We start from the raw sequence: 55,427 nt of genomic DNA on the forward strand, positions 1-55,427 counted from the left end.
CGCGACACCATCCACGGCGGCGACGGCGACGACACCATCCTGGCCGGCATCGTCACGGCCGGCAGCTACGCCCAGACCCAGGCCGACACGATCTTCGGCGAGGCCGGCAACGACCGCTACATCGTCGTCAGCCAATATGACGCCGGCACCGTCAGCTTCGACGGCGGCACCGGCACCGACACGCTGGAGGTCCGGTCCGACAACCTGACAAGCTTCAACGGTTACAACCTGGAATACCACAACGACGTCGCGTCGCCGAGGATCGACATCAGCGGCATGACGCTGACCAGCGTCGAGACGCTGGCCCTGACCGGCAGCCAGCGCCACACCGTGACGATGACGGCGGCCCAGGCCAACGGCTTCACCGGCATCACCGGCGCGGTCACCGGCGACGCCTTCGCCATCGCCGGTGCGTCGCTGTCGGGCACCGTGGGCACCGGCAGCGGCGGCACGCTCCAGGCCGGTCAGGTGCAGGCGGAGACGGTGAACGGCGTCACCCTGCTCCATATCGGGATGAACGGCACCGCCGGGGCCGACGTGACCCTGCGCATCGCCGGCAGCTTCGCCGCGTCGAACATCAGCCTGTCCGGCAACACCATCACGCTGGGGCAGGCCGGCACCGGCGGCAACACGGGCGGAGGCGATACGGGGGGCGGCACTCCCGGAGGAAGCACGGGAGGCCTGACGCTGACCGGCACCGCTGCCCGCGACTATCTGGCCGGCGGCAGCGGCAACGACGTCATCACCGGCAACGGCGGCAACGACTACATGGTCGGCGGCGCCGGCAGCGACAGCTTCGTCTTCAAGCCCGGCGACGGCTGGGACTATGTCGCCGACTTCCAGGCCGGCAGCAGCGGCGACGTGCTGAATGTCGCGGGTTGGGCCGGGCTGACCGACTTTACCGCGGTGATGGCCGCCACCACCCAGGAGGGCGCCAACACCATCGTCCGCTTCGACGACAACAACAGCGTCACCCTGGCCAACGTCACCCGCAGCAGCCTGACCGCCGCCAACTTCTCCTTCCTCAATGCTTCGCCTGGGGCCTCCCCGGGCGGGAGCACGGGCGGCGGCTCCACCGGCGGTGGTTCGACCGGCGGGGGTTCCACGGGTGGCGGCACCGGCCAGACCGTCACCGGGACCTCGGCGGGCGAGTATCTGGCTGGCGGCAGCGGCAACGACACCATCACCGGCAATGGCGGCAACGACTACATGGTCGGCGGCGCCGGGCGGGATACCTTCGTGCAGGGCGCGGCCGACGGCTGGGACTGCATCGGCGATTTCCAGGCCGGCACCGGCGGCGATGTCATCGACCTGCGCAGCGTCGCCGGCTTCTCCAGCCTGAACGACGTGCTGACCCACTCCGTCCAGAGCGGGGCCGACCTGTCGATCGACATCGGCAGCACCAGCACCCTCAAGCTGATGAGCGTCGACCGCGGCACCCTGACTGCGGAAAACTTCCTGTTCGCCAATCCGATCGGCTGAACCGGCGGCGGGCGCCATCCCTGCACGGGGGTGGCGCCCGTCCCTTCATTCCCCCTGCCAGCGATCGCGGAACACCAGATCCTCCAGCGGCAGGCGCTTGCGCCAACCCTTGGTTTCCAGTTCCGGCGTCGCCTCGAAATGGGTGACGTGGCCGAGACAGAGATAGGCGATCGGCACGATCCGCTCCGGGATGCCCAGCGCGTCCCGCAGCGCGTCCTCGTGCAGGATGCTGACCCAGCCGACCCCCAGACCTTCCGCCCGCGCCGCCAGCCACAGATTCTGCACGGCGCAGACGCAGCTGTAGAGGTCCATCGCCGGCATGTGGGTGCGGCCCAGCACCACCGGACCGGAACGCTCGCGGTCGCAGGTGATGCAGAGATTGATCGGCGCCTCGCGGATGCCCTCCAGCTTCAGCCGGCTGTAGAGGCTGCGCCGTTCCCCCTCGAACATCGCCGCCGCCTCCTCGGTGGCGCGGGTGAAGTCGGCATGGATGCGGGACTTCACGGCCGGATCGGTGACGACGATGAAGTTCCACGGCTGCATGAACCCCACCGACGGCGCATGGTGCGCGGCCAGCAGGATGCGGGTCAGCACCTCGTCCGGCACCGGATCGGGCCGAAACTGCCCGCGCACGTCGCGGCGGGAGAAGATCGCCTTGTAGAGCGCGTCGCGCTCCGCCGGGGTGAAAGCCTCGTCCTTCTCTTCGGCCATCCCTCACCCCCGCGCGATCAGGTGGACGAAAGACCCCAGCGCCAGCCCGCGCCGGCTACCGAGTACGCCCAGGTCGCTGCCGTCCGCCGCCGTGGCACTCAGCAGCGGTGCGTCGTCGCCGCGGGCAAGGGTCGAGGCATAGTGGAACTCGTGACCCATCAGCGGAGATCCTGCCGGCCCCAGCGGCCCGTCGGCCAGCAGAGCCGCGCGGCGATAGCCCAGATGCAGCCGCCGCTTGGCGAAGGAGGTGCGCACCCCCAGCAGCCCGGTCATCGGGTGGGTGACGCCGTCGGCATCCTCCAACGTTTCGCCCATCACCATGTAGCCGCCGCACTCGCCATAGACCGGCACCCGCTCCGCCGCAGCACGCAGCCCGTCGCGGAAGGCGTGGTTGGCGGCGAGGCGGCCGGCATGCAGCTCCGGATAGCCGCCGGGCAGATAGACGGCGTCCGCATCCTCCGGCGGCGCCTCGTCCGCCAGGGGGGAGAAGAAGCGCAGCTCCGCCCCCACCGTCTGCCAGCCGGCGGTCAGGTGCGGATAGGCGAAGGTGAAGGCGGCATCCCGCGCGATGGCGATGCGCTGGCCCAGCGGCGGCAGGGCGGGGGCGTCGCTGCCCGGCCCGGCCTTCGAGGGCTTGGCGAGAGCCACGACGCGGTCGAGGTCGACATGCTCGGCTATGAGGCGGCCCAATGCGGCCAGCCGGTCGGCCAGTCCTTCCGTCTCGTCGGCCTGGACGAGGCCGAGATGGCGTTCGGGCAGGCTGAGATCCGGCGCGCGGGGCAGGGCGCCCAGCAGGGGGATGCCCAGCGCCTCGATGGCGTTGCCGGCCAGCGCCGTGTGGCGCGGGCTGCCGACATTGTTCAGCACGACGCCGCCGATGGTCACGTCGTCGCGGTAGGTGGCGAAGCCCTTCACCAATGCCGCGGCCGACTGCGACTGGCCCTTGGCGTTCACCACCAGCAGGACCGGCCAGCCGGTGCGCGCAGCAATCTCCGCCGTCGAGCCGGTGCCGGTGGCGCCGATACCGGCGACGCCGTCGAACAGGCCCATCAGCGCTTCGCAGACCAGCAGGTCGGCGCCCTCGGCGGCGCGGGCGGCCAGCCCGTCCAACAGCTCCGGCCCCATCGCCCAGGTGTCGAGGTTCACGCTTGGCCGGCCGGTGGCGGCGCGGTGGAAGGCCGGGTCGATGTAGTCCGGCCCCGACTTCACCGCCCCCACCGCCACGCCGCGGGCGCGCAGCGCCGCCAGCAGCCCCAGCGTCAGCGTCGTCTTGCCGGTGCCCGATGCCGGGGCGGCGATGATGAGACCGCTAGTCATTCTTCCCTCTGGCATGTTGCAGCGCCATCTGGCCCGGCAGCCATTCCAGCGCCGGGCGCAGCCGCACCACCTCGCCGATCACGATGATGGCGGGCGGCTCCAGATCGCTCGCCGCCAGATCGGCGACGCAGGTGCCGAGGCTGGTGACGAGGCTCTTCTGGTTGGCGGTCGTCGCCTCCGTCACCACGCCGACGGGGGTATCGGCGGACAGGCCGCCGGCCATCAGCTCCGCGGCGATGGTCGGCAGCGCCTTCCAGCCCATATAGAGGATCAGCGGCGCCTTGGTGGCGGCCAGCGCCCGCCAGTCCGGTCCGCCGCCTAGCGAATGGCCGGTCGCCAGGATCACCGCCTGGTTGGTGTCGCGGTGTGTCGCCGGGATGCCGGCATAGGCCGGGCCGGCGATGCCCGACGTGATGCCGGGCACGATGCGGAAGGGGATGCCCTCTGCCGCCAGCGCCTGCGCCTCCTCGCCGCCGCGGCCGAAGACGAAGGGGTCGCCGCCCTTCAGCCGCAGGACGCGGTGTCCTTCCTTCGCCAGTTCGATCAGGCGGTTGGTGATGTCGTCCTGATGGGCGGAGGGACGGCCGCCGCGCTTTCCGGCGAACTCCAGCCTTGCCGACGGGCTGGCGAGCGCCATGATCCGTTCGCCGACCAGCGCGTCATGGACGATGACGTCGGCTTGCCTTAGACCTTGCAGGGCCAGCAGGGTCAGCAGGCCGGGATCGCCGGGGCCGGAGCCGGCCAGCCAGACGCTGCCGGGGGCGAAGGGGACCAGGACGCTTTCGGGAATGGACGACTCAAACGACATGAACGCGGACTCGGGCTCGGAGAAGACGGAAGGCGGTGCGGAGGGCGCCGGGGAGGGGGCCGGCATGCCAGAGCATGCTACACCCTTGCGCCGCGGCTGGACGACGGGAACCTGTGCCACAGCGGCGGCGCGTGCGGCGGCAGAGGCTCTGTTCGGCCGGGAGTTTCCCGATCCGGTGACCGTGACCCTTCCCGGCGGCCAGACCCCCGCCTTCGCGCTGGCGGTGACGGAGCGGGGGGAGGGGGCGGATGGCTCCTCGGGCGGACCCTGGGCCATGGCTGGCGTGGTCAAGGATGCCGGCGACGATCCCGACGTGACCCACGGCGCGCTGGTGCGGGCGCGGGTCTGGCGCGGCGCGCCCGGCAGCGGCGTGAGTTTCCGCGCCGGTCCCGGCGTCGGCACCGTGACCCTGCCCGGCTTGCCGCTGGCAGTGGGCGAACCGGCGATCAACCCGGTGCCGCGCAGCATGATCGCGCAGGCGGTGGGGGAGGCGGCACGTGACGCCGGCCAGCCGGCCGATCTGGTGGTCGAGGTCGGGGTGGAGAATGGCGAGCAGCTTGCCAAGCGCACCATGAACGGGCGGCTCGGCATTCTGGGTGGACTGTCGATCCTGGGAACCACGGGGATCGTCGTGCCCTATTCCTGCGCGGCCTGGATCGCGTCGATCCAGCGCGGCATCGACGTGGCGCGCGCCGCCGGGCTGCCCCATGTCGCTGCCTGCACCGGCGACCTGTCGGAAAAGGCGGTGGTGGCGCGCTATGGCCTGTCGGAACAAGCGCTGATCGACATGGGCGATTTCGTCGGCGGGACGCTGAAATACCTGCGCCGGCACCCCATTCCCCGCCTGACACTGTGCGGCGGCTTCGCCAAGTTCGGCAAGCTGGCGCGCGGGCTGATGGATCTGCATTCCAAGCGCCATGCTGTCGATTTCGACTGGCTGGCCGACCGCTTGGCGGAACTGGGGGCCGGGCCGGAGCTTGTCACGCAAGCGCGTGGCGCCAACACGGCGGCGCAGGTGCTGGGCATGGCGGACGCCGCCGGCCTGCCGCTGGCCGACCATGTGGCCGAGTTGGCCCGCCGCGCCGCGCAGGAGGTGCTGGAGGATGCGCCGGTCGCGGTCGAAGTGCTCGTCACCGACCGGCAGGGGCGCATCGTGGGATGCGCTCACTCCCCCAGCCCCCGGTAGCGCCGCACATGGCTGCCGTCATACAGCGCGCTGCAGCGGAACTCCTCATGGCCCAGCGCCGGGCCGACCAGGATCAGCGCGGTGCGCTCCATCGGTGAGGCCGCGACCTGCGCCGCGATGTCGGCCAGCGTGCCGCGCAGCACCCGTTCGTCCGGCCAGGTCGCGCGGTAGACCACCGCGGCCGGGCAGTCGGCGCCGTAGAGCGGGGTCAGCCGTTCCACCACCCGGTCGATGACGTGGATCGACAGGTGGATCGCCAGCGTGGCGCCCGAGGCGCCCAGCACCTCCAGCGTCTCGTTGGCGGGCATGGCAGAGGCGCGCCCCTCGGTGCGGGTCAGGATCAGCGTCTGGCTGACCTCCGGCAGGGTCAGCTCGCGCCCCAGCGCGGCCGACGCCGCGGCAAAGGCCGGCACGCCGGGGGTGATGGTGTAGGGGATGCCCAACTCCCGCAGCGCGCGGGTCTGCTCGCCCAAAGCGCTGTAGACCGACAGGTCGCCGGAATGCAGCCGCGCCACGTCCTTGCCGGCGGCATGGGCGGCCTGGAATTCGGCGGCGATCTCCTCCAGCGTCAGCGGCGCGGTGTCGATGATCCGCGCATCGGCGGGGGCGTGGGCGATGATCTCCTTCGGCACCAGCGAGCCGGCATAGAGGCAGACCGGGCAGCGCGCGATCAGGTCGCGGCCGCGCAGGGTCAGCAGGTCGGGAGCGCCCGGTCCGGCACCGATGAAATGAACGGTCATGAACGGGTCTCCAAAAGAGCGACGGCAGGCAAGGCAAGTGCGACGGTGGCGCGGGGGGTGGAGCGGCGCGGTAGCAGCAGGCGCGATCCCGGTCCGGCGGCGGCCAGCGCCGCGGCCTCCGCGACCGACGCCAGCCCGACCGCGGCCAGCACGGTGGATGATCGGGTGTGGACGCGATCCTGCGCGGCCAGCATCGCGTCCTCTTCGATGAAGCGCAGCGGCAGGCCGAGCGCGCGGGCGGCCTCCGCCAATCCGGCCTCGTCGGCCTTCATCGCCGGGGCGGCGAGGGCCGCCAGCTGGCGCGCGGCGTCGGGCAGGGCGGCCTCGTCGAAGGCGGCGACGACCAGACCGGCGATCTCCTCCCAGCCGCAGCCGCGGCGGCAGCCGAGACCGACGAAGACCGGGCCGAATAGCAGGGAGTCGGGCGTCAGGCGGTCCATGCGCCCTCCGCATACGGCTTTTCGGCCCGCCACAGCGTGACCGGCATGGCGGCCCGCCAGCCGCGGAAACCGCCGACCGCCGAGGCGCGCGCGACGGCGATCTGGGTCAACTCGCCGCCAAGGCGCTTGTGTGCGTCGAACAGCACCGCCTCGCTTTCCAGCGTCACCGCGTTGGCGGCGATCCGGCCGCCGGGAGGCAGGGCGTCCCAGCAGGCCGCCAGCAGGCCATCCGCGGTCAGCCCGCCGCCGATGAAGATGGCGTCCGGCCGCTCCAGCCCATCCAGTTCCAGCCCGGCCAGCGCCGCCGGGGCCTTGCCGCGCGCCAGCGTCAGGCCGGGCACGCCGAAGGCCGTGGCGTTGGTCAGGATGCGGGCGATGCGCTCCGGGTGGTGTTCGACGGCGATGGCGCGGTTTGCGGGATCGCGCAGCATCCATTCGATGCCGATGGAGCCCGACCCGGCACCGACATCCCACAGCAGTTCCCCCCGGCGCGGCGCCAGGAAGGACAGGGTGACGGCGCGCACCTCGCGCTTGGTGATCTGCCCGTCATGCTCGAACCAGTCGTCGGGCAGGCCGGGGGCCAGCGGCAGGACGCGGGCGCCGGGGGCGGCGACGCAGTCCAGCGCGATGGTGTTGAGGTCGGCGACCTGCCCGGCGGTCCAGGCGTCGGCGGCGGCCTCCAGCCGGTCTTCGCGCGGACCGCCCATCGCCTCCAGCACCGTCAGGCGCGAGGCGCCGAAGCCGCGGGCGCGCAGCAGGGCGGCGAGCTTGGCCGGGGTCGTTCCGTCCCAGGAAAGAAGCAGAAGTTTGGCGTTTGGTTGCAGATGCGGAACGACCATTTCCAGCGGGCGGCCATGGACGGTCAGGCAGCGGCAGTCCTGCAGGGGCCAGCCCAGCCGGGATGCTGCGAGGCTGAAGGCGGAAGCGGCCGGGATCACCGTCGTTTCCGCAGCCGGAACGAGCCGCGACAGCGTGGCGCCGATCCCGTACCAGGACGGATCGCCGCTCGCCAGCACGCAGACCCGCTGTCCGCGCCGGGCGAGCAGGCCGGAGAAGGCGTCTGTCATCGGCGACGGCCAGGGCAGCCGTTTCTGTCCCGAAACGACCGGCACCAGATCGAGGTGGCGGGCGCCGCCATAGAGGACTGTGGAGCTTTCCACCGCCGCGCGGGCGGCGGGCGACAAACCGTCCCAGCCATCCTCGCCGATGCCGACGATGCTGAGCCAGCGAACCGTTCCCATGCTATCCATGGCGCCGATCCTGACGGGTGGGGAGGGGGAATTGGTCAAGGCGCTGATGGTCAAAGTACTGATCCTGGGCGGCACGACGGAGGCAACGGCGTTGGCCAAGCGTCTGGCCGGCCATCCTCGCATCGATGCCCGCGTGTCGCTGGCCGGGCGCACGAAGAACCCGATGCTGCCGCCGCTGCCGACCCGCATCGGCGGTTTCGGCGGGGTGGAGGGCTTGGCCGATTATCTGCGTGCCGAGGGAATCGAGGCGGTGATCGACGCGACGCATCCCTTCGCGGATCGGATCTCCGCCAATGCTGCCGCGGCCTGCGCACTGGTGGGGGTGCCGCTGCGCCTGCTGACCCGGCCGGCCTGGGTGGCGGGGCCGGGCGACCGCTGGATCGGCGTGCCGGACATGAATGCCGCGGCGCTGGCGCTGCGCGCTCTGGGCGACACCGTGTTCCTGACCATCGGCCGGCAGGAGGTCGCGGCCTTCGAGGCGACGCCCGACAAGCGCTACCTGATCCGCGCCGTCGACCCGCCGGAGCCGATGCCGGCCATGCCGCGAATCAGCCTGATCCTCGACCGCGGGCCCTTCACCGTGGAGGGTGAACTGGCGCTGATGCGCGGGGAGCGGATCGAGGCGGTGGTGAGCAAGAACAGCGGCGGACGCGCCACCGACGCCAAGCTGGAGGCTGCGCGGGAGTTGGGACTGCCGGTGGTGATGGTGGAGCGGCCGGCGGGCAATGGCGTGGCGGAACTGCACGACGTGGGCGAGGCGGTGGGGTGGCTGGAGGGGGTGGGCTGACTCTCTCCCCCGCCGAGTCCCCCTCTCCCCCCCGGGGAGAGGGTCGGGGTGAGGGGGATGCACTGCGGGTCTTCCCAAGAATCCTCGCCGTGCATCCCCCTCACCCAACCCTCTCCCCGGGGGGGAGAGGGGGACTCGCGGTGGGTTGGTCGCGGGTATCTCCGCCCGCACATCCGTCACGCCCATCCTCACCCCCGATAATGCCGGGGCGTGTAGACCCAGCGCCCGCCGTCAGCGCGCGCGACGAAGCGGGTGTGCGAGGCGCCGATGATGACCAGCGTGCGCATGTCCGCCTGCTCCGCCCGCACCTCGCCCAGCGTGGTCACCGTCAACTCCTCATCCGCGCGGCCGATGGCGCGGCCCAGCACGATGGGGGTTTCCGGAGCGCGGATGTCGCGCAGGGCGTCGAAGGCGGCGCCAAGCTGCCAGGGGCGGGCCTTGGAGATCGGGTTGTAGAGCGCGATGACGAAATCCGCCTCCGCCGCCAGACGCAGGCGCTTCAGCACCACCTCCCACGGTTTCAGGTTGTCGGATAGCGAGATGGCGCAGAAATCATGGCCCAGCGGCGCCCCGGCCCGCGCGGCGGCAGCCTGCATGGCGGAAACGCCGGGATCGACCGACAGAGGCACCGCATGCCACGCCTCTGGCGCAACCGGATCGTCGAGCGCCTCGAAGAGCGCGGCGGCCATGGCAAAGATGCCGGGATCGCCGCCCGACACCACCGCCACCCGCCGACCCTGCGCCGCGAGATCAAGCGCGAAGCGGGCGCGGTCCAGCTCCACCCGGTTGTCGGAGGCGTGGCGCACCTGATCTCCCGGCGGCACCCGCTCCACATAGGGGAAGTAGCCGACGAGGTCGGTCGCCTCGGCCAGATCGCGCCGCGCCTCCGGCGTCAGCCAGTCCTCGGGGCCCGGCCCCAATCCCACGACCTTCAGCCAGCCATTGTTTTCAGGGCCGCTCATCCGCGCTTGCCCTCGCCCGGAATGACGATCTGGGAGAAGTAGGGGGCGACGTCCGGCGCCTCCAGAAAGGGCATGAAGCGCTGTTCGTCCATGCTGGCGCGCTCCACATACCATGCCCGTTCGGCCAGCCCGGCGGCGGCGATGGCGCGGCGGACCTTGGGCAGGTTCTGGCCCAGCTTCATCACCACGCAGGCGTCGGCGGCGGTCAGGGCGCGGACCAGCGACTCCTCGTCCAGCGTGCCGGGGATCACCGACAGCACGTCGTCGCGCAGCATCAGCGGGCGCGGCAGCAGCGAGGCGCTGCACACCATGCTGGTGACGCCGGGGATGACCTCCGTCGCGAAACGGCCGGACAGCCGTAGGAACAGATGCATGAAGGAGCCGTAGAAGAACGGATCCCCCTCGTTCAGGGCTGCGACCGAACGGCCGGCGGCGAGATGGGCGGCGATGCGCTCGGCGGACTCGTCGAAGAAGGCCTCGATCTGGCGGCCATAGTCCGGGTGGGTCGGCGGCAGTTCCACCGTCACCGGGTAGACCATCGGCAGCTCGATCTGGTCGGGCTTGATGGCTTGATCGGCGATGCGGCGGGCTTGGCCCCTGGTGCCGCGCTTGCAGAAATAGGCGACGACCGGGCAGGCGCCGATGGTGCGCACCGCCTTCAGCGTCATCAGCTCCGGATCGCCGGGGCCGACGCCGACGCCGAACAGGGTGCCCATGGTGGGAGGAGTGGGGATCAGGGTCTCGCCGCTCATTCGACGTCGCTCGCCAGAGCGTTGACGGCGGCGGCGGCCATGGCGCTGCCGCCGCGCCGGCCCCGGATCGCCAGATAGGGAACGTCGAAGGGGTTCTCGGCCAGCGCATCCTTGCTTTCCATCGCGCCGACGAAGCCGACGGGGAAGCCCAGGATCGCCGCCGGCTTCGGCGCGCCAGCCGCCAGCATCTCCAGCAGGTAGAACAGCGCGGTCGGCGCGTTGCCGATGGCGACCACCGATCCGCCGAGCCGGTCGCCCCACAGGTCGAGCGCCGCGGCGGAGCGGGTGTTGCCGATGCTCTTGGCCAGATCGGGCACGGCGGGATCGCGCAGGGTGCAGATAACCGCGTTGTCGGCCGGCAGGCGGGCGCGGGTCACGCCGTGGGCGACCATCTCGCTGTCGCAGAGGATGGGCGCGCCGGCACGCAGGGCGGCACGGGCGGCACTGCCGACGTCGGCGGAGAACAGCAGGTCCTGGGCCGCATCGACCATGCCGCAGGCGTGGATGACACGCACCGCCACCGGTTTCAGGTCGTCGGGGATGGCGGACAGGTCGGCCTCCGCCCGGATGGTGGCGAAGGACTGGCGGTAGATGGCCGCTCCGTCGCGGATATAGTCGTAGAGCGGCTCAGGCACCGGTGGACTCCTCGGTCAACAGATCCGCGACGCGTGCCACGGCGTCGGCGGGGGACAGGCCGGTGTGCGGGGAATCGTCACCGGGTTTGGCGTTCAGGGCGACGTCATACACCCCGTCGCGGGCGGTCAGGGTGACATCGGCGATGGCGGGATGGGCGCAGCCCTTGGCGCAGCCCGACACATGCACCATTCGGACATGGTCCAGCAAGGGGCCTGCGCGGTCGGCGATGGCGAGCGCCGTTGCATGGGTGTCGGTGGTGCCGACATCGCAGCCGCCGGCCCCGCTGCAGGCGGTCAGCTTCAGCCGGCGGTCGGTGTGCGACAGGATGGCGCCGTGGGCTTTGGCGATGCCTTCGGCGTCGGAGGAGGGGGCGACGAGGAGCAGGGCGCGCCAGGGGGTGATGCGGATTTCGGCGCAGACTGAGGCGAGGGCGGCGAGGGTGGCGCAGGTCAGGCGGCCGAAGGGGAAGGCTGCTACCATCGTCGGGGCTTGCCCCTTCTCCCCCCTGGGGAGAAGGTTGGGATGAGGGGGTTCGGCGGAGCCGAAGAGATCCATGAGGTGCGTCCCCCTCACCTTGATCCTCTCCCCGGGGGGGAGAGGAGAAATCAGGGAGGAGAGGCGCGTTGCGAACGGTTCAGTGCCGATCACCGCGACCAAACCAGCCATGCGGCGCGGCGGCTCCGGCAATGACGCGCGCAACTCCACGAAGGCGCGGCCCAAGGCCGACGCCACGTCGGCCACATCCTCCGCCCGGCACAGCCCGAGCGGCGCGGCCTTCGCCAGCGTGCCGCCCAGCGACACCCGGAAGTGCTTTCCGTCCACCGCGTCGAAGCGTACATCCGTGCTGCTGTCCGCCAGATGGCCGATCCCGCCGCCACAGACCAGCCAGCCGAACTTCGGCGGCAGCCGGTGCAGACCCGTGTCCGTCGCCAGCCGCGCGTCGAGCGTACGTGCCACCCCCCGTACGTCCATCGCGGCCGTGGGGTCCAGCCCCGCGGTGGGGGTGCACAGGACGTTGCGCACCGCCTCGCTCGCCGCATCGTCGGAGACATAGCCCATCTTGCGCAGGGCGTCGGTCACCGGCGCCAGCGCGTCGGCCGGGATGCCACGAAGCTGCAGGTTGCCGCGATGGCTGAGGTCGATCAGGCCGTTGCCGTACCGGTCGCCCAACTCGGCGATGCAGCGGGCATGCTCGGCCGGCAGCACGTCGGCGGGGACGCGGACGCGCAGCAGGAACCCATCGCCGACCCGCATTGGCGCCAGCACGCCGGGGCAGGTGCCGCGGCGTCTCGGCTGGTTGGCGACAGGGGGCGTCATGCGGCGGTCTCCCGGAGGCGCCGCAGATCCTCCGCGGTGGAGTTGCGGCGGGGATGCCACAGGCCGCGGTCGAGCGCCTCGCTCATGCGCGCCAGAATGTGCCGGGCAGCCGCCGGATTGGCATGCGACAGGAAGTCCCACACCTCCGCATCCTCGACGTACGCGTCATAAAGCTGGTCGAAATGGGCGGGGCGTACGGCGTCGGTGGTGGCGGCGAAGGCGAACAGCGTGTCCACGCCGGCCGCCAATTCGGCCGCGCCGCGATAGCCGTGGCGCATCATGCCCTCGATCCAGCGCGGATTGGCCGCCCGGCCGCGCAAGGTGCGGGCGATCTCCTCCGCCAGCGTGCGGACGGCGAGTTTCTCCGGATCGGCGCTGTCGAGATGGTAGAGCGCCGGTTCGGAGTCCTCCAGCGCGGCGGCGGCGGCGAATCCGCCTTCGAATTGCATGAAGCCGTCGGTGGACAGCACGTCATGCTCCCGCTGGTCCTGGTGGTGGACGAGCGCGTCGGCCCCACCGACCCGGCGGCGGAACAATGCTGGCAGCGGCACCCCCTCCAGCCCGGCACCATAGGCGTGACAGCCGCCCTCCAGATAGGCGGCGCCGAAATCCGCACGCGTGGTCCAGTCGCCGCGCGCGATCATGCCGGACAGCGCGGTGCCGTAAATGCCGGGGGCGGCGCCGAAGATGCGGGCGGTGGCCCAGCGTCGCGCGTCCGCCGCGTCGGTGCCGGATGCCGCGAGGCGCTGTTCCTCCGCCCGCGCGGTGGCGGCCAGCGGGTTGGTGTCGTCGGGTTCATCCAGCCCGGCGACGGCGCGCACCGCCTGGTCGAACAGGGCGATCTGCTGCGGGAAGACGTCGCGGAACAGGCCGGAGATGCGCAGCGTCACATCGACCCGCGGGCGCCCCAACACGCCGGCCGGCATGATCTCGTAGCCGGTGACGCGGCCGGATCCGTTCTCCCAGATCGGACGCACGCCGAGCAGCGCCAGCGCCTGGGCCAACTCATCGCCGCCTGTGCGCATGGCGGGGGTGCCCCAGCAATCCACGACCAGCCGCTGCGGCCAGTCGCCATGGTCCTGGAGATAGCGGGTGATCAGCGCGTCCGCCGCCTGCCAGCCCAGCGTCCAGGCGGTCGGCGTCGGCACCCCGCGCGGGTCGAGCGCATAGAGGTTCCGTCCGGTCGGCAGGGTGTCCGCCCGCCCGCGCGCCGGAGAGCCGCCGGGGCCGGGGCGGACGAAGCGGCCGTCCAGCCCGTTGAGCAGCGCCCCCATCTCCGCTTCGCCGCAGGCGTCGACGGCAGTGGCGACCATGGCCGGATCGGCGGAGCGGGCGACGGCGGCGGTCAGGCGGTCGCGGCGCTCGCCGGCCGGGCTGTGGCCGAAGACATGCAGGCCGTCGCGGATCTGCAGTTCCTTGATGTCGCAAAGATGGGCGTCCAGCCGCGACAGGATGGCGTCGGGATCGTCGTCGGGGCGCAGATTGCAGTCGGCGGCGACGCCGGATTTCCAGGCGAGGTCGAGGATGGTCTCGCGCAGCATGCCCAGCCGTCGCGGGTCGAGGCCGGTCGCCTGCGAATACTCGTCGATGGCGGTTTCCAGCGAGGCGAGTTCGCCGTACAGGCCGGATTCGACCGGCGGCGGGGTCAGATGGCCGATCAGCACGGCGCCGAGGCGGCGGCGCGCCTGCACGCCCTCGCCGGGGTTGTTGACGATGAAGGGATAAAGGGTCGGCAGGGCGCCGCCGACGATCTCCGGCCAGCAGTCGGCCGACAGCGCCACCGCCTTGCCCGGCAGCCATTCCAGAGTGCCGTGGGCGCCGATCTGCACCAGGGCATGGATACCCATGGTATGGCGCAGCCACAGGTAAAAAGCGAGATAGCCGTGGCTGGGGGGCGTGTCGGGGTCGTGGTGCTGGGCGGTGGTCAGGGAACCATGGCCGCGGCTGGGCTGCACCGCCACCACGGCGCTGCCGCAGGGCAGGACGCGGAAGGCGAAGGCGCCGTCGCGGCAGGCGGGGTCGGCGGCCGGCTCGCCCCAGGTCCGGGCGATGCGGGCGCGCAGTTCCGGCGGGGCGAGGCGCTGGTAGTCGGCCAGCGACAGGGTCGGGGTGGGGGCGGATGTCAGGGCCGCCATCAGCTCGGCGCCGCTGTACGGAACGGCGGACAGGCCGTAGCCCTCGGCGGACAGGCGGTGGAGCATCGCCACGGTGCTGGCCGGGCTGTCGAGGCCCACCGCATGGCCGATGCCGCCGCCGGGGCCGGGATAGTCGGACAGCACCAGCGCCAGGCGGCGCTCCGCCCGTGGGGTGCGGGACAGGCGGACCCAGCTTGCCGCGAGGTCGGCGGTGAATGCCACCCGGTCGGCGATCGGGCGCAGGACCGGGGCGGCGAATTGCAGGTCGGGGTCGGGGTCGCCCGCCGTCTTGAAGGCGATGGCGCGGGCGATGATGCGGCCGTCCATCTCCGGCAGCACGACGTTCATCGCGAGGTCGGACGGACCCAGCCCGCGTGACGAGGCCTGCCAGCCGGCTTCCGGCGTGGTGGCGAGGATGGCCTGCAGGACCGGGCTGCCGTTGGCCTCCAGGGGTGAGCCGTCCTCGCGCGCCGCCGAGAAGGCGGTGGTGTTGACGACGATCGCGGCGTTCTGCGCGGTCAGGCTGGCGCGCATCCAGGCGGCGCAGTCCGGCTCCTTCAGGCTGGCGACGAACAGCGGGCGGGGGGCGAGACCGCGGGCGGCCAGTGCGTCGCAGAGCGCGTGGACCGGGGCGAGGTCGCCGGCCAGCAGGTGGGAGCGGTAGAAGACGACCGCGGCGACGGGGGCGTCGGCGGCGGTGGCGGTAGAACCGGTCCAGCCGTCATAGGCGCCGAAACGCGGGACCGGGGCGGGGTCCTCATGGGGCAGGGGCGTGCCGGCCAACGTCGCGGCACAGGCCAGCAACTGGGCCATGTTGGCCGGGCCGCCTTCGGTGAAATAGCGCCAGAGGCGGTCGGCGGCGTCGGGGGCGACGGTGCCGTAGGCGGTAAGGTTCGGGTCGGGCTGCGCCTCGCCGGACAGGACGGCGAGCGGGATGCCGCGCTCGCGGCACAGCGCGGAGAGGCGGTCGAGGCCGTAGCGCCAATAGCCGCTGCCGCCGAGCAGGCGCAGGACCACCAGCTTCGCCTTGGCGACGACGGTGTCGGCGTAGAGATCCACCGACAGCGGATGGCCGAGCCGGTTGAGGTTGGCGAGGCGGAGGCTGGGCAAGCGGTCGCGGCCGGCCCGCCACGCGGTGGCGAGCGCGGTCAGGTCGCTGTCGGAAAAGGACAGCATGACGAGGTCGGCCGGCGTCTGCCCCAGGTCTTCCGCCTGGGGGCCGGCGTCCAGTTCGTCCTGGCGGGCGGCGAGCAGGTGCATGGTTTGACGTCCAGGGGCGGCGGCGGTGCCCCCTCCCTCCCACGGCTACGCCGCGGGTCCCTCCCTCCCCCGCCCTCGGTCGGCCGAAGGCCGATCCGATCGAGGGAGAGGGGAAGATTTGCAGAGCGGCGGCAGTTCCCTCTCCCACCGAAGGTGGGGGAGGGTTAGGGAGGGGGCATACGCCACGAAACCCTAACTCTTACCCAACAACCGCCCTAATCACCGCGTCACGATCCAGCCCGGTCTCGCCGATCACCACAAGCCGACTGCGGCGTTCCTCGCCGGGCTTCCACAGGCGGTCGTAATGGGTCTGGATGCGGGTGCCGACGCCCTGGACCAGCAGCCGCATCGGCTTGCCGGGCACGTCGATGAAGCCCTTCAGGCGCAGCACGCCATGCAGGCCGGCGACCTGCTCCAGCGTCATCGCCAGACGGGCGGGGTCGGGCTGCGGCGGCAACTCCACCACGAAGCTGGTGAAGTCGTCGTGGTCGTGGCCCTCTTCGTCGTCATGATGGCTGGGACGGTTGGCGAGGTCGTCCTCCGCCGCCGCACCGACGCCCAGCAGGACCAGCGGATCGACGGCGCCCTGCGACGCGCGCACCAGCTTGGCATCGCGGCCGACCGTATGGCTCAGCGCGCCACGGATCAGATCCTCGACGCGGGCGAGGTCGTCGGCGGCGACCAGATCGGTCTTGTTGACGACGATCAGGTCGGCGCAGAGCAACTGGTCCTCGAACACCTCCTCGATTGGCGTTTCGTGATCGACGGTGCCGGCGGCATCGCGCTGGGCCTCCAGCGCCGCGGGATCGGGGGCGAAGCGGCCCTCCGCCGCTGCGGCGGCATCCACCACGGCGATGACGCCGTCCACGGTCACGCGGGTCTTGATCGCCGGCCAGTGGAAGGCCTGGACCAGCGGCTTGGGCAGGGCAAGGCCGCTGGTTTCGATCACGATATGCTCGGGCGGCTCCGGACGGGCCAGCAGCTTTTCGATGGCCGGGACGAAATCGTCGGCGACGGTGCAGCACAGGCAGCCGTTCGCCAGTTCGATCACGTCGTCTTCGGTGCAGGTCGGGTTGCCGCAGGCGCGCAGGATGTCGCCGTCGATGCCGACATCGCCGAACTCGTTGATGATCAGCGCCAGCCGGCGGCCGTCGGCCTTTTCCAGCAGGCCGCGGATCAGCGTGGTCTTGCCGGCGCCGAGGAAGCCGGTGATGACGGTCGCCGGAACCTTGCCGGCGACTGTCTTGGGAAGGGCGGACATGGGACGTAACTCCTTAACGCGCGCCGGGCTGGGGCCGCAGGGCCGGGCGATGCTCGGCCTCGCCGACCAGACCGCTCATCAGCCAGCCGCAGGCCGCGCCCAGGATCGCCCAGAACAGGGCGGCGCTGCCCAGAGAGGCGGTGACGAAATGGGCAGCCAGTTCCGGCGGGACGGCGCCCTCGGCACTTTCCGGATGGGGGGCGCCGACCAGATGGGGAAGTGCGGCGGCCAGCACGGCGGCGGCGATGACGAGGCGGTTGCGGGCAAAGGCGAGCGCGGCCATGCCGACGCCGGCCCCGGCCGCGGCGGCCAGCCACCAGAGCTGGCGCAGCTCCAAGTCGGCCCCGGCCATGCCCGGCAGCTCCGGCGGCAGGCCGAAGGACGGCGCCAGCGAAACGGCGACGAAACCGCCGGCCCCCCACACCAGCCCGCGCCGCGCATCGACCGGCCGGCCGGCCAGCAGCATCGCGGCCGACAGCAGCAGCGCATAGGCGACGCCGGTCAGCAGGTTGGAGGCGATGGTCAGGCCGATGCGCTGCATCGCCTCATCCAGAGTGGTCGGCACGCCTTCGCCGACCTCGCGCACGGGGCCGTGCTGGTGGGACGCCGCAGGTGCACCGGCTGGCGCGGGCGGCGGGGTCACCACCTCGTATTTCTCGGCTTCGAGGATCAGCGGGACGGTCGTCGCCTGCTGAACGACGGAAGCGGCCGTGCCGGAGAGCACGCCCGCGACCAGGGCGGCTGTGAACAGCCGCCGGATCAGATCCATGACCCTGGCTTAGTGGCAGGGGAACGCGAAGGAGTGACGGGCATCGTGGGCCGCGTCGTGGATCTGCTGCGGCTGGGCGAAGCCGACGCCGTACAGCAGGAAGCTGCCCAGCAGGATCGCGGCGAAGGCGGCGACCGCGGTCTGGGCGGCGCTGCGGGTCGCGGAACCGGCGGCAGTGTGGAGCGAACGCGTGGTCATGGAACGAAATCCTTGCTGTCCCGCCACACCCGGCGGGGTTGGGAAAGGTCGATGTCTCCGCCGGCAGGTTTCCTGGCTCGCGGGTCGTCGCGTCGCCGTCCGCCTTCCCGGCCCGGAAAGGGACCAGTGGCATGATGGACGGGACGCTCGCCGCACACAGTTGCGGGGGCAGCCGCGGCATTGGTCCCCGTGCAACGAGGATCCGCACCGCATTCCCTATTATCCCCGCCGCCCATAAAGACGGGCAGGGCACCGTCGGACGGCCACCATCGCAGTGCGGTGCCGATTTGGCAAGTCCGCAATATGGCGTCGGCCGCACGGACGATCTTGCGCGCAAACATTTTGGATGGTGTCATGTTTGGCGGACAGAGTGTCCGCGATTCCGACACTTTCCGGCGACAAGGTCCGGAGCGGAGAGAGGGGAGGCGGAGGCAAACCCGCGGAGAAACAACGGGTCCACGGGCCCGGGCGAAGCGAACCCTGCCGTGGCACGCTTCGTGCGTACAACAATCGGTGAAACGTCCCGCCTCATGGCGGCCCCCGGGGTGGGAGCCCGGATATAAGCCCCGGGCACAAGCCCGGACATAAGCCCCCGGGCCCAGGCCCGGACATAAGAACGAACGGGAGGAGAATTCGCGACCGATGAACGCCGCACCGAACGACGACATCATCCTGGAAGCGCGGGGCCTGACGAAGGAGTTCAAGGGCTTCGTGGCGGTGAAGGAGGTGAACCTGCAGGTGAAGCGGGGCACCATCCATGCGCTGATCGGCCCGAACGGCGCCGGCAAGAGCACGGTGTTCAACCTGCTGACCAAGTTCCTGACGCCCACGCGCGGCCAGATCCTCTACAAGGGCCGCGACATCACCCGCACCAAGCCGGCGGACATCGCGCTGATGGGGCTGGTCCGCTCCTTCCAGATCTCGGCCGTCTTCCCGCATTTGAGCGTGCTGGAGAATGTCCGGGTGGCGCTGCAGCGGCCGCTCGGCACCAGCTTCCATTTCTGGAAGTCCGAATCGACGCTCTACGACCTGCACGACCGGGCGCTGGAGCTGATCGAGGCGGTGAACCTCACCCCCTGGGCCAGCCACACCGCCGCCGAGCTGCCCTATGGCCGCAAGCGCGCGCTGGAGATCGCCACCACCCTGGCGCTCGACCCGGAGGTGATGCTGCTCGACGAGCCGCTGGCCGGCATGGGCCATGAGGACATCGAGGGCACCGCGGCGCTGATCAAGCGCGTCGCCGCCGACCGCACCGTGCTGATGGTCGAGCACAATCTGTCGGTCGTCGCCCACCTGTCGGACACCATCACCGTGCTGCGCCGGGGCGAGATCCTGGCGGAGGGACCCTACGAGGTCGTCTCCAAGAACCCGCAGGTGATGGAAGCGTATATGGGGACCGGACATGCCTGACGGGATGAGCACCAAGACTGCGATGCTGGAGATCGCCGACCTGCACGGCTACTACGGCGAAAGCCATGTGCTGCACGGCGTCAGCCTGGAGGTGCGGCAGGGCGAGGTGGTGACGCTGCTGGGCCGCAACGGCGCCGGCAAGACCTCCACCATGCGCGCCATCATGGGGATCATGGGCAAGCGCACCGGCTCCATCCGCTTCCAGGGGCAGGAGCTGATCGGCATGGCGCAGCACAAGATCCCGCGCCTGGGCATCGGCTATGTGCCGGAGGAGCGCGGCATATTCTCCAGCCTCAGCGTCGACGAGAACCTGACTCTGCCGCCGGTGGTGAAGGACGGCGGGATGACGATCCCGCAGATCTACGACCTGTTCCCCAACCTGAAGGGCCGCGGCTCGACCCAGGGCACGCGCCTGTCGGGCGGCGAGCAGCAGATGCTGGCGATCGCCCGCATCCTGCGCACCGGCGCCACCATGATCCTGCTGGACGAGCCGACCGAGGGCCTGGCCCCGGTCATCATCGAGCAGATCGGCGTGGCGGTGCGGGCGCTGAAGGCGCGCGGCTTCACCATCGTGCTGGTGGAGCAGAACTTCCGCTTCGCCGCCACCATCGCCGACCGCCATTACGTGATGGAGGAGGGCCATGTGGTGGACATGATCCCCAACGACCAGCTCGACGCCAACATGGACAAGCTCCACACCTATCTCGGCGTGTAGCCCGTCCAGCCTTCCGCTCATTCCCGGCACCGACGCCGTCCCGCCCGCTCTTCGGGCCGGGGCGGCGAACCGCCGGGGCTTGCCCGAACGGGGCCGGAATTTCCTGCACGGGACCGGCCGACAATAAAACCAAGAGGGAGAGACCTTCCGATGCGCACGCTTCTTCTCGCCGGCACCGCCCTGCTGACGCTGGTAGGGACCGCGATTCCGGCCGCGGCCCAGGTGTCGGACAACGTCATCCGCATCGGCGTGATGAACGACCGTTCCGGCATCTACGCCGATCTGGCCGGCGAGGGATCCGCCATCGCCGCACGGATGGCGGCTGAGGAGTTCGGCAACAAGGTCGCCGGCGCCGCCGTCGAGATCGTCGTCGCCGACCACCAGAACAAGGCCGACATCGCCGCGTCGAAGGCGCGCGAGTGGGTGGACACCGGCGGCGTCGACGTGATCGCCGACGTGCCGAACTCCGCCGCCGCGCTGGCGGTGCAGGGCATCACCAAGGACAAGAAGCGCATCTTCCTGATGTCCGGCCCGGGCGCCACGGCGCTGAGCGGCGCGCAGTGCAGCCCCTACGGCTTCCACTGGACCTACGACAACTACGCCATGGCCGCCGGCACCGGCCGCGCCCTCTACGAGCAGGGCAAGAAGAAGTGGTTCTTCGTGACCGCCGACTACGCCTTCGGCCAGTCGCTGGAGGAGGAGACCACCAAGATGGTGAAGTCGCTGGGCGGCACCATCGCCGGTGCGGTCCGCCATCCGCTCGGCACCGCCGACTTCTCCTCCTTCCTGCTGCAGGCGCAGGGGTCGGGCGCCGACGTGATCGGGCTGGCGAACGCCGGCGGCGACACCATCAACGCGGTCAAGCAGGCGGCGGAATTCGGCATCACCCAGTCGGGCCAGAGCCTGGCCGGCCTGCTGCTGTTCATCTCCGACGTGAATGCACTGGGGCTGCAGTCGGCCCAGGGCCTGATGCTGACCACCGGCTTCTACTGGGACATGGACGACCAGACCCGCGAGTGGTCGAAGAAGTTCGAAGCCAAGGCCGGCAAGAAGCCGACCATGGTGCAGGCCGGCGTCTATTCGGCGGTGAAGCATTACCTGAAGTCGGTCGAGGCGGCGAAGACCGACGAGGCCGACAAGGTGTCCGCCAAGATGCGCGAGATGCCGGTCGAAGACATGTTCGCCAAGAAGGGCAAGATTGCCGCCAACGGCCGCATGTTCCACGACATGTATCTGGTCCAGGTCAAGACCCCGGCCGAGTCGAAGGCGCCCTGGGACTACTACAAGGTCGTCAAGACCATCCCGGCCGAAACGGCCTTCTTGGACCCGAAGCAGAGCGGCTGTGCGCTGGTGAAGTGAGGGGGCGGGGGTGCGTGCGCGTTGCCCCCTCCCTAACCCTCCCCCTCTTCGAGGGAGAGGGGACTGCCGCTGCTTCGGCATTTACGTTTCGCTGACAAGCGTCCTACCCCCCTCTCCCGCGATCGGACCGGCCTTAGGCCGGCCGAGGGCGGGGGAGGGATGGGGAGGGGGCAATCGGCGGCAACCACTCGACCAAAACCAAGAACAACAACCACGAACGGGGAGAGACGCGGATATGTTCAGCCTGCTGGGAGTTCCGCCCCAAGTTCTGTTCGGGCAGCTTCTGCTCGGCCTGATCAATGGTTCCTTCTATGCGCTGCTCAGCCTCGGGCTGGCGGTGATCTTCGGCATGTTGAACGTCATCAACTTCGCCCACGGCGCGCTGTACATGGTCGGCGCCTTCGTGGCGTGGCTGCTGCTGACCTATGCCGGGATCGGTTACTGGGGGGCGCTGGTGCTGGCGCCGGTGGCGGTCGGGCTGCTGGGCATCCTGCTGGAGAAGTCGATGCTGTCGCGGCTGTACAAGCTCGACCATCTCTACGGCCTGCTGCTGACCTTCGGGCTGGCGCTGATCCTGGAGGGGGCGTTCCGCCACCAGTACGGCGTGTCGGGCCAGCCCTATCCGATCCCTGCCGCCCTCCAGGGCGGGCAGAACCTGGGCTTCATGTTCCTGCCGAACTATCGCGCCTGGGTGGTCGTCGCCTCGCTCACCATCTGCTTCGGCACCTGGTTCGCCATCGAGCGCACCAAGCTGGGCGCCTATCTGCGGGCGGCGACGGAGAATCCGACGCTGGTGCAGGCCTTCGGCATCAACGTGCCGGTGATGGTGTCGCTGACCTACGGCTTCGGCGTGGCGCTGGCCGGGCTGGCCGGCGTGCTGGCGGCGCCGATCTATCAGGTCTCGCCGCTGATGGGGACCAACCTGATCATCATCGTCTTCGCCGTGGTGGTGATCGGCGGCATGGGATCGATCCTGGGCGCCATCGTCACCGGCCTGGGGCTGGGGCTGCTGGAGGGGCTGACCAAGGTCTTCTATCCCGAGGCCTCCAACATCGTCGTGTTCGTCGTGATGGCGATCGTTCTTCTCATCAAGCCCGCGGGCCTCTTCGGACGGGAGCGCTGATCCATGACCGTCGCCAGCAACGCCACCACCATCGCCATGCGCGGGTCCTCCCGCGGCACCGGCACCGTCCTGATCGCCGCCCTCCTGCTGCTGATCGCCGTCGCGGCGCCCTTCGTGCTGTATCCCGTCTTCCTGATGAAGGTGCTGTGCTTCGCGCTGTTCGCCTGCGCCTTCAACCTGCTGATCGGCTTCGCCGGCCTGCTCAGCTTCGGCCATGCCGCCTTCTTCGGCGGCGCGGCCTACATCGCCGCCCACACGGTGAAGGTCTGGGGCTGGGCGCCGGAGTTCGGCCTGCTCGCCGCCACCGCGGTGGCCGGGGCGATGGGGCTGGTCTTCGGCCTGATCGCCATCCGCCGGCAGGGCATCTATTTCGCCATGATCACGCTGGCGCTGAGCCAGATGATCTTCTTCCTGGCGCTGCAGCTGCCCTTCACCCATGGCGAGGACGGCATCCAGGGCGTGCCGCGCGGTGTCCTGTTCGGGCTGTTCGACCTCAACCAGCCGCTGACCATGTACTACACCGTGCTGGTGATCTTCGTCGGCGGCTTCGCCCTGATCTGGCGCACGGTGCATTCGCCCTTCGGCCAGGTGCTGAAGGCGATCCGCGAGAACGAGCCGCGCGCCGTCTCGCTCGGCTACCGCACGGACCGCTACAAGCTGGTCGCCTTCGTGCTGTCGGCCTCGCTGGCCGGGCTGGCCGGCGGAACCAAGGCCATCGTCTTCCAGCTCGCCAGCCTGACCGACGTGACGTGGCAGATGTCGGGCGAGGTGGTGCTGATGACGCTGCTGGGCGGCATGGGCACGCTGCTGGGGCCGGTGGTCGGCGCCGGCTTGGTGGTGACGCTGGAAAGCTATCTCGCCTCCACCAGCCTGCCGGTGCCGGTGGTGATCGGCTGCATCTTCGTCGTCTGCGTCCTCGTCTTCCGCCGCGGCATCGTCGGCGAACTGATGGCCCGCCTGCCGAAGCGGGGGCACTGAGTCTACCGTCCATTTCCGCGAACTTCCCCAGGGGGGGGGCCGGAAGGTCCCCCTCCTTTTTCCGTCTTCCTGCCCGTTTGGGTTGAAAGTCACGAAGAAGGGAGGGATATGGCGGAGGATGTAGAGAACAGGTCCGGGTTGCCTTTTTAAAAATGCGTCCCGTCTTGCGATGCCGTCAAGCTCTGGTCTGATGAACGGGTGCGGATCGACCCCACGCACCCGCCCGATCCTGCGCGCCTTCCCTTTAATCCGACGGATGGGCTACTATGTTGACCTCTGATATTGTTGGCAAATTGCGCTGCAATGCAGCAGGCCCCAAAGCGGGCATCGCAAGGGGCCTCGACACCGGGACGACGAAGATCGGTCCCGTTTGGGAGGGTGACGTGGGCGACACCGTCGATTTCGAAGCGTTGCGCCAGCGCGCGGTGCACTCCCTGTTCGAACACCTGGAATCCATGTGCGTCGGCGCCGTCGCGGTCGACCACAATGGCCGCATCGCCTGGATGGACGAGAAGTACAAGGCGCTGCTGGGCGTTCCCGGCGATCCGCGCGGCCGGCAGGTGGAGGACGTCATCCCCAACAGCCAGCTGCGCCGGGTGATCGAGAGCGGCCAGCCCCAGCCGCTGGACATCATGGAGTTCGACGACCGGTCCTTCGTGGTGACGCGGATGCCGCTGTTCGGCACGGACGGGTCGATCATCGGCGCCATCGGCTTCGTGCTGTTCGACCGCGCCGAATATCTGCGCCCGCTGGTCCGCAAATACGAGAAGATGCAGGAGGAGCTGACCCGCACCCAGCAGGAGCTGGCGCATGAGCGCCGGGCCAAATACTCTTTCTCGCAGTTCCTGGGCGCCAGCGAATCCATCCGCGAGATAAAGCGGCTGGGCCGCCGCGCCGCCCAGATGGACAGCACCGTCCTGCTGCTGGGCGAGACGGGGACGGGCAAGGAACTGCTGGCCCAGGCCATCCATTCCGCCAGCCCGCGGGCGTCCAAGCCCTTCGTCGGCGTCAACGTCGCCGCCATCCCCGAAACCCTGCTGGAGGCGGAGTTCTTCGGCGTCGCCCCCGGCGCCTATACCGGGGCCGACCGCCGCCACCGCGAGGGCAAGTTCCAGCTGGCCAACGGCGGCACCCTGTTCCTGGACGAGATCGGCGACATGCCGCTGCCGGTCCAGGCCAAGCTGCTGCGCGTCCTGCAGGAGCGGGAAATCGAACCGCTGGGCTCCAACAAGGTGGTGCGGGTCGATGTGCGCATCATCGCCGCCACCAGCCGCGACCTGCACGCCCTGGTGCGCGAGAAGCAGTTCCGCGCCGACCTCTATTACCGGCTGAACGTGGTGCCGATCACCCTGCCGCCGCTGCGCGACCGGCCGGAGGATATCGAGAGCATCGCCGACCGCATCCTGGAACAGCTGGCGATCCAGCAGGGCACGCCGCCGCGCGAGCTTCTGGAGTCGGCGGTGCAGGTGCTGCGCGACTATGACTGGCCGGGCAATGTGCGCGAGCTTTACAACACGCTGGAGCGGGTGGTGGCGCTGACCGACGCGCCGATCCTGACGGCACCGCATATCCGCAGCGTGCTTCCCGGCATGCAGCATCCGGCCGGCGCCTCGGCCCTGCCGCTGGCGGCCGGCGCGCGGCCGTTGCAGGAGGTGCTGCACGCCGCCGAACGCCACGCCATCGCCGCTGCGCTGGAAGAGGCCAACGGGGTGAAGGCGCGGGCCGCGAAGCTGCTGGGCATTTCGCGCGCGTCGCTGTACGAACGCATGGTGACGCTGGGGCTGGGGGCGACGCAGTAGGCGCCGGCATAGGCCTGCGGTCATAAATTTCGCATTGTGAAACGCTGTTTCATTGACCTGCCGTCCGCCCGCTGGCAGGATCGTCCCGCAACGGTTTGCGGGAGGATTGGGTCATGCGCAGGCGGGAAGAGGCTCTGGTCGCCGACGATCTGGCGGAGGACGAGAAGGACCCGCGCTTCGTCACGGCACTGGCCCGTGGGCTGGAATTGCTGCGCGCTTTCCGCCGTAACGAATCGATGCTGGGCAACCTGGAACTGGCGCAGCGCACCGGCTTGCCGAAGCCCACGGTGTCGCGGCTGACCTACACGCTGGCCAAGCTGGGCTATCTCGCCTACGACCAGAACACCGGCAAGTACCGGCTCGGCACCTCGGTGCTGGCGCTGGGCTATGCCAGCCTGTCCGGCATGGGCATCCGGCAGGTCGCCCGCCCGCTGATGCAGGAACTGGCGGACCAGACCGGGCTTGCCGTGGCGCTGGGCGGGCGCGACCGGCTGAGCATGATCTATCTGGAATGCTGCAAGGCGACCGGCCCGATCACCCTGTCGCTCGACGTCGGCTCCCACATCAAGCTGTCGACCACCGGCATGGGCCGCGCCTATCTGGCCGCCTTGCCGGAGGCGGAGCGCGCGCCCCTGATGGCGAAGCTGGAGGAGCATGAGGGGGAGCGCTGGCCCGAAATCCGCGACGGCATCCTCCAGGCCATCGAGGATTACCGGACGCGCGGCTATTGCCGATCCATCGGTGCCTGGAAGTCGGAAGTGCATGCCGTCGGCGTTCCCTTTGTGCCGCGTGACGGGTCGCAGGTGCTGGCCTTCAACTGCGGCGGGCCGGCCTTCATGGTCGACCTGAAGAAGCTGGAGGAGGAGTTCGCGCCCCGGCTGGTGGCGATGGTCCGGCGGATCGACGCGACACTGTTCAACGGGTGAGAGTGGGGGGACACCGAATTTAAATCGGGAGCAGCCGTTTACCCCTACGGATGCCCTTCTCCCGCAAGGGGAGAGGGGCTTCAGCAGTCGATCAAACCCAAATGCAATTGCCCCGATGCCAGGAACAACGCCGCCCTTGCCAGCATTGCCGCGTCCCAGCTAACTGTTCGGACGGCCGACCGACATCCCGGATCCCATGCTCGACAGTTTCCTGCTCGCCTTCACAGCATTGTTCTCCATCGTCAATCCGCTCGCGATGGCGCTGATCTTCAGTCAGGTGACGGCGGACAGCAGTCCGCGCGACCGGGCGCGGCTGGCCGGGCTGGTCAGCCTCTATTCGGCCATCGTCATGCTAACCGCGCTGTGGGCCGGCGCCTATGTGCTGAATTTCTTCGGCGTGTCGATGGCGGCGCTGCGGATCGCCGGCGGCTTCGTAGTGGCGGAGCGTGCCTGGGCGCTGCTGACCGCGCCGGAACGGCACGAGGCGCGCAAGCAGGAACAGGCGGCCGGCGACGGCGACGGGTTGGCGGAATCGGCCTTCTTCCCGATGACGATTCCCTTCACCACAGGGCCGGGCACCATTTCGGTCGCCATCGCTCTCGGCTCCACCCGCCCGACGCGGGGCGGCGGGCTGATCGAGTTCTTCCTGGGCATGTCGGGGGCGGCGCTGGCGATCGCCGCGCTGATCTGGCTGTCCTACCGCTCCGCCGACCGCATCGTCGCCTTCCTGGGGCCGACGCGGGTGCGGGTGCTGACCCGGCTGTTCGCCTTCCTGCTGTTCTGCGTCGGCGTCCAGATCCTGCTGACCGGTGTTCTGGACGCCTTCCCGCTGCTGTCGCAGAAGGGCTGAGCGTCAGCTTTTCGGACGCAGGTCCTGCACCCGCTTGGCCTTGCCGATGGAGCGGGCGATGCCGCCGGGTTCCACCACCTCGACGCGGGTGCTGATGCCGATCAGCGACTTGATGGAATGCTGCAGGTGCTTGGCGTGGCCGTCCCACTCCGACGGGTGGATGTCGTCATGCATCTCCACCCGGACGGCGAGATTGTCCATGTGGCCGTCGCGGCTCACCACCAGCTCGTAATGCGGGGCGAGAGCCGGAATCTTGCAGATCAGCTCCTCGACCTGGGTCGGGAAGACGTTCACGCCGCGGATGATGAGCATGTCGTCGGAGCGGCCGGTGATCTTGTCCATCCGCCGCATGCCGCGCGCCGTCGGCGGCAGCAGCCGGGTCAGGTCGCGGGTGCGGTAGCGGATGACCGGCATGCCCTGCTTGGTGAGCGTGGTGAAGACCAGCTCTCCATAGGAGCCGTCGGGCAGCACCTCGCCTGAGTCGGGGTCGATGATCTCGGGATAGAAATGGTCTTCCCAGATCACCGGGCCGTCCTTGGTCTCCACGCATTCCGACGCCACGCCCGGACCCATCACCTCCGACAGGCCGTAGATGTCGACGGCGTGGATGTTGAAGGTGCGCTCGATCTCCTCGCGCAACGCGCCGGTCCAGGGCTCGGCGCCGAAGATGCCGACGCGCAGGCTGGTGCTGCGCGGGTCGATGCCCTGGCGGCGCATCTCGTCGGCGATGTTCAGCATGTAGGACGGCGTCACCATGATGATGGTCGGCTTGAAGTCTTGGATCAGCTGGACCTGCTTCTCGGTCTGGCCGCCCGACATCGGGATGACGGTGCAGCCCAGCCGCTCCGCCCCGTAATGGGCGCCGAGGCCGCCGGTGAACAGGCCGTAGCCATAGGCGATGTGCACCCGGTCGCCGCGCGTGCCGCCCGCCGCCCGGATGGAGCGGGCGACGACCTCCGCCCACACGTCGATGTCGCCCTTGGTGTAGCCGACCACCGTCGGCCGCCCGGTGGTGCCGCTGGAGGCATGGACGCGCACGATGTCCTCCATCGGCACGGCGAACATACCGAAGGGATAGGCTTGGCGCAGGTCGTCCTTCACGGTGAAGGGAAACAGCGCCAGATCCTTCAGCTCCTTGAAGTCGTCGGGATGGACGCCCTTCGCCTCGCACTTGGCGCGGAAGGAGTCGACGTTGGCGTAGGAGTGACGCAGCGACCATGCCAGCCGCTCCGTCTGCATCGCGACGATCTCGTCACGGCTGGCGAACTCGTAGCGGTCCATGCCGGCTTTCGCGCCGTTGCTGACAGTGGCGTCGGTCATGATGGACATGGTGCGCTTCTCCCCTTCGTTCCGGTTCCCGGCGCTTGGCGGCCGGTGATGCCCTTATCCGTTCAGACCCGCTCCACCAGCATGGCGATGCCCTGGCCGACGCCGATGCACATGGTGCAGAGCGCGCGGGCCGCCTTGCGGTCCTCCAGCTCCATCACCGCGCCGGCGACCAGACGGGTGCCGCTGGCGCCCAGCGGGTGGCCGAGCGCGATGGCGCCGCCGTTGGGGTTCACATGCTCGGCATCGTCGGGCAGGCCCAGCATGCGCAGCACGGCGAGGCCCTGGGCGGCGAAGGCCTCGTTCAGTTCGATCACGTCGATGTCGCCGATGGAGAGGCCGAGGCGGGCCAGCAGCTTCTGCGTCGCCGGGGCCGGGCCGATGCCCATCACGCGCGGCGCCACGCCGGCCACCGCGGTGCCGACGACGCGGGCGCGCGGGGTCAGGCCGTAGCGCTTCACCGCATCGGCCGAGGCCACGATCACGGCGGCGGCGCCGTCATTGACGCCCGACGCGTTGCCGGCGGTGACGCTGCCGCCTTCCTTGCGGAAGGGGGTGGAGAGCTTGGCCAGCGCCTCCAGCGTGGTGTCGGGGCGCAGATGCTCGTCGGCGGCGATTACCGTCGGCTCGCCCTTGCGGCGGGGGATGCTGACCGGCACGATCTCGCGGGCGAGGCGGCCCGATTTCTGGGCGCGGCCGGCGCGCTGCTGGCTGCGGACGGCGAAGGCGTCCTGGTCGGCGCGGGAGATGGCGTAGTCGGCGGCGACGTTCTCCGCCGTCTCCGGCATGCTGTCGATGCCGAACTTCGCCTTCATCAGCGGATTGACGAAGCGCCAGCCGATGGTGGTGTCGAAGATCTCGGCCTGACGGGAGAAGGCGCTGTCGGACTTGCCCATGACGAAGGGGGCGCGGGTCATGCTCTCCACCCCGCCAGCGACGATCAGCTCCGCCTCGCCCGCCTTGATGGCGCGGGCGGCCATGCCGATGCTGTCCATGCCGGAGCCGCAGAGGCGGTTGACGGTGGTGCCGGGCACCGCGTCGGGCAGGCCAGCCAGCAGGGCCGCCATGCGGGCGACGTTGCGGTTGTCCTCGCCGGCCTGGTTAGCGCAGCCGAGGATCACGTCGTCCACCGCGGACCATTCGACGCCGGGGTTGCGTTCCATCAGCGCCTTCAGCGGCACCGCCGCAAGGTCGTCCGGGCGCACCGGGGCCAGCCCGCCGCCGTAACGGCCGAAGGGGGTGCGGACGGCATCGCAGATGTAGGCTTCACGCATGGTTCGCTCCAGAAACTAACAGATGGGGATCGTGGGCGTGGCCGCCAGGGGCAGCGCCTTCGGTGGATTCAGGCCACCGGGATCACGGTCCCCGCGATGCGCGCCGACTGGCCGCGGAACAGGCCGACCACCGTGCCGTCCTGTTTGGTGACGGTGACGTCGTAGACGCCGGAGCGGCCGCGCTTGTGGACCTCGCGGCATTCGGCGGTCAGCACGTCGCCCAGCTTGGCCGGGGCCGGAAAGGTGATGGAGCAGCCCGCCGCCACCGTCACCTCGTTCGCCGCGTTGCAGGCATAGGCGAAGGCGGTGTCGGCCAGCGTGAAGGTCATGCCGCCATGGCCGATGTCGTGGCCGTTCACCATGTCCTTGCGCACCGTCATCGCCATGCGGGAATAGCCGGGGGCGATCTCCAGCAGTTCGATGCCATGGGCCTGGGCGCAATGGTCGCGCTCGTACATGCCGCGGCCGACCGCTTCGGCGAGGCTTTGGGGGTCGGTGGTCATGCGGGCAGGTCCTTGTTTCCCCCTCTCCCCCCTGGGGAGAGGGTTGGGGTGAGGGGGATGCGCGGCGTGGAGTCGGTGGTGAAGCTGGAGTGTCCGCCACTTGCGGAGCCACGCGACGCGCCCCCCTCACCCTGACCCTCTCCCCGGGGGGGAGAGGGGATTTGGGCGATTTGGGCGGCGGAGATCCTCCGGCGCAGCAGAGCCGACGCGCGGTAGCGGTCCTCGCCGTAGGTGCGGGCCAGCGCGTCGAGCACGGCCAGCACATGGGGCAGGCCGATGCGGTCGGCCCAGGCCAGCGGACCCAGCGGGTAGTTCACGCCCTTGGTCATCGCGATGTCGATGTCGGCGGCGCTGGCGACCCCCTGCATCGTCGCGTCCGCCGCCTCGTTGGCGAGCATGGCGACGGTGCGCATCACCACCAGACCGGGGGCGTCGTCGATCACCGACACCGCCTTGCCCAGCGCCTGGAACAGCCCGGCGGCGATGGCGAGCGCCTTGGCCGGCGTTCCGTCGGCGGGGGCCAGCGCGACGCGGGTCGCCTTGGTGTAATCCAGCGCGAGGTCGAACAGCACCAGCGGAGCGATACCCTCTTCGGCCGCGCGGGCGGTGGCGGTGCGGCCGTCGGTCAGGGCCAGCGTGACGCCATCGACGACCAGCACGCCGGGGCCGGGCGCTTCCTCGACGGCGATTCCGGCCTCGTGCAACAGCCCGACCAGAGAGGCGGCGGGGCCGAGGTCGCCCTGCACGGTGACACGCTGCGGCTTGGCGCCCGGCTCGGCGCTGCACGGCACCGGCTTGGCTGCGCCGGGGCTGTGGTCGTAAAAGCCGCGGCCGGTCTTGCGGCCGAGACGCCCGGCCTCGACCAGTTCCTGCTGGATCAGCGAGGGCTGGAAGCGCGGATCGCCGAAATAGGCGGCGTGGACGGAGCGGGTGACGGCGAAGTTCACGTCATGGCCGATTAGGTCCATCAGTTCGAACGGCCCCATGCGGAAGCCGCCGGCCTCGCGCACCACGGCGTCGATGGTGGCGGGGTCGGCCGCCTGCTCCTGCACCAGCCGCAGCCCTTCGGCGTAGAAGGGGCGGGCGACGCGGTTGACGATGAAGCCGGGGGTGGAACGGCAGCGTACCGGGCTCTTGCCCCAGGCCTTGGCGGTGTCGAACAGCGTGTCGAGCACCGTTACGTCGGTCGCCAGCCCACTGACGATCTCCACCAGCGCCATCAGAGGCGCCGGATTGAAGAAGTGCAGGCCGGCCAGCCGTTCCGGCCGCCGCACCCCGGCGCCGATGGCGGCGACCGACAGCGACGAGGTGTTGGTGGCGAGGATGGCGTCCGCGCCGACGATGCCCTCCAACTCGGCGAACAGGCGGCGCTTGACGTCGAGATCCTCGACGATGGCCTCCACCACCAGACCGGCGGGGGCGAGGTCGGACAGGCCGTTCACCGCGCGCAGCCGGTCCACGGTGGCGTCGCGCTCCGCCGCGGTGCGCTTGCCCTTTTCGACCAGCGCGGTCAGCGCCCTGGCGATGGACTCGACGGCGGCCTGGGCGGCACCGGGGCGGGTGTCGACCACCAGGACCGGATGGCCGGCCTGTGCCGCGACCTGGGCGATGCCCTGGCCCATGGCGCCGGCCCCGACCACCGCGACGGTGATGGAGGGATCGAGCGCCGCCATCACCGCCCCTCGAACTTCGGGGCGCGCTTTTCGACGAAGGCGGCGACGCCCTCACGATAGTCCTGCGTGCGGCCGGCCTCGCGCTGGAGGTCGCGTTCCAGGTCGAGCTGGGTGTCGAGATCATTGGCGGAGGAGGCGTTGAGCGCCTGCTTGATGAGGGCCAGACCGCGCGTCGGCTGGGTGGCGAGCTGGCGGGCGAGCGCGCCGGCCTCCGCCATCAGCTTGTCGTCGTCCACCGCCTTCCAGATCATGCCCCAGGCTTCCGCCTGCTCGGCCGTGACCTTGTCGCCCAGCATGGCGAGGCCCATGGCGCGGGCATGGCCGACCAGACGCGGCAGAGTCCAGGTGCCGCCGCTGTCGGGGATCAGCCCGATCTTGCAGAAGGCCTGGATGAAGCTGGCCGACCGCGCCGCCAGAACGATGTCGCAGGCGAGAGCGATATTGGCGCCCGCCCCGGCGGCGACGCCGTTGACGGCGCAGACCACCGGCATCGGCAGGGCGCGCAAGGACCGGACCAGCGGGTTGTAGTTGGTCTCGATCGACACGCCGAGGTCGGGCCCCTGGGCGCCCGGCGCGACGGCGCGGTCGGACAAATCCTGCCCGGCGCAGAAGCCGCGCCCGGCGCCGGTCAGCAGCAGGCAGCGCACGGCCTTGTCGTCGCGCACCTCGCCGACGGCCTCGCGCAGTTCCTCATGCATAGCCGCGGTGAAGCTGTTCAGCCGGTCGGGCCGGTTCAGCGTGACGGTGGCGACGCCGTCGGCGATGTCGAGGAGGATGGCTTTGTCGCTCATTGCGCGGCCTCCAGAACCGGAACGCGGCTCTGCACCACGCGGAAGCGGTTGGCGACGAAGGCGAGGTCGCACAGCGCGGCGTTGGCCGCCGGGTTGGCGCCGGTGCCGTGGAAGTCGCTGAAGGCCGCCGACTGGTTGACGAAGACGCCGCCGGTCAGGTTGACCGACAGGGCGACGCCGGCCTCGACGAACAGGTCGGTCGCCTGCTCGATCAGCTGCGGGTCGGTGCTGTAGAGGCCGGTGGTCAAAGCGCCCTTGGTGCGGGTCAGGCGGGCGGCGCGCTCCAGGCTGTCGGCGGTGCCGTCGGTCTTCACGATGATGGAGATCGGGCCGAACAGCTCATGGCCGTACTTGTCCTCGTCGGCCGCATCCATGGTCAGGATCAGCGGCGTGCGGATGCGGGCATTGGGGAATTTCGGATGGGCGATGGTGCGCGACGGCAGCACGACGATGCCGAGCTTGGCTGCCTCGTCGATGCGGGCGAGCGTGGCGTCGGACTGGATGGCGCCCAGCACCTCCACCGCGCGTTCCGGATCGGACAGGAACTTGTCGACGCCGCCGGCCAGCGCCGAGACGACCTGATCGAAGCTCATGCGGTCGGGACCGGCCTGGATGCCGTCCTTGGGCACGAAGATGACCTGGGTCGTCGTGCACATCTGCCCCGAATAGAGGCTGAGCGTGAAGGCGAGGTTGCGCACCATTCCCTTGGGATCGTCGGTGCCGTCGATCACCACCGTGTTGACGCCGGCCTTCTCGGTGTAGACCTGGGCCTGACGGGCGTTCTGCTCCAGCCAGTCGCCGAAGCCGGTGGAGCCGGTGTAGTCGATCACCGCCACCTCAGGCCGCAGCGCCAGATCCTTGGCAACGGTGTCGCCGATGGCGAGCGTGACGAGGTTGGGGTCGAGCCCGCACTCCGCCAACACCTCGCGCGCGATCTTCACGGTGATGGCGAGCGGCAGGATGGCGGTCGGGCCGGGCTTCACGATCACCGCGTTGCCGGTGACGAGGCTGGCGAACAGGCCGGGATAGCCGTTCCAGGTCGGGAAGGTGGCGCAGCCGATGACCAGCCCGACGCCACGGCCGACCACCTCGAAGCGCTTGTCCATCACCAGCGGCGGGTTCTTGCCCTGCGGCTTCTCCCAGCGCGCCGCCGGGGTCTGGTCGGTCATCGCCTTCCAGCCATAGGCGACCGCCTCCAGCCCGCGGTCCTGGGCGTGCGGGGCGCCGGCCTGGAAGGCCATCATGAAGGCTTGGCCGGTGGTGTGCATCACCGCGTTGGCGATCTCGAAGCTACGCGCGTTCAGCCGCTTCAGGATTTCCAGGCAGACGCCGGCCCGGCCGTTCGGTCCTGCCTTGCGCCAGCCCGGCATCGCCGCCTTGGCCGCCCTCACCAGCGCCTCGACGTCCGACACCGGATAGGTGATGCCGAGGTCGAAGCCGAAGGGCGAACGCTCGCCATCCACCGTACCGGTCACGCCGGGCTGGTCCAGTTCGAAGGGCTTGTCGCGGTATGCCGCGAAGGCTGTCTCGCCATCCGTCGCCGCCGTCTCGCCATAGGCGCGCGGGCTCGGCATTTCCGGGAAGGCCGACCAGTAGGCGCGGCTGCGGCAGGCCTCAACGGCCTTCTGAAGCGTGGCCTCGTGCGTCTCGAACAGCGCTTGCGGGGTGGTGGTCATGGCGGGGCGTTTCCTTTTTCTCGTTGATTAGGCGGCGTTGGTCAGGCGGCGTCGAAGTCGATGACGACCCGTTCGGTCAGCGGGCGCGACTGGCAGGTCAGGACATAGCCGGCCTCGACCTCCCACGGTTCCAGGGAGTAGTTCTCGGCCATCTCCACCTTGCCTTCGCGGATCTTGGCGCGGCAGGTGCAGCAGACGCCGGACTTGCAGGAATAGGGCAGGTCGGCGCCATGCCGGTGGGCGGCCTCCAGGATGCTTTCGCCGTCGTAAGGCAGCGTGAATTCCTTGCGCTTGCCGTCCTGCAGGATGGCGATGGTCGCGGCATCGGTGGGCGTGTCGGTCGCCACCTTCCTGACGGTCGGGCGCGCGGCGGACGTGGTGCCGAACAGCTCGACATGGATGTTGGCGGGCGGCGTGCCGCAGCCGGCCAGGGCGTCGCGCACCTCCTCCACCATCGGCTGGGGGCCGCAGAGGAAGGCGGCGTCGATGTCCTCGGCTTTCAAAGGCCCGGCGCACAGTTCGCGCACCAGCCCGGCGCCGATCCGGCCGCCCAGCAGCCCGGCCTCTTCCGGTTCGCGGCTCAGCACATGGTGGATCACCAGCCGGCCGATGAAGCGGTTCTTCAGGTCCTCCAGCTCTTCCCGGAAGATGATGGAGGAAACGGTGCGGTTGCCGTAGACGAGGACGAAACGGCTCTTCGGCTCCTGCGCCAGCACAGTCTTCAGGATCGACATCACCGGGGTGATGCCGCTGCCGGCGGCGAAGGCGACATAGGTGCGCGCCGCGTCCGGGTCGATGGGGGTGTGGAAGCGCCCCATCGGCGTCATCACCTCCAGCACCGCGCCGGGGGCCAGCGATTGATTGGCGTGGGTGGAGAACAGGCCGCCATCGACCTTCTTCACCGCGACGCGCAGCTCGCCGTCACCCACGCCGGAACAGATGGAGTAGGAGCGCCGCACCTCCTCGTCCCCGATGTGGGTCTTGAGGGTGAGATACTGGCCCTGGACGAAGCGGAAGCGGTCGGCGAGATCGGCCGGCACGTCGAAGGCGATCGAAACGGTGTCCGCCGTCTCCCGGCGGCACTCGCGGATGGTCAGCGGGTGGAAGCTGGGGGTGGTCATGGGGTGGTCCTTGGTCGGGCCAGTTGAGTGGTTGAAGCGTTTGCCCCCTCCCTAACCCTCCCCCACCTTCGGTGGGAGAGGGGACTGCCGCCGATTTGGGGCGTGCTCCCTCTCCCGCGAAGCGGGGGAGGGTTGGGGAGAGGGCAAAGGCCGCCGCCACTCATCAATGGCATTTGAACACGTCGAACGGTTCGAGGCAGGCGTTGCAGGCGTGCAGCGCCTTGCAGGCGGTGGAACCGAAGCGGCTGATCTGGCGGGTGTCCGTAGAGCCGCAGCGCGGGCAGGCGATCACCTCGTCCGGTGCCGTCAGCGACCGCTTGCCGGAATGTGGCGGCGGGACGATGCCGACCTCGGCCAGCTTGTTCCGGCCGGCGTCGCTGATCCAGTCGGTCGTCCAGGGCGGGGCGATCACCACCGAGACGCGGGCGTCGAGTTTGGCGCGGGCCAGTGCCGTTTCCGTCTCCAGAACGATCACGTTGGTCGCCGGACAGCCGGAATAGGTGGGCGTCAACGCCACCGACAGCCGCCCGTCCGCGTCGGCGGACACCGCGCGGACGATGCCGAGATCGACGATGCTCAGCACCGGGATCTCCGGATCCATCACCCCGGCCAGCGCGTCCCAGGCAGCCTTCACGACCGCATCGGCGCCCGGCTCCGGTCCCCAGCAGCCTGCTGCATCCGGCATCTCGCCCTCACCACGTCGCGTCGGGATAGGCGCGCGGCAGGAACTGCATCTCGGCCAGCAGATAGCCCAGATGCTCGCTGTGCTCGCCGCGTCGGCCGCCCTTCTGCATCCAGCCATCGGCCGGGCGGTCGAGCGTCGCCTCATCAAGCACCGCTTCGACGCGCGCGGTCCAGGCGGCCTTCAACTCGGCCGGGTCGGGGAGGATGCCGGCGGCGACCAGCGCCTGTTCGGCCTCGTCGCGCTCGAACATCTCGCCGGTGTAGGGCCACAGGCGGCCCAGCGCGTCGGCGACCTTGGCATGGCTGACGTCGGTGCCGTCGCCCAGCCGCACCAGCCAGTCGCCGCTGTGGCGGACATGGTAGCGCACCTCCTTCACCGCCTTGGCGGCGATGCCGGCGAGCGTGGCGTCCGTCGAGGCGCAGAGCCGCTCGTACAGCTCCACCGCCCAGGCGTCGTGCAGGAACTGGCGGACGATGGTGTGGCCGAAGTCGCGGTTGGGCTGCTCGACCAGCAGATGGTTGCGGTAGTCGAAGACGTCGCGCCGGTAGGCGAGGCGGTCCTCGTCGCGGCCCTTGCCTTCGAGTTCACCGGCGTAGGTCAGCAACATGCGGGCATGGCCGACGAGGTCGAGCGCGACGTTGGTCAGCGCGATGTCCTCTTCCAGCTCGGGCGCATGGCCGCACCATTCCGACAGCCGGTGCCCCAGCACCAGCGACGTGTCGCCCAGCCGTAGCGCGGTGGCGAACAGGGCCTCTTTGAGATCCGTGCTCATCAGATGTTCTTCCGGCTAGATATTTTTGACGTCTGCGGGGATGTCGTAGAAGGTCGGGTGGCGATAGACCTTGTCGTCGGCCGGATCGAACAGGCTGGCCTTCTCCGACGGGTCGGACGCCGCGATGCTGGCGGCAGGGACCGCCCAGATGCTGACGCCCTCGCCGCGGCGGGTGTAGACGTCGCGGGCATTGTCCAGCGCCATGCGGGCGTCGGCGGCGTGCAGGCTGCCGACATGCTTGTGCGACAACCCGTTCTTCGGCCGGATGAAGATCTCGAACAGCGGCCAGTCCTTACGGTCCATCGTCTCTTCCCCTCGGTATTCTTGTGTCAGCCGGCCTTCTTCAGGGCGCGCTGCTTGCGTTTGGCGGCATGGGCGGTGGCGGCCTCGCGCACCCAGGCGCCATCGTCCCACGCCTTGCGGCGGGCCTCGATGCGCTCGCGGTTGCAGGGGCCGTTGCCCTTCAGGATCTCGTTGAACTCGGTCCAGTCGATGGCGCCGAATTCATAGTGGCCGGTCTCGGCGTTGAAGCGCAGTTCCGGGTCCGGGATGGTCAGGCCCAGGAACTCCGCCTGCGGCACGGTGGCGTCGACGAAGCGCTGGCGCAGCTCGTCGTTGGAGAAGCGCTTGATCTTCCAGGCCATGTTCTGGGCGGAGTGGGCGGACTGGTCGTCCGACGGGCCGAACATCATCAGCGACGGCCACCACCAGCGGTTCAGCGCATCCTGCGCCATCCGCTTCTGCTCCGCCGTGCCCTGGGCCAGCGCCAGCATCAGCTCATAGCCCTGGCGCTGGTGGAAGCTCTCCTCCCGGCAGATGCGGACCATGGCGCGGGCGTAGGGGCCGTAAGAGCAGCGGCAAAGCGGCACCTGGTTCATGATCGCGGCACCGTCCACCAGCCAGCCGATGGCGCCGATGTCGGCCCAGGTCGGGGTCGGGTAGTTGAAGATGCTGGAGTATTTGGCCTTTCCCGACAGCAGCTGCCCGACCAGCTCGTCGCGCGACACGCCCAGCGTCTCGGCGGCGCTGTAGAGGTAGAGGCCGTGCCCGCCCTCGTCCTGCACCTTCGCCAGAAGGGCCACCTTGCGGCGCAAGGTCGGCGCGCGGGTGATCCAGTTCCCTTCCGGCAGCATGCCGACGATTTCCGAATGGGCGTGCTGCGAGATCTGGCGGACCAGCGTGCGGCGGTAACCCTCCGGCATCCAGTCGCGCGGCTCGATCTTCTCTTCGGCGTCGACGCGCTCCTGGAAGCGGCCCTGGAGAGCGGCTTCCTGTTCCGTCACCAGCCGGGGAGACGGTTGAGCGCCCTGCTCGGTCTTGGCATCCAAACCTTGCGTGTACATCGGCATCCCCGAGATGGATTGCGCGTCCAGCGAACAATTTCTCAAGGAAAAATATGATACAGATCAACGACTGTAAAGTGGAATTGTGTGTCGCTTTTGGAGTGGGGTGAGGGGTCCGTAAAAATACGAGATTTTTCAAATGCTTAGTTTAATGAATGGCAGCGCGTCTTGGGCCGCTGTCCGTTGAGAATAGACGCGCCGAGGCATCCCCCGATACAAGGACGATGTGGTTTTGCAAATTCTGTGCGGTGCAGAATGGGGAGGTCGAAGGGGGAGAGGCTCTGCCGCGGGAATGGCTGATCAAAGCCGTAGGATAATCCCCTCTCCCCAGGAGAGAGGGGGATTGGTGCCGGTGAGAAGGTCCGAGAGACTGGAAACTTATGCCTTCGGGCGGTCTTCGCCGTCCGGGCGGGCGCCGTTGTGGTGATGGGGCGCGCCGGAGAAGGCGCGTTCCAAGCGGCGGGGCGCGCGGATCAGGTGGAGGTACAGTTCGTCGAACTGGCCGACGGAGGCGAGCTGGCGCACGTCGTTGACGGTGATGCGCTGACCGTTCAATTCGATCAGGCCGCTGTCGCGCAGGCGGCGGAGGGTGCGGTTGATGTGGACGATGCTCAGCCCCAGCGCGTCGGCCAGGATTTCCTGCGTCACCGGCAGCACGAAATGCCCGTCGGTCGCCATGTTGACGATGCTGAGCCGGCGCAGAAGCTCCACGATCAGGTGGGCGGTGCGCTCCAGCGCAGTGCGCCGGCCCAGGCTGAGCAGGCGTTCGGCGACGATGGCCTCCTCCCGCGCGCCGGACCAGGCGAGGGCGGCGGCAAGGCGGGGAAAGGAGCGGAAAAGCTCGCCGATCCGTTCGGGCGGGAAACTCGCCACCTCCACCGCGGTCAGGGTGGTGACGCTGTGGTCCGCGGATTCGAACAGCGTGCAATACATGCCGATGAGATCGCCGGGCAGCACGAAGTTAACCACCTGGCGCCGTCCGTCCGGCAAGGCTTTGTGACGAATTGCCCAGCCGTCGCGTATGATGCGGACATCCCGGTATCTTTCGCCCTGCTGGAGAAGATCCGTCCGGGGCGGCTCGCGCACGATCGTCCTTTCCAAATCAGAAAGGTACGATTTCTCCTCATCCGACAGAACGAGGTAGCTGCTCAATTTGAGCCACAATGGAGTGGGCTCGAGGGCGCGGCTCGCCGGGGCGCGAGTCATGTTCGTCTCTTTGCCTTCTTTGTCCTAATATTAGCGCCTTGATGAACGGATGCGCAGTTCAACCGGTTCCGCGTCGTATCGAACGTTTAAGGCTTTCGGAAAAAGGGGCTACAACATAGGTTAATAGGCCGGATATTTTTCTCGAATGTGGTGTGACGCGCCACAGACCCCGCTGTTGTTCCTATGCCTTTTGCGATGTCGGATGGGCAGCGCCGACGCCGGGGCAGTGCAAGGAACAAACGGACGGGGGGCATGATGACGGCGGAGGAAGAGGCGGCGGGCATGGCCGCTCTCTCGATTTGTGAATCGCTGGTGATTGCAATGGTTGAAAAGGGCCTCCTCACGCCCGAGGAGGCACGGGGCGCGCTGGAAGACGCGGCGGCGGCCCATCTGCGGCAGGAGATACGAGACCCGGCACGCCGCCAGGAGATGGCGGTGCGTGCCATAGAGCGGCTCGCCCTCCAGGTCGATGCCGCAGGGCAATCCCAGCGCGGGTAGCGTGCCGAAGGCAGGAAGCGGCCGGCCGGCGCGCTCAGCCCTGCAGGATGGCTGAGTCGCGGCGGCCGGCGCCTTCAGGTGTGGGCCCGCGGGCATCGTCGCGGCCGGGCCCGTCCAGCAGCGCGCCGCTCAGCAACTGCGCCACCTCCTTGGCCGCGATGGGCTTGTGCAGGATGCGGTAGCCGCTGGCCTCGGCATCGGCGATGCGTTCGGGCGCGGTGTCGCCGGTCAGCACGACGCTGAGGGGCGGTGCGTGCCCCTGTTCCGTCAGCGCGGTCTCCACCGCGTGGATCGCCTGCAGCCCGGTGGCCCCCGCCTCCAGCCGGTAATCGGCGATCACCAGATCGGGCGGGCGCGGCTGCTCCCGCAGCAGGCGGAGCGCATGGCCGGCGCTGTCCGCCGCGATCGCCCGCCAGCCGAGATCCTCGATCAGCAGGGTCAGTCCCTCGCGCACCAGCGGGTCGTCGTCGATCACCAGCGCGATGCCGCGCCCCGGTTGCGGGGCGTGCTCCGCCTCCGCCGCCGCCGGTACGATGGCCGGCGCGGACAGGGCCGGCATCGGGATCTCCAGCGTGAAGCAGGAGCCGCGGTTGGGCCGGGACGCGACATGCACCCGGTATCCCAGCAGCCGCGCCAGCCGGTCGACGATGGCGAGCCCCAGCCCCAGCCCCTTGCCGCGGTCGCGGGTGGGGTTGGAGATCTGGTAGAACTCGTGGAAGATCCGCTCCAGATGCTCCGGTGGAATGCCGATGCCGGTGTCGTGGATCTGGATGCGCAAGGTCCCGGAGCCATGGCGGCAGCCCAGCAGGATGCGGCCATGGTCGGTGTAGCGCAGTGCGTTCTCCACCAGATTGCGGATGATCCGCTCCAGCAGGGCCGGGTCGGCGTTCAGCGTCACGCCGGTGGGAACGCTGCGGAAGGCGATGCCCTTCTCCGCGGCGCGGAGGCGGTACTCCCCCTCCAGCCGCGCGAAGATGGCGCCGAGAGACACCGTCTGCACGTTGGGGGAGACGGTGCCGGCATCCAGCTTCGAAATGTCCAGGATGGCGTCGAGCAGCCGGCACAGCGCGTCCATCGACGCCTCGATGCTGCCGACCAGCGATGCGGCGGGATGGTCGCCCAGCCTCAGCGCCAATGCCGAGGTCAGCAGGACCAGCGACTGCACCGGCTGGCGCAGATCGTGGCTGGCGGCGGCCAGGAAATGGGTCTTGGCGGCGTTGGCGCGCTCCGCCACCATCAGCGCCATCACCGCCTCCTGGCGCGAACGCTCCGCCTCGTTGCGGGCGCTTTCGGCCTCGGCGCGCGCCTGTTCGGCGCGTTCGGCCAGCGTGCGCTGGATGGTGATCTCCTCGGCAGCGCGCATCTCGCGCTCGCGCTGGATCGCCGCGATATGGTCCAGCATGGCGTTGAAGCCGCGGGCCAGCGCCGACACCTCGTCGTTGCCGCGCACCCTGGCGCGCTGGCCGGTGAATCCGTCGGTGGCGATGGAGCCGGCCAGCCGTTCCAGTTCGCGCAGGGAGCGGGTCATGTGGCTGCCGACGGCGCGGCTGCCGATATAGATCGCCAGCAGGGCGGCGACGGCGACCAGGCCGTAGGCAGGCAGCATCCAGGACAGCAGGGCCGTGGTCGGCGTGCCCGGCGCCTCCAGCCGAAGCTGCAGCCCGAGCGTTGACAACCTGTTCGGCACGGTGAGCGGAACGGTCACCGCAATCATGTCCGAAGCCAGCGGCCGCGGTTGCTCCCCGGTGTGCAGCAGCTCCGCTTCCGGATGCAGCACCAGGGAGTCGAGCGGAACCTTGTAGAGCAGCGCCCCTTCCGGCGAGCTGGTGCGGGAATAGATCAGCATCTCCGCCGCCAGCAGGTAATGGGTGTCGTCCTGGTGGATCACGGTGGCGGCCGGCTTTCCGGCGGCGATTGCCGCGCGGAGCCAGGCCATGTCGGCGGGGGAGATGGACAGCGTGCCGGACCGGCGCCCGTTGTCGGCGATCGGTTCCCCTTCGAAATCGGTGAAGACGATCGCCAGCGGCACGCTGGCGATGTGGTCGAAGCTGCCCAGGAAGGGGACCAGATAGGTTTCCTTGCCCGCGGAATCGACCAGAGCCGTGGCGAGCACGCTGTTGTCGGCCAACTCGCGCACGGTGGTGACCAGCGTGTTGAGCAGCCCTTCGGTCTGGCGGGCGGCGAGGCTGGCGTTCGCTTCCACATTGGCGAGATGCTGGCGCGCCAGATGGCGGCTCGACACCACATAGAGGCTGGCGCCGATCAGGATGGCGATCAGCACGCCCAGCATCAGCGACACCAGCGCGAAGCGGCGGGCCAGCCGGCCGGAGGTCAGCATCCGCTGCGCCGCGCTGGGAATGGCGCCGTTCGGGGGGCGGTAGGGATCGGGTCCGGACATCGGCGCGCTCATTCCATCGGGACCAGAACGCCATCGGCGCGGAAACGCGCCATCAGCAGGTCTTGCGGCCCCAGCGCCTCGTGCCGGTCGGGGGCGAAGGGGCGGTCGAAATCGCGGATCACCCCGCGATAGGGGCCGACCTGCTCCAGCGCGTCGCGCACGGCGGCCCGGTCGGTGGTGCCGGCGCGGTCGATCGCCAGCGCCAGGATGCGGGTCAGGTCGTAGGCGTGCAGGAAGCCGACCGGCGACACGATGTCCTCCGGCCGGTGGATGCCGAACAGTCGCCCCGCGGTTTCCAGGACCGGCGCCAGCCGTTCGGGCGGGATGCGGAAGGGGCTGACCGTCTGGATCACGGTGAAGTCGACCTCCTGCAGGGCCGGTCCGGCCTGCCCAACGAAATCCCCGCCGGTAACCCCCCAGTGGCTGAGGATCGGCAGCCGCCGGCCGGGCGGCAGGGCCGCCACCTCGCGCACCAGCACGGCGGCCTCGTCGTCGTTGGCGACCAGCAGGATGGCCTGGGCGCCGGCGGCCTCCAGCTCCTCGTACTTGTCGATCAGGGTGCGGTCGCGCCAATTGTACCAGGCGGTGCCGACCACGCTCGGGCTGTCGCGCCCGGCGAGATGACGGTTCGCCGCCTCCAGGTTGGAGCGCCCCCAGGCGGTGTTGGTCAGCAGCAGCCCGACGCGGGTCAGCCCGCGGTCGGCAGCGCGCGTCAGCAGGAAGGGCATGGCCAACCCATCGCGCAGCGACAGGCGGAAGATGTAGTTGGGATTCATCCCGTTGTCGACGATGCCGTCCGCCGACGACCACGGCGCCAGGAACAGGGTGCGGGTCTGCTGCAGGACCGGCAGCTCCTCGATCACCACCGGGCTGAACCGTCCGCCGAACACCGCGATCAGGTCGGGGATGGTGGCGAGTTCCCGGATGTTCTTGATGCCGCGGGCGGAGATCGACCGGTGTTCGCGCGTGATCAGGGCCAGCGGCCGTCCGCCCAGCACGCCGCCCTGGCGGTTGATGTCGTCGATGGCGGTCAGGATGCCGCGTTCTATGGCCTCGGCCGAGGTGCTGTTGGTCAGCCCGAATTCGCCGTCCAGCGCCAGGATCACCGGTTCGGGTCCGGTCGACGGCCTGCCGGCATCGGTCGCAGCCGCCGGTACAGCCCACGCGAGCGCAAGCAGAAGAAGTGCTGGCTTAAGAAGGCGAGTGGCTGCGGCAAACATTGTCCGTCGTTCGATTGATACGGCGGACGGAAGACGGGAGCTTCCGCGCGCGGAACGCGGCACTATGGGTGGGCGGATGCTGTTGGGTCAATCTGCCCTTCGGCCGAGCAGCGGCGCGGACGACCCCTTGCCCTTCCGGCAGGTTCATCCCGGCCAAGCCGATTTATTATCGCCGGCGGCACGCGAATTGGACGAAGCGCCGCCCGTCGACCGGGCGGCGCATGGATCGCCGTGGCGTCAGACCAGCTTGGCGGTCAGGCTGATCTCGGTGCCGGCGAGCGCCTTCGACACCGGGCAGTTGGCCTTGGCGCCGGCCGCCTGTTCCTGGAAGGTGGCGTCGTCGATGCCGGGGATCTCCGCCTCGCACTCCAGCTCGATCCGGCTGATGGCGAAGCCTGCGCCGGCCTTTTCCAGATGGACCTTGGCGGTGGTGTGGACGCGGGTCGGGGTGTGGCCGGCCTGGGCGAGGCCGGCGGACAGCGCCATGGAGAAGCAGCCGGCATGCGCGGCGGCGATCAACTCCTCCGGATTGGTGCCCTGTCCGTTTTCGAAGCGCGACGGGAAGGAATAGGCGCCTTCGAAGGCCCCGCTGCCCAGCCGCATCTTGCCGCTGCCCGATTTCAGGTCGCCGCGCCATTCGGCGTCCGATTGCCGCATCGCCATGTCGGTGTCTCCCCTCTCAGGTCTGGTGGTTCCGATCCGCAAGTCGGGACCGGTCGAGCCTGACCTAGGGCGGTGGAACGTGGCGGCCAGCCGCATAACACCTTCGCGCCGGTTGGGCGCGCTGAACTGGCGCGCCCAACCGGCGCAGGGGAAGGTCCGGCGGTCAGGCTTCCTGGACGGTTTCGATTTCCGACAGGTCGGACAGGCGGCGGGCCAGCCGTTCGGTGCAGCGGACCTCCAGGATGCCGAAGCCGGCGTTGGGAGCGATGGCGTGCAGGTCGCCGGCCATACCGTTCTCGCTGGCCAGCCGCCGCACGCGCTCCACCATGGCGTCCCGTTCCGGCCGGCCGGGGCGCAGGCCGGGCAGCGGCCGCGTGAAATGGAGCTTGTAGCGTTTGAAGATCGAAGGAGCCATCGGGTCACGGGTGCGAGGTGGGGGCGGTCGCCTGGGGCAGGAAGTCTGCGGGCGCCGTCCCCGAATTTCCCACAGGTCTCGCACAGGCCGGGCATGGGATGCCAGCCCGAAAGTCCCCGATCCCGCTGCTTACGTCTTGGGCTCGACATTCTCCGCGCCGGCGCGGGTGCCGCCGAAGCGGTCGGCGCCCTTGGCGTCGGGGGCATCCGGCTTCTTGTGGTTGCCGGTGTTCTGCTCGCCCTCAGTGTGGCGGATGGTCTCTTCGGTGTGGGGCTGCTTGTTCTGCGAACCGGTCATCGGGGGGAGTCTCCCATTATATAAGGTATCCTCCCATCAACCGGATCGGGCACCTTACCGTTCCCGCGCGATCGCCTGCGCCACCGCCATCCACCGCTCCTCCTCGTCGGCCCCCTCATCCCCGTCGCGCAGCGCACGCAAGGGGGGCCAGACGCCAAGCTGGCTGGAGCGGCGCAACGCGAAGAAGCGGTCGAGCTCCTCGTCGGTCGGCAGGCGGTCGTCCTTGCGCTGGTTGCAGCGGCGATGCGCCAGCACGACGTTGGCCGGATCGTCGATCCCGCCATAGGCCCGGGGGATCAGGTGGTCGAAGGTCGCCTTCGCCCCCACCGGCCCGTCGCAGAAGAAGCAGCGCCCGCCCTGCTGGACGTCCATCAGTTCGGCATCGTCCGGCGTGACGGGCATGGCGCTCTCCGTAAGGTGGGATTACAGGTCGCGCTCGACGCTGCCCCACAGGTCGTACTCGTCGGCATGCTCGATGGTGACGTCGACCATGTCGCCGGGCTTCAGGCCGGTCTCGCCGTTCAGGAAGACGTTGCCGTCGATTTCCGGCGCGTCGGCGTAGGAGCGGCCGATGGCCCCGTCCTCGTCCACCTCGTCGATCAGCACGCCCAGCGTCCAGCCCACCTTCTGCTGGAGCCGTTCGGCGCTGATCGCCTTCTGCGTCTCCATGAAGCGCTCCCAGCGCTCCTGCTTGACCTCTTCCGGGACGGCGCCGGGCAGGTCGTTGGCGGTGGCGCCCTCCACCGGCTCGTACTTGAAGCAGCCGACGCGGTCGAGCTGGGCCTCCTTCAGCCAGTCCAGCATGAACTGGAAGTCCTCCTCCGTCTCGCCGGGGAAGCCGGTGATGAAGGTGGAGCGCAGGACCAGATGCGGGCACTCGTCGCGCCACTTGCGGATGCGGTCCAACTGCTTTTCCTGGGCGGCCGGGCGGCGCATCGCCTTCAGCACGGTGGGCGAGGCATGCTGGAACGGGATGTCGAGATAGGGAAGGATCTTGCCCTCCGCCATCAGCGGGATGACCTCGTCCACATGCGGGTAGGGGTAGACGTAGTGCAGGCGGACCCACAGGTCGAAGTTCGCCAGCTCGTTGCACAGGTCGAAGAAGCGGGTGCGGACCTCGCGGTCGTACCATTTCTCCGTCTTGTACTTCACGTCGACGCCGTAGGCGCTGGTGTCCTGGGAGATGACCAGCAGTTCCTTGACACCGGCGACCGCCAGCTTTTCCGCTTCGCGCAGGACCGAATGGATCGGCCGGCTGACCAGATCGCCGCGCAAGGACGGGATAATGCAGAAGCTGCAGCGGTTGTTGCAGCCTTCGGAAATCTTCAGGTAGGCGTAGTGGCGCGGGGTCAGCCGCAGCCCTTCGGGCGGCACCAGGTCGGTGAAGGGGTTGTGCGTCGGCGGCACCGCCTCGTGCACCGCGGTGACCACCTGTTCATACTGGTGGGGACCGGTGACGGCCAGCACGTCGGGGTGGATCTGCCGGATCAGGTCCGATTCCACGCCCATGCAGCCGGTGACGATGACCCGCCCGTTTTCCTTGATCGCCTCGCCGATGGCGTCCAGCGATTCCTTCTTGGCGCTGTCCAGGAAACCGCAGGTGTTGACCAGCACGACGTCGGCGCCGTCGTAGCTGGGGGAGATCTCGTACCCCTCCGCGCGCAGGCGCGTCAGGATGCGCTCTGAATCGACGAGCGCCTTCGGGCAGCCGAGGCTGACGATGCCGACCTTCGGGGCGCCCATGGTCTGAGCGGCGGCCGGCGATGCGGACTTCGGAACGGGGGATGTGGTCATCGCGCGCGTATACCGCCGAATCGAAGATTACGCCAGTGAAACATGGCGACGAAGCGAGTCAGCATGGCCGATATGCCGATTTTGCCTGTGTTTCACAAGGGTTTCTAACAGCCGAGCCTTAGCCGGGACCCCTGCGCCGATGCGACAATTCGCAACAAACGAGCGAAGTGTTCGCGGTTCCGTTTTCAGTTCAGTCGCGCTACAGTATGTGACGATCTCATGATCGACGTGGCTGCCGCCTTTCAGCGATAGCCGCCTGCCTCTTTGTATGGCCATCGTATAGCCACTAAACTTTATAGAGTGGAAAAAATGGACTTCGCAAAAGTGCGCGGCGTTGCTGCGGGACGGATGTCGGTGCGGAAGAACGGTGCGCTGGATCGCACTCCAATCGGTTCTCCCATTGGAGCGGGTTCGATCGGAACCGGACCCATGGGAGCCGGAATGGATATCGCCCACTCGGATCACACCGGCGGCGCGTCGCCGCAGGCCATTGCCGACGTGATGCTGCAGATCGCCCACATCGCGGACAGCCTGGGCTATACCCACGGGCTGAAGCCGTCGCAGTGGACGGCGTTGCGCTATTTCGCCGGCGCCAACAACAGCCAGCGCACCGTGTCGGCCTTCGCCGACTTCCATGCCACCACGCGCGGCGCCGCCTCGCAGATGGTGGAAGTGCTGGTGGGCAAGGAACTGCTGGTCCGCGTTCCGGTTCCGGAGGATCGCCGCGTAACCCAGCTGCATCCGACGCCCAAGGCGCTGGAACTGCTGCGCCACGATCCGCTCAACGACTTTGCGGGCGTCATCGACACCCTGCCGCCCGAGGACCAGTACCGTCTGGCCGAGACGCTGACCAGCCTGCTTCGCGGCCTGTTGGAAAAGCGGCAGTCAGTCTGATCGGTTCGGTCTGATCGGTTCGGGGGACGGCCAGCCACCCGGCCGCACCCTTTCTCAGGGCTTCCGGCAGACGGCAACCGCGTCTTCGAGCCCGCGCTGCTCCCGCTCGCTCAGGCGATTGGCGACGAAACCTTCCCATAGCCCCTTCCGCGCCAGTTCCGACTGCACGCACCGGCAGTTGGCGGTGCAGGTCGCCGACGCGACGCCGGCGCGCTCGCAGTTCGCCACGCAGGCGGCCTGGAAATCGCGCACCGCCGGCGCCTCCACCGGCAGCATCTGTGCTGCCGCCCAAGCGATGCCGAACAGAACCGGCTGGTGCAGCAGATAGACCGCAAGGCTGTGCCGTCCGGCCAGCGCCAGCGTTCGTCCGGCAGCACTGCTCACCGCCATGCCCTCGCCCATCCCCGGCCAAAGCCGTGCCAGCCCGATTCCCGTCAGCACGGCACCGATCCAGGGCAGGACCGGCACGAAGTCGTTGGAATCCGGCGCCACACTGGTCAGCCCGATCCAGCGCAGCCATGGGCTGTCGAACGCGGGGAAGGACAGCGAGGTGCCGGCCAGCACCGCCGCCGCAGCCGCTGTCAGGGTCAGTGCCGCCGGCAGGCGGACAAAGGCAAGGCCGACGATGCTCGCCAGCACGATGTGGTGCAGCACGCCGAAGAAGATCGGGCTGTCTGGGAACAGGGCGTAGGATGCCGCCGAAACCGCCGCCGCCCCGGCCGCCACCCGCCCCAGCCGGCGCAGGAAGCGTCCGGTATCAAGGCCGTCACGGGTCGCCAGCACCAGCCCGATGCCGGCCAGCAGCAGGAAGCTCGACAGGATCATGGTGCGGGCGGCGAGCCAGAGCGGGTCGCCCAGCAGGTCGAAGCGGGCGAGCCCAAAGTAGGTGGCGTCCCAGCTGGCGTGATAGAGGGCCATGGCGACCAGCGCCAACCCGCGCGCGACGTCGATCGCCGGGCGGCGCGATCCGCCCGCTTTGGATCCGCCTGCCGTGCCCGGAGCTGAACCTTCCGCCGGCACACCGTCGACTGCGCTCATGATCCCGTCATCCCCACGCCGAAAATCCATCCTTCCTGCCGCCGCGCGGTCCCGTCCAGACCCGGTGGCGTCCAGGCCCGCGGGATGTCGGCGAGCCGGCGCAGGCCGGCGGCCGAGACCAGCGCGTCGCTGTCATGATCGCTGATGGCGCCGGTCCGTTCCAGCGGACGCGAGCCCAGCCGGTGCAACGCCTCGTCCAACTCGGCGGCGTCGCGGATCTTGCGCTGGCCGAAGCCGGTGTGTTTCAGGAACAGGCGCGGGTAGATCTCCACCATCACGCTTCCGCCCGGCACCGGATCCTCGAAGGGCCAGACCGCCAGCCGTTCGGGCAGCGCCGCGCGCAGGGCGCGCAGCACACGCATGCCGGCGAGCGCGCCCTTGCCGACCTGACGCGAACCGATCAGCTTGTAGGGGCTTTGCGGGTGGCCGAGCCCGTCGGCGCGGCAGGCCCATTCGGTTGCCCGGTGCGGGTCCTTGTACCAGTCCGGCTGCGGGCCGCCATGCCAGAAACCGGCGCCATGCAGCGGATGGACGGCGAAGGGACCGCCGCCGAAATCCGGTTCACCGGCACAGACCTCCTCCACCGCATCCCACAGGTCGAAGACGGTGGCCTCCCGGCCGGGAAAGCCGCGCGCCGCCATGGCGAAGGGCAGGGAGAAGGCGCAGTCGATGCCGACCAGTGCCGGTTCGCGCGCCAGTTCCGACCGCAGCCAGCCGAACACAGCCGTCCGCGACCACCAGCCGCCGGGGCCGTCCACCAGAGCCGGGGCCGAATCGCCGTCCCGGCACTCCGCCACTGCGATGCCGGCATAGCGCTTGCCGCGGGCACCGGACCAGTCGATGGCGATGAAGCGGGGGAAGGCCGGTATTGCCGATGAACCAGCCATCATGCCGGCCATCATGCCAGACACCGGTCGTGCCGGTCAGGGGGCAGGGGCTCGTTCCGCCGTTGCCGCTTCCCGGCCTCGGCCGTCCGCCGGAACGTCGGAGTGGAGAAAGTCGGCCAACAACCGGTTGACCGCTTCGGGTTCCTCATGCTGCACCCAGTGGGAAGCCTGCGTCAGGTGACTAACCTGCACTGTATCGCACAGCGCCGCCGCCTCCTCCGCCAAACTTCGATCCAGGAAAGCGTCGCGGTCGCCCCAGACGATCAGCGTCGGCACCCGGACGCGCACCGTCGGAAGGGGCGGGCGGAGCCGCAAGGCGCGGTACCAGTTGATCATCCCCGTCGGCGCGCCGGGCTGCTGCCAAGCCTGCCGATAGCCGGCGAGATCGTCGCGGCTGAAGGTGCCGGGGCGGCTGGAGGCCAGCAGCGACCGTTCCGCCATGCGGAAGCTGTTGGCGCGCATCAGCCGTTCCGGCAGGCCGGGCAGCTGGAAGAAGCCGACATACCAGCTTTTCAGCATCTGTCCGGGGTGCCGCATCATGTGGCTGCGCAGCGTCGCCGGATGGGGAGCATTGAGGATGGCCAGCCGCCCGATCCGGTCGGGATGGGTCAGCGCCAGCCACCATGCCACGATCCCGCCCCAGTCATGGCCGACGACGGAAAAGCGCGAACGCCCGGCATCGTCGGCGAGGCGCAGGATATCCTCCGCCAACCGGTCGATGCGGTAATCGTCGATCCGTGGCGGCTTGTCGCTGAGATTGTAGCCGCGCTGGTCCGGCACCAACACGCGGAAACCGGCGTCGGCCAGCGGCCCGACCTGTCGGCGCCAGGACCGGCTGTATTCGGGAAACCCATGCAGCAGGATCACCAGGGGACCGTTGTCGGGACCTGCCGTGGTGCAGTGCAGCCGAACCTGGGCCATCGTAGCTTTCCCCCGTCGTTGAAGCCTTCCGAACCGGGACTTCAAACAGGAGGCGGAGCGATCCGTCGCGACCCGATTGCCGCGGCAGTCATCATCACAAGAGGGGATTGTCCGACGGAAGGGGGCGGAAGCGCTCAGACCGTGACGGAGACGAGGCCGCCCGGCGATCCGCCATAGCCGCCGGCCGCCGCGGCGGGCGTGAAGCCGGCGGAAACGCCTGTCGAGACGCTTGAGGAAACCGCCGCTCCGCTGCTGCCGGTGGTGGTGGCGAAGGACACGCCCGGGGATGTGCCGCCCGCTCCGCTCCCGGCAATGCCTCGCGTCGTTGCGGAGCCTGTCCCCGATGCAGTCCTGGCCGACCCGTCGGTGGAATCGGCAGCCGTATCCGCCTTGCCGCCGCTTGCCGCCTGCGTCCCGGCGGATTTCCTCTGGTCGTCCTGCGCAAGACGGTCGGCGGCGCGGCGATATTCCTCGACGACGCGCTGGGACGGAATCTGGTCCTGGGTTTCGCCGGTATCGAAGTCGCGGAAATAAAGCACCGCGACCCGCGCACCCTGATCGTAGCGCAGATAGGGGCTGATATAGCCGGGTCCGGAGGACTTCCCCGCTTCCCCTCCGGTGGCGGTGCCGCCGGTCTGGGTGGGGGTGGGCTGGGTAGAGTCGGCCGAAGGGGCGGCGACGCCGGCCTCCGTCGGCTGGAAAGCCGTCGGGCGGACTGCCGTCGTGCTGGAAACGCCACGGATCTCCATCGGTGCCTCCCGCGTCTGTTGTCCGCTGACTGGAGGGGGCCGTTGCCGGGCGCCCCGTTTCACTCCCCTGCCGTTCCGGCCGTGCGACAGGTGCCGATCAGACCGTGATGTTCAGGTTCTGGCCGCGGGTCGGGGTGGTGTTGCCGCCGGAACCGGCCTGGACGTTCTGCGCCTCCTGCTGGCGGCGGGTGCGTTCGTCCTGGTCTTCCTGTGCGGATTCGACCGGCGAGGTGGACCGCTGCGCCGCGGCCGGACCGCTGCTGAGCGGGGTGACGTAGGGCTGCTGCTGATAGCCGCCGATACCGCCGATGCTGCTCACGCCCATGATGGTTCCTCCGGTCGCTGGTGCGACGCTTCTTGGACCAGCCGGCGAACAGGTCTTGGCTCCGGCCATCCGGCCGGGGGCGTCGAGGCCCGGCTGCACCCCAAACTAGGCAAATTTTGCCTGATCGAAAGGGTTAGCGCCAGCGAAATCGACTCGTTGGACGATCATCGGCGGGAATGTCAACGAACAAAGTGCCTTAGGGGGCGAGTGTCACAACTCTTTTTCCATAGGGTGTTCCAACTCGGCAACCGCGATTCCGGGATCCGGCGGCGACTCGGCATTGCGCCACAGCGCGGCCTCCACCGCCAGGGTCCAGAAGCTCTCCGCCGCCTTGCTCTGGCGCGCGCGCGGACGGACCAGCCGGATCTGCACCGGCACGGTCCAGCGCGTGTCGGCGGCAGGAACGCCTGCCCGAACCAGGGTTCCGCGGGCCAGATCCTCGGCGATCAGGCTTTCCGGCAGCCATGCCACCCCGCGCCCGTCACGCGCCAGCGTGCGCAGAACCGCCGCGAGGTGAGAGGTGAAGACGGTGTCGAGCGCGCCGGGCAGCGGTTGCACCGCCCGCACCGCCTCCAGGATGCGGCCCATGCCGGATTCCCGGCTGTAGGACAGGTGGGGCAGCGCCGCGGTTTCGCCGTCGGACAGCAGATGGCGGGGCCGCCCGCCGGCGTCCGGGGCGGTCACCGCCAGCAGCCGGTCGCTGCCGACGACGATGGAGCGAAAGGATTCCGCGTCCAGCCGGCCGGCCGCCGCCGGGTGGGCATGGCACAGCAGGAACTGCGCCTGGCCTGCCAGCATCAGCCGCTCGCAGGCCTCCATGCTGTCCGACGATAGGGTGATGGCGCCCAGCCGCGCCCGTGCCTCCAGCGCCCGCAGCCAGGAGGGGAAGAAGGTCAGCGACAGCGCGTGCGTTGCGGCGAAGCGCAGGGTCGCGGCCTCAGACTGGGCGGCGAGCCGCGCCTCCTCGCGCCCCTGCAGCAGGCGGCGCACCGTCTCGTCGGCGAAGGGGCGGAAGCGGCGTCCGGCCTCGGTCAAGGTCACCGGCTGGCCGCTGCGGTCGAACAGCGGGGTGCCGGCCCAATCCTCCAGCGCGCGGATGCGGCGGCTGAAGGCCGGCTGGGTCAGGTGGCGCGCGTCGGCGGCGCGGGAGAAGTTGCCGCAATCCACCAGCGCCAGGAAATCGTCGAGCCAGGAGAGTTCCATCGCCCAATCTTCGTCACGTCTGCCGGCCGCCGTCTTATGCCGAACCCGCATGATGCGTTTCGGCCTTGGCATTGGCCCGGCGGCCCGCACCATCCCTACAGTGCCGGCACGAAACGCGCCACCACGCTGCAAGAGGAACCGCCATGCGCATCGTCGAAATCCGCGAGCAGACCGCCGGCATCAAGTCCGACATCGCCAACGCCTTCATCGATTTCAGCCAGATGACCTGCAGCGTGGTGGCGGTGGTCACCGACGTGGTGCGCGACGGCAAGCCGGTGATCGGCTACGGATTCAACTCCAACGGCCGCTATGCCGCGGGCGGGCTGCTGCGCGAACGGTTCATTCCCCGGCTGATGAGCGCCGCTCCCGACAGCCTGCTGGACGACACCGGCGAAAACCTGGACCCGTTCCGCATCTGGGCGCGGCTGATGACCAACGAGAAGCCGGGCGGCCATGGCGAACGCTCCGTCGCCGTCGGCACCGTCGACATGGCGGTATGGGACGCCGTGGCGAAGATCGCCGGCGTGCCGCTCTACCGCCTGCTGGCCGACCGCTTCCGCGGCGGGGTGGCCGACGACAGCGTGTGGGTCTATGCGGCCGGCGGCTATTACTATCCCGGCAAGGATGTGACGGCGCTGCAGGACGAGATGCGCAGCTACCGCGACCGCGGCTACAAGGTCGTGAAGATGAAGATCGGCGGCGCCCCGCTGGAGGAGGATCTGCGCCGGATCGACGCGGTGCTGGAGGTCGTGGGATCGGGCGAGAACCTGTGCGTCGACGCCAACGGCCGCTTCGACCTCGACACCGCCATCGCCTATGCGGAGGCGCTGAAGCCCTACGGCCTGTTCTGGTACGAGGAGGCCGGCGATCCGCTGGACTATGCGCTGCAGGCCGAACTCGCCAACCATTACGACCGCCCGATGGCGACCGGCGAGAACCTGTTCTCCCACCAGGACTCCCGCAACCTGATCCGCCACGGCGGCATGCGCCCCGACCGCGACTGGCTGCAGTTCGACTGCGCGCTGAGTTATGGGCTGGTGGAGTATATGCGTACGCTGGACATGCTGAAGGAGAACGGCTGGTCGAGCCGCCGGGTGGTGCCGCATGGCGGCCACCAGATGTCGCTGAACATCGCCGCCGGCCTGCATCTGGGCGGCAACGAATCCTACCCCGACGTCTTCAAGCCCTTCTGCGGCTTCGCCGACGGCATCGCCGTGGAGGAGGGCCGGGTGCGCCTGCCCGACCTGCCCGGCATCGGGTTCGAGGCCAAGTCGGAGCTGTTCGCGACCATGAGCGGCCTGCTGGAAACCCGATGAAATTGGTCAGGCATGGCCTCCAAACCTGTCCGTATGGGAGACGGAGCGGCGGCAGTCGAATCGGCCATTGACCAAGCGCCCTGCTGTGTCAATCTATTGGTGGTCGCAACGTTTCAGAAAGGAGGTGATCCAATGTCTCATGGAGCCAGTCCGGTTGTCGCCGCATTGTTCGGTCTCGCCGCACTCCTGACGGCTGGGATCGCCAACGCGGAGTGTTCGTCCAGCCATAGCGCGAGCGCGTCGCCGCCGCCGGCCTCCGGCACTGTCGGATCGGTCGGAACCCCGGCGCCCAGCAGCACGCGCGGCGGATGATCGCCGCACGCTGACGACCAGGAACGTCCATGCTCTGGAACGGGCCGCCCCTCACCGGGCGGCCCGTTTCCTTTGTGCCGTTGAGAGGCACGATTTCACGGTTGCAGGGCAAGCTTTCCGAAAAATGCCACAGAGATGAATAATTATTGCTTTTCCACTTGATGGAAGCCCCTATATTGAAATTTTTACCATTTGCCTGCCACCATCGCGCGTGAAACCCCCGATATGGGTTCGGGGCGTGTTGGAGGGCACAATGGATCATTCGACCGGTCATCACCATGGCTGCTGCCACGGCGAACACAGCTCGCGCCGCGGGTTTCTGAAGCTGGCGACGCTGGGTGCCGGCGTGACTCTGATGGCGCCGATGATGATGAGCCGCCCGGCCCGCGCCGGCAGCGTCGACACGCTTCTGCTGTCCTGCATGGACTATCGCCTGATGGGGCATGTCGCCGGCTACATGAACGCCCGCAACATGCAGGCGAATTACGACCACGTCATTCTGGCCGGCGCCAGCCTGGGCGCCCTGACCGACAAGAAGCCGGCCTGGGGCGAGGCTTTCTGGGACCATGTCGCGGTCGCCAAGGAACTGCACCACATCAAGCGCGTGATCGTCATGGATCACCGCGACTGCGGCGCCTACAAGGTCTTCCTCGGCATGGACGTGGCGTCCGACCCCGCCAAGGAGACCGCGGTGCACGGCCAATACCTGACCAAGCTGAAGGCGATGGTCAAGGAGCGCCATCCCGACCTCGAGGTCGAACTGCTTCTGATGGGCCTGGACGGCACGGTCGAAAAGCTGGCGGCGTAAGGGGAAAAAGCCTGACCACATCCCCCTCTCCCCGGGGGGGAGAGGGGATCTCTTCCAGGTCTCACAATCACATATCCAGCCCCAAATCCAGGTTCGGGGCGCTGTGGGTCAGCCAGCCGCAGCTGATCATGTCGACGCCGGTCTCGGC

54 protein-coding genes, 1 pseudogene and 1 riboswitch (1 of these 56 running past the window's edge) are annotated in these 55,427 nt (G+C 69.3%); of the genes and pseudogenes, 15 read left to right on the plus strand and 40 right to left on the minus strand.

Annotation, left to right across the window (positions count from 1 at the left end; genetic code table 11):
* A pseudogene (locus VD964_RS22940) lies at positions 1-1,482 on the plus strand (hypothetical protein); the annotation flags it as partial.
* 45 nt (positions 1,483-1,527) lie between these two features.
* Here VD964_RS22940 and bluB read toward each other — a convergent pair.
* Genes bluB through cobA form a run of 3 tightly spaced genes read right to left on the minus strand, consistent with a single transcriptional unit; the run spans position 1,528 to position 4,318 of the window.
* Positions 1,528-2,193, minus strand: coding sequence for a 5,6-dimethylbenzimidazole synthase (bluB, locus tag VD964_RS22945; RefSeq protein WP_324870821.1), 666 nt, complete (start codon positions 2,191-2,193; stop codon positions 1,528-1,530).
* A gap of 3 nt (positions 2,194-2,196) precedes the next feature.
* Complete coding sequence (locus VD964_RS22950) at positions 2,197-3,510, minus strand: cobyrinate a,c-diamide synthase (protein WP_324870822.1); 1,314 nt, start codon at positions 3,508-3,510, stop codon at positions 2,197-2,199.
* Positions 3,503-4,318, minus strand: coding sequence for a uroporphyrinogen-III C-methyltransferase (cobA, locus tag VD964_RS22955; RefSeq protein WP_324870823.1), 816 nt, complete (start codon positions 4,316-4,318; stop codon positions 3,503-3,505). Before cobA ends, VD964_RS22950 begins: the two co-directional genes overlap by 8 nt.
* A 64-nt stretch (positions 4,319-4,382) precedes the next feature.
* Here cobA and VD964_RS22960 point away from each other — a divergent pair, with 64 nt between their 5' ends.
* A complete protein-coding gene (locus VD964_RS22960) occupies positions 4,383-5,504 on the plus strand; it encodes a cobalt-precorrin-5B (C(1))-methyltransferase (protein ID WP_324870951.1) in 1,122 nt (373 codons plus the stop codon).
* Here the strand turns inward: VD964_RS22960 and cobM are convergent.
* Genes cobM through cbiE form a run of 3 tightly spaced genes read right to left on the minus strand, consistent with a single transcriptional unit; the run spans position 5,483 to position 7,925 of the window.
* Positions 5,483-6,244, minus strand: coding sequence for a precorrin-4 C(11)-methyltransferase (gene cobM / locus VD964_RS22965; RefSeq protein ID WP_324870824.1), 762 nt, complete (start codon positions 6,242-6,244; stop codon positions 5,483-5,485). The two genes, VD964_RS22960 and cobM, sit on opposite strands and share 22 nt — an antisense overlap.
* Complete coding sequence (locus tag VD964_RS22970; RefSeq protein ID WP_324870825.1) at positions 6,241-6,684, minus strand: cobalamin biosynthesis protein; 444 nt, start codon at positions 6,682-6,684, stop codon at positions 6,241-6,243. The genes cobM and VD964_RS22970 overlap by 4 nt, the downstream gene beginning before the upstream one ends.
* Positions 6,672-7,925, minus strand: a complete 1,254-nt coding sequence (gene cbiE, locus VD964_RS22975; RefSeq protein WP_324870952.1) for a precorrin-6y C5,15-methyltransferase (decarboxylating) subunit CbiE — start codon at positions 7,923-7,925, stop codon at positions 6,672-6,674. The genes VD964_RS22970 and cbiE overlap by 13 nt, the downstream gene beginning before the upstream one ends.
* 55 nt (positions 7,926-7,980) lie before the next feature.
* Between cbiE and VD964_RS22980 the strand changes: the two genes are divergently transcribed.
* Positions 7,981-8,721 (plus strand): cobalt-precorrin-6A reductase, encoded by a 741-nt coding sequence (locus tag VD964_RS22980; protein WP_414637252.1) that lies wholly within the window; start codon positions 7,981-7,983, stop codon positions 8,719-8,721.
* Positions 8,722-8,909: 188 nt separating this feature from the next.
* On the opposite strand, the gene cobJ is transcribed toward VD964_RS22980, so the two are convergent.
* From cobJ to VD964_RS23020, 8 genes are all read right to left on the minus strand, one after another.
* Positions 8,910-9,683, minus strand: coding sequence for a precorrin-3B C(17)-methyltransferase (gene cobJ / locus VD964_RS22985; RefSeq protein WP_324870827.1), 774 nt, complete (start codon positions 9,681-9,683; stop codon positions 8,910-8,912).
* Positions 9,680-10,435, minus strand: a complete 756-nt coding sequence (locus VD964_RS22990; RefSeq protein WP_324870828.1) for a precorrin-2 C(20)-methyltransferase — start codon at positions 10,433-10,435, stop codon at positions 9,680-9,682. The genes cobJ and VD964_RS22990 overlap by 4 nt, the downstream gene beginning before the upstream one ends.
* Complete coding sequence (locus VD964_RS22995; protein WP_324870829.1) at positions 10,432-11,070, minus strand: precorrin-8X methylmutase; 639 nt, start codon at positions 11,068-11,070, stop codon at positions 10,432-10,434. The genes VD964_RS22990 and VD964_RS22995 overlap by 4 nt, the downstream gene beginning before the upstream one ends.
* Positions 11,063-12,388 carry a precorrin-3B synthase gene (gene cobG, locus VD964_RS23000; protein WP_324870830.1) on the minus strand — a complete coding sequence of 442 codons (1,326 nt, stop codon included), beginning with the start codon at positions 12,386-12,388 and terminating at the stop codon, positions 11,063-11,065. The genes VD964_RS22995 and cobG overlap by 8 nt, the downstream gene beginning before the upstream one ends.
* A complete protein-coding gene (gene cobN / locus VD964_RS23005; RefSeq protein ID WP_324870831.1) occupies positions 12,385-15,783 on the minus strand; it encodes a cobaltochelatase subunit CobN in 3,399 nt (1,132 codons plus the stop codon). Before cobN ends, cobG begins: the two co-directional genes overlap by 4 nt.
* A gap of 199 nt (positions 15,784-15,982) precedes the next feature.
* Positions 15,983-17,044: a cobalamin biosynthesis protein CobW gene (gene cobW, locus VD964_RS23010; protein ID WP_324870832.1), complete on the minus strand. Its 1,062-nt coding sequence runs from the start codon at positions 17,042-17,044 to the stop codon at positions 15,983-15,985.
* Between the two features lie 13 nt (positions 17,045-17,057).
* On the minus strand, positions 17,058-17,813 hold the full coding sequence (locus tag VD964_RS23015) for a CbtA family protein (protein ID WP_324870833.1): 756 nt from the start codon (positions 17,811-17,813) through the stop codon (positions 17,058-17,060).
* A gap of 9 nt (positions 17,814-17,822) precedes the next feature.
* Entirely contained in the window at positions 17,823-18,011 is a 189-nt protein-coding gene (locus tag VD964_RS23020; RefSeq protein WP_149227097.1) for a CbtB domain-containing protein, read from the minus strand.
* Positions 18,012-18,056: 45 nt separating this feature from the next.
* Positions 18,057-18,283: riboswitch (cobalamin riboswitch) on the minus strand.
* 370 nt (positions 18,284-18,653) lie between these two features.
* On the opposite strand from VD964_RS23020, the gene VD964_RS23025 reads away from it, so the two are divergent.
* From VD964_RS23025 to VD964_RS23060, 8 genes are all read left to right on the plus strand, one after another.
* A complete protein-coding gene (locus tag VD964_RS23025) occupies positions 18,654-19,421 on the plus strand; it encodes an ABC transporter ATP-binding protein (RefSeq protein WP_324870834.1) in 768 nt (255 codons plus the stop codon).
* A complete protein-coding gene (locus tag VD964_RS23030; protein ID WP_324870835.1) occupies positions 19,414-20,136 on the plus strand; it encodes an ABC transporter ATP-binding protein in 723 nt (240 codons plus the stop codon). Before VD964_RS23025 ends, VD964_RS23030 begins: the two co-directional genes overlap by 8 nt.
* A 150-nt stretch (positions 20,137-20,286) precedes the next feature.
* Complete coding sequence (locus tag VD964_RS23035) at positions 20,287-21,495, plus strand: ABC transporter substrate-binding protein (RefSeq protein WP_324870836.1); 1,209 nt, start codon at positions 20,287-20,289, stop codon at positions 21,493-21,495.
* A gap of 235 nt (positions 21,496-21,730) precedes the next feature.
* Complete coding sequence (locus VD964_RS23040) at positions 21,731-22,618, plus strand: branched-chain amino acid ABC transporter permease (RefSeq protein ID WP_324870837.1); 888 nt, start codon at positions 21,731-21,733, stop codon at positions 22,616-22,618.
* A 36-nt stretch (positions 22,619-22,654) separates the two neighbouring features.
* Positions 22,655-23,596, plus strand: a complete 942-nt coding sequence (locus VD964_RS23045; RefSeq protein WP_324870953.1) for a branched-chain amino acid ABC transporter permease — start codon at positions 22,655-22,657, stop codon at positions 23,594-23,596.
* A 383-nt stretch (positions 23,597-23,979) separates the two neighbouring features.
* On the plus strand, positions 23,980-25,395 hold the full coding sequence (locus tag VD964_RS23050) for a sigma-54 interaction domain-containing protein (RefSeq protein WP_324870838.1): 1,416 nt from the start codon (positions 23,980-23,982) through the stop codon (positions 25,393-25,395).
* Between the two features lie 113 nt (positions 25,396-25,508).
* On the plus strand, positions 25,509-26,321 hold the full coding sequence (locus VD964_RS23055; protein WP_324870839.1) for an IclR family transcriptional regulator: 813 nt from the start codon (positions 25,509-25,511) through the stop codon (positions 26,319-26,321).
* A gap of 196 nt (positions 26,322-26,517) precedes the next feature.
* A complete protein-coding gene (locus tag VD964_RS23060; protein ID WP_324870840.1) occupies positions 26,518-27,171 on the plus strand; it encodes a MarC family protein in 654 nt (217 codons plus the stop codon).
* A gap of 3 nt (positions 27,172-27,174) precedes the next feature.
* On the opposite strand, the gene paaK is transcribed toward VD964_RS23060, so the two are convergent.
* From paaK to VD964_RS23120, 12 genes are all read right to left on the minus strand, one after another.
* On the minus strand, positions 27,175-28,500 hold the full coding sequence (gene paaK, locus VD964_RS23065; protein WP_324870841.1) for a phenylacetate--CoA ligase PaaK: 1,326 nt from the start codon (positions 28,498-28,500) through the stop codon (positions 27,175-27,177).
* A 62-nt stretch (positions 28,501-28,562) separates the two neighbouring features.
* The gene (pcaF, locus tag VD964_RS23070) at positions 28,563-29,771 is read right to left on the minus strand and encodes a 3-oxoadipyl-CoA thiolase (protein WP_324870842.1); all 1,209 of its coding nucleotides are present in this window, start codon (positions 29,769-29,771) and stop codon (positions 28,563-28,565) included.
* Between the two features lie 68 nt (positions 29,772-29,839).
* Positions 29,840-30,274 carry a hydroxyphenylacetyl-CoA thioesterase PaaI gene (paaI, locus tag VD964_RS23075; RefSeq protein ID WP_324870843.1) on the minus strand — a complete coding sequence of 145 codons (435 nt, stop codon included), beginning with the start codon at positions 30,272-30,274 and terminating at the stop codon, positions 29,840-29,842.
* The gene (gene paaH / locus VD964_RS23080; protein ID WP_324870844.1) at positions 30,271-31,947 is read right to left on the minus strand and encodes a 3-hydroxyacyl-CoA dehydrogenase PaaH; all 1,677 of its coding nucleotides are present in this window, start codon (positions 31,945-31,947) and stop codon (positions 30,271-30,273) included. The genes paaI and paaH overlap by 4 nt, the downstream gene beginning before the upstream one ends.
* Positions 31,947-32,738, minus strand: a complete 792-nt coding sequence (paaG, locus tag VD964_RS23085; protein ID WP_324870845.1) for a 2-(1,2-epoxy-1,2-dihydrophenyl)acetyl-CoA isomerase PaaG — start codon at positions 32,736-32,738, stop codon at positions 31,947-31,949. Before paaG ends, paaH begins: the two co-directional genes overlap by 1 nt.
* A complete protein-coding gene (paaN, locus tag VD964_RS23090; RefSeq protein WP_324870846.1) occupies positions 32,735-34,414 on the minus strand; it encodes a phenylacetic acid degradation protein PaaN in 1,680 nt (559 codons plus the stop codon). Before paaN ends, paaG begins: the two co-directional genes overlap by 4 nt.
* Before the next feature lie 41 nt (positions 34,415-34,455).
* Positions 34,456-35,535, minus strand: a complete 1,080-nt coding sequence (gene paaE, locus VD964_RS23095) for a 1,2-phenylacetyl-CoA epoxidase subunit PaaE (RefSeq protein WP_324870847.1) — start codon at positions 35,533-35,535, stop codon at positions 34,456-34,458.
* Between the two features lie 163 nt (positions 35,536-35,698).
* A complete protein-coding gene (paaD, locus tag VD964_RS23100) occupies positions 35,699-36,220 on the minus strand; it encodes a 1,2-phenylacetyl-CoA epoxidase subunit PaaD (protein ID WP_324870848.1) in 522 nt (173 codons plus the stop codon).
* Between the two features lie 7 nt (positions 36,221-36,227).
* Entirely contained in the window at positions 36,228-36,992 is a 765-nt protein-coding gene (gene paaC / locus VD964_RS23105) for a 1,2-phenylacetyl-CoA epoxidase subunit PaaC (protein WP_324870849.1), read from the minus strand.
* A gap of 15 nt (positions 36,993-37,007) precedes the next feature.
* Entirely contained in the window at positions 37,008-37,295 is a 288-nt protein-coding gene (gene paaB, locus VD964_RS23110; RefSeq protein ID WP_014189511.1) for a 1,2-phenylacetyl-CoA epoxidase subunit PaaB, read from the minus strand.
* A gap of 26 nt (positions 37,296-37,321) precedes the next feature.
* On the minus strand, positions 37,322-38,335 hold the full coding sequence (paaA, locus tag VD964_RS23115) for a 1,2-phenylacetyl-CoA epoxidase subunit PaaA (protein WP_324870850.1): 1,014 nt from the start codon (positions 38,333-38,335) through the stop codon (positions 37,322-37,324).
* 378 nt (positions 38,336-38,713) lie between these two features.
* Complete coding sequence (locus VD964_RS23120; RefSeq protein ID WP_324870851.1) at positions 38,714-39,541, minus strand: Crp/Fnr family transcriptional regulator; 828 nt, start codon at positions 39,539-39,541, stop codon at positions 38,714-38,716.
* Positions 39,542-39,793: 252 nt separating this feature from the next.
* On the opposite strand from VD964_RS23120, the gene VD964_RS23125 reads away from it, so the two are divergent.
* On the plus strand, positions 39,794-40,039 hold the full coding sequence (locus VD964_RS23125; RefSeq protein ID WP_324870852.1) for a hypothetical protein: 246 nt from the start codon (positions 39,794-39,796) through the stop codon (positions 40,037-40,039).
* Positions 40,040-40,073: 34 nt separating this feature from the next.
* Here the strand turns inward: VD964_RS23125 and VD964_RS23130 are convergent, their stop codons facing one another.
* The 7 genes from VD964_RS23130 to rimO all read right to left on the minus strand — a co-directional run bounded on the left by VD964_RS23130 (position 40,074) and on the right by rimO (position 46,775).
* A complete protein-coding gene (locus tag VD964_RS23130; RefSeq protein ID WP_324870853.1) occupies positions 40,074-42,437 on the minus strand; it encodes a hybrid sensor histidine kinase/response regulator in 2,364 nt (787 codons plus the stop codon).
* A gap of 8 nt (positions 42,438-42,445) precedes the next feature.
* Positions 42,446-43,543 carry an ABC transporter substrate-binding protein gene (locus VD964_RS23135; RefSeq protein WP_324870854.1) on the minus strand — a complete coding sequence of 366 codons (1,098 nt, stop codon included), beginning with the start codon at positions 43,541-43,543 and terminating at the stop codon, positions 42,446-42,448.
* Positions 43,544-43,894: 351 nt separating this feature from the next.
* Entirely contained in the window at positions 43,895-44,320 is a 426-nt protein-coding gene (locus tag VD964_RS23140) for an OsmC family protein (protein ID WP_324870855.1), read from the minus strand.
* A 163-nt stretch (positions 44,321-44,483) separates the two neighbouring features.
* A complete protein-coding gene (locus tag VD964_RS23145) occupies positions 44,484-44,735 on the minus strand; it encodes a hypothetical protein (protein WP_014189516.1) in 252 nt (83 codons plus the stop codon).
* Between the two features lie 129 nt (positions 44,736-44,864).
* Positions 44,865-45,032: a hypothetical protein gene (locus VD964_RS23150; protein WP_324870856.1), complete on the minus strand. Its 168-nt coding sequence runs from the start codon at positions 45,030-45,032 to the stop codon at positions 44,865-44,867.
* Positions 45,033-45,086: 54 nt separating this feature from the next.
* Positions 45,087-45,434 (minus strand): HNH endonuclease, encoded by a 348-nt coding sequence (locus VD964_RS23155; RefSeq protein ID WP_324870857.1) that lies wholly within the window; start codon positions 45,432-45,434, stop codon positions 45,087-45,089.
* Between the two features lie 21 nt (positions 45,435-45,455).
* A complete protein-coding gene (rimO, locus tag VD964_RS23160; RefSeq protein WP_149227236.1) occupies positions 45,456-46,775 on the minus strand; it encodes a 30S ribosomal protein S12 methylthiotransferase RimO in 1,320 nt (439 codons plus the stop codon).
* A 492-nt stretch (positions 46,776-47,267) separates the two neighbouring features.
* Between rimO and VD964_RS23165 the strand changes: the two genes are divergently transcribed.
* A complete protein-coding gene (locus VD964_RS23165; protein ID WP_149227146.1) occupies positions 47,268-47,720 on the plus strand; it encodes a MarR family winged helix-turn-helix transcriptional regulator in 453 nt (150 codons plus the stop codon).
* 54 nt (positions 47,721-47,774) lie between these two features.
* Here the strand turns inward: VD964_RS23165 and VD964_RS23170 are convergent, their stop codons facing one another.
* The 6 genes from VD964_RS23170 to VD964_RS23195 all read right to left on the minus strand — a co-directional run bounded on the left by VD964_RS23170 (position 47,775) and on the right by VD964_RS23195 (position 52,843).
* Positions 47,775-48,758 carry a heparan-alpha-glucosaminide N-acetyltransferase gene (locus VD964_RS23170; protein ID WP_324870858.1) on the minus strand — a complete coding sequence of 328 codons (984 nt, stop codon included), beginning with the start codon at positions 48,756-48,758 and terminating at the stop codon, positions 47,775-47,777.
* Entirely contained in the window at positions 48,755-49,648 is an 894-nt protein-coding gene (locus VD964_RS23175) for a hypothetical protein (RefSeq protein ID WP_324870859.1), read from the minus strand. Before VD964_RS23175 ends, VD964_RS23170 begins: the two co-directional genes overlap by 4 nt.
* Before the next feature lie 33 nt (positions 49,649-49,681).
* On the minus strand, positions 49,682-50,566 hold the full coding sequence (locus VD964_RS23180) for an alpha/beta hydrolase (protein ID WP_324870860.1): 885 nt from the start codon (positions 50,564-50,566) through the stop codon (positions 49,682-49,684).
* 134 nt (positions 50,567-50,700) lie between these two features.
* A complete protein-coding gene (locus VD964_RS23185; RefSeq protein WP_324870861.1) occupies positions 50,701-51,315 on the minus strand; it encodes a hypothetical protein in 615 nt (204 codons plus the stop codon).
* A gap of 97 nt (positions 51,316-51,412) precedes the next feature.
* Positions 51,413-51,640, minus strand: a complete 228-nt coding sequence (locus VD964_RS23190; RefSeq protein ID WP_324870862.1) for a hypothetical protein — start codon at positions 51,638-51,640, stop codon at positions 51,413-51,415.
* A gap of 210 nt (positions 51,641-51,850) precedes the next feature.
* The gene (locus VD964_RS23195; RefSeq protein WP_324870863.1) at positions 51,851-52,843 is read right to left on the minus strand and encodes a LysR family transcriptional regulator; all 993 of its coding nucleotides are present in this window, start codon (positions 52,841-52,843) and stop codon (positions 51,851-51,853) included.
* A gap of 143 nt (positions 52,844-52,986) precedes the next feature.
* Here VD964_RS23195 and VD964_RS23200 point away from each other — a divergent pair, with 143 nt between their 5' ends.
* Both VD964_RS23200 and VD964_RS23205 read left to right on the plus strand, forming a co-directional pair.
* Complete coding sequence (locus tag VD964_RS23200; protein WP_324870864.1) at positions 52,987-54,159, plus strand: mandelate racemase/muconate lactonizing enzyme family protein; 1,173 nt, start codon at positions 52,987-52,989, stop codon at positions 54,157-54,159.
* Between the two features lie 565 nt (positions 54,160-54,724).
* Complete coding sequence (locus VD964_RS23205) at positions 54,725-55,279, plus strand: carbonic anhydrase (protein WP_324870865.1); 555 nt, start codon at positions 54,725-54,727, stop codon at positions 55,277-55,279.
* Positions 55,280-55,346: 67 nt separating this feature from the next.
* Here the strand turns inward: VD964_RS23205 and nadC are convergent, their stop codons facing one another.
* Positions 55,347-55,427: the final stretch of a carboxylating nicotinate-nucleotide diphosphorylase gene (nadC, locus tag VD964_RS23210; protein ID WP_324870866.1), read on the minus strand. Its footprint extends 753 nt past the window's final position; only the last 81 of its 834 coding nucleotides appear in the window; the start codon falls outside the window, past its right edge — the gene reads right to left on this strand; the stop codon is at positions 55,347-55,349.

The organism is Azospirillum sp., assembly GCF_035628975.1.
Lineage (GTDB): Bacteria > Pseudomonadota > Alphaproteobacteria > Azospirillales > Azospirillaceae > Azospirillum.

Excerpts from the sequence above, each read along its gene's own strand:
- cobW (WP_324870832.1), bottom strand. The coding sequence starts at position 17,044 with ATGTCCGCCCTTCCCAAGACAGTCGCCGGCAAGGTTCCGGCGACCGTC.
- VD964_RS23170 (WP_324870858.1), bottom strand. The coding sequence starts at position 48,758 with ATGAGCGCAGTCGACGGTGTGCCGGCGGAAGGTTCAGCTCCGGGCACG.
- paaH (WP_324870844.1), bottom strand. The coding sequence starts at position 31,947 with ATGGCGGCGCTCGATCCCTCCATCACCGTCGCGGTGGTCGGGGCCGGC.
- pcaF (WP_324870842.1), bottom strand. The coding sequence starts at position 29,771 with ATGCGTGAAGCCTACATCTGCGATGCCGTCCGCACCCCCTTCGGCCGT.
- VD964_RS23185 (WP_324870861.1), bottom strand. The coding sequence starts at position 51,315 with ATGGAGATCCGTGGCGTTTCCAGCACGACGGCAGTCCGCCCGACGGCT.
- VD964_RS23045 (WP_324870953.1), top strand. The coding sequence starts at position 22,655 with ATGCGCGGGTCCTCCCGCGGCACCGGCACCGTCCTGATCGCCGCCCTC.
- VD964_RS23015 (WP_324870833.1), bottom strand. The coding sequence starts at position 17,813 with ATGGATCTGATCCGGCGGCTGTTCACAGCCGCCCTGGTCGCGGGCGTG.
- cobA (WP_324870823.1), bottom strand. The coding sequence starts at position 4,318 with ATGTCGTTTGAGTCGTCCATTCCCGAAAGCGTCCTGGTCCCCTTCGCC.
- VD964_RS22970 (WP_324870825.1), bottom strand. The coding sequence starts at position 6,684 with ATGGACCGCCTGACGCCCGACTCCCTGCTATTCGGCCCGGTCTTCGTC.
- paaA (WP_324870850.1), bottom strand. The coding sequence starts at position 38,335 with ATGTACACGCAAGGTTTGGATGCCAAGACCGAGCAGGGCGCTCAACCG.
- VD964_RS22980 (WP_414637252.1), top strand. The coding sequence starts at position 7,981 with ATGGTCAAAGTACTGATCCTGGGCGGCACGACGGAGGCAACGGCGTTG.
- cobG (WP_324870830.1), bottom strand. The coding sequence starts at position 12,388 with ATGACGCCCCCTGTCGCCAACCAGCCGAGACGCCGCGGCACCTGCCCC.
- VD964_RS23060 (WP_324870840.1), top strand. The coding sequence starts at position 26,518 with ATGCTCGACAGTTTCCTGCTCGCCTTCACAGCATTGTTCTCCATCGTC.
- cobM (WP_324870824.1), bottom strand. The coding sequence starts at position 6,244 with ATGACCGTTCATTTCATCGGTGCCGGACCGGGCGCTCCCGACCTGCTG.
- paaC (WP_324870849.1), bottom strand. The coding sequence starts at position 36,992 with ATGAGCACGGATCTCAAAGAGGCCCTGTTCGCCACCGCGCTACGGCTG.
- VD964_RS22990 (WP_324870828.1), bottom strand. The coding sequence starts at position 10,435 with ATGAGCGGCGAGACCCTGATCCCCACTCCTCCCACCATGGGCACCCTG.
- VD964_RS22950 (WP_324870822.1), bottom strand. The coding sequence starts at position 3,510 with ATGACTAGCGGTCTCATCATCGCCGCCCCGGCATCGGGCACCGGCAAG.
- paaN (WP_324870846.1), bottom strand. The coding sequence starts at position 34,414 with ATGACCACCACCCCGCAAGCGCTGTTCGAGACGCACGAGGCCACGCTT.
- VD964_RS23155 (WP_324870857.1), bottom strand. The coding sequence starts at position 45,434 with ATGCCCGTCACGCCGGACGATGCCGAACTGATGGACGTCCAGCAGGGC.
- VD964_RS23120 (WP_324870851.1), bottom strand. The coding sequence starts at position 39,541 with ATGACTCGCGCCCCGGCGAGCCGCGCCCTCGAGCCCACTCCATTGTGG.
- bluB (WP_324870821.1), bottom strand. The coding sequence starts at position 2,193 with ATGGCCGAAGAGAAGGACGAGGCTTTCACCCCGGCGGAGCGCGACGCG.
- VD964_RS23125 (WP_324870852.1), top strand. The coding sequence starts at position 39,794 with ATGATGACGGCGGAGGAAGAGGCGGCGGGCATGGCCGCTCTCTCGATT.
- paaK (WP_324870841.1), bottom strand. The coding sequence starts at position 28,500 with ATGTCCATCATGACCGACGCCACTGTCAGCAACGGCGCGAAAGCCGGC.
- cobN (WP_324870831.1), bottom strand. The coding sequence starts at position 15,783 with ATGCACCTGCTCGCCGCCCGCCAGGACGAACTGGACGCCGGCCCCCAG.
- VD964_RS23030 (WP_324870835.1), top strand. The coding sequence starts at position 19,414 with ATGCCTGACGGGATGAGCACCAAGACTGCGATGCTGGAGATCGCCGAC.
- paaE (WP_324870847.1), bottom strand. The coding sequence starts at position 35,535 with ATGACCACCCCCAGCTTCCACCCGCTGACCATCCGCGAGTGCCGCCGG.
- VD964_RS23165 (WP_149227146.1), top strand. The coding sequence starts at position 47,268 with ATGGATATCGCCCACTCGGATCACACCGGCGGCGCGTCGCCGCAGGCC.
- VD964_RS23190 (WP_324870862.1), bottom strand. The coding sequence starts at position 51,640 with ATGGGCGTGAGCAGCATCGGCGGTATCGGCGGCTATCAGCAGCAGCCC.
- VD964_RS23020 (WP_149227097.1), bottom strand. The coding sequence starts at position 18,011 with ATGACCACGCGTTCGCTCCACACTGCCGCCGGTTCCGCGACCCGCAGC.
- VD964_RS23200 (WP_324870864.1), top strand. The coding sequence starts at position 52,987 with ATGCGCATCGTCGAAATCCGCGAGCAGACCGCCGGCATCAAGTCCGAC.
- VD964_RS22960 (WP_324870951.1), top strand. The coding sequence starts at position 4,383 with ATGCCAGAGCATGCTACACCCTTGCGCCGCGGCTGGACGACGGGAACC.
- paaD (WP_324870848.1), bottom strand. The coding sequence starts at position 36,220 with ATGCCGGATGCAGCAGGCTGCTGGGGACCGGAGCCGGGCGCCGATGCG.
- VD964_RS23035 (WP_324870836.1), top strand. The coding sequence starts at position 20,287 with ATGCGCACGCTTCTTCTCGCCGGCACCGCCCTGCTGACGCTGGTAGGG.
- paaG (WP_324870845.1), bottom strand. The coding sequence starts at position 32,738 with ATGAGCGACAAAGCCATCCTCCTCGACATCGCCGACGGCGTCGCCACC.
- VD964_RS23130 (WP_324870853.1), bottom strand. The coding sequence starts at position 42,437 with ATGTCCGGACCCGATCCCTACCGCCCCCCGAACGGCGCCATTCCCAGC.
- VD964_RS23140 (WP_324870855.1), bottom strand. The coding sequence starts at position 44,320 with ATGGCGATGCGGCAATCGGACGCCGAATGGCGCGGCGACCTGAAATCG.
- VD964_RS23145 (WP_014189516.1), bottom strand. The coding sequence starts at position 44,735 with ATGGCTCCTTCGATCTTCAAACGCTACAAGCTCCATTTCACGCGGCCG.
- VD964_RS23175 (WP_324870859.1), bottom strand. The coding sequence starts at position 49,648 with ATGATGGCTGGTTCATCGGCAATACCGGCCTTCCCCCGCTTCATCGCC.
- cobJ (WP_324870827.1), bottom strand. The coding sequence starts at position 9,683 with ATGAGCGGCCCTGAAAACAATGGCTGGCTGAAGGTCGTGGGATTGGGG.
- VD964_RS23195 (WP_324870863.1), bottom strand. The coding sequence starts at position 52,843 with ATGGAACTCTCCTGGCTCGACGATTTCCTGGCGCTGGTGGATTGCGGC.
- VD964_RS23025 (WP_324870834.1), top strand. The coding sequence starts at position 18,654 with ATGAACGCCGCACCGAACGACGACATCATCCTGGAAGCGCGGGGCCTG.
- cbiE (WP_324870952.1), bottom strand. The coding sequence starts at position 7,925 with ATGGGAACGGTTCGCTGGCTCAGCATCGTCGGCATCGGCGAGGATGGC.
- paaB (WP_014189511.1), bottom strand. The coding sequence starts at position 37,295 with ATGGACCGTAAGGACTGGCCGCTGTTCGAGATCTTCATCCGGCCGAAG.
- VD964_RS23055 (WP_324870839.1), top strand. The coding sequence starts at position 25,509 with ATGCGCAGGCGGGAAGAGGCTCTGGTCGCCGACGATCTGGCGGAGGAC.
- VD964_RS23205 (WP_324870865.1), top strand. The coding sequence starts at position 54,725 with ATGGATCATTCGACCGGTCATCACCATGGCTGCTGCCACGGCGAACAC.
- rimO (WP_149227236.1), bottom strand. The coding sequence starts at position 46,775 with ATGGGCGCCCCGAAGGTCGGCATCGTCAGCCTCGGCTGCCCGAAGGCG.
- paaI (WP_324870843.1), bottom strand. The coding sequence starts at position 30,274 with ATGACCACCGACCCCCAAAGCCTCGCCGAAGCGGTCGGCCGCGGCATG.
- VD964_RS23040 (WP_324870837.1), top strand. The coding sequence starts at position 21,731 with ATGTTCAGCCTGCTGGGAGTTCCGCCCCAAGTTCTGTTCGGGCAGCTT.
- VD964_RS23150 (WP_324870856.1), bottom strand. The coding sequence starts at position 45,032 with ATGACCGGTTCGCAGAACAAGCAGCCCCACACCGAAGAGACCATCCGC.
- VD964_RS23180 (WP_324870860.1), bottom strand. The coding sequence starts at position 50,566 with ATGGCCCAGGTTCGGCTGCACTGCACCACGGCAGGTCCCGACAACGGT.